General features: G+C 44.3%; 62 protein-coding genes (2 of these 62 cut by a window edge). 38 read left to right on the top strand and 24 right to left on the bottom strand.

Annotated features, from left to right (window positions below; translation table 11 throughout):
• From E2R65_RS18995 to E2R65_RS18985, 3 genes are all read right to left on the bottom strand, one after another.
• Positions 1-38 carry the start of a hypothetical protein gene (locus E2R65_RS18995; protein WP_134338074.1) on the bottom strand. It extends 178 nt beyond the left edge of the window, so 38 of the gene's 216 nt are visible here — the first part of the coding sequence; the start codon lies at positions 36-38; its stop codon lies off the left edge, out of view.
• Between the two features lie 101 nt (positions 39-139).
• Positions 140-529 carry a hypothetical protein gene (locus tag E2R65_RS18990; RefSeq protein ID WP_183500426.1) on the bottom strand — a complete coding sequence of 130 codons (390 nt, stop codon included), beginning with the start codon at positions 527-529 and terminating at the stop codon, positions 140-142.
• A gap of 20 nt (positions 530-549) precedes the next feature.
• Positions 550-1,125 (bottom strand): RNA polymerase sigma factor, encoded by a 576-nt coding sequence (locus tag E2R65_RS18985; RefSeq protein WP_229704702.1) that lies wholly within the window; start codon positions 1,123-1,125, stop codon positions 550-552.
• 209 nt (positions 1,126-1,334) lie between these two features.
• On the opposite strand from E2R65_RS18985, the gene E2R65_RS18980 reads away from it, so the two are divergent.
• The 7 genes from E2R65_RS18980 (at position 1,335) to E2R65_RS18950 (ending at position 5,844) form a co-directional block, all read left to right on the top strand.
• The gene (locus E2R65_RS18980; RefSeq protein ID WP_134338073.1) at positions 1,335-1,700 is read left to right on the top strand and encodes a CoA-binding protein; all 366 of its coding nucleotides are present in this window, start codon (positions 1,335-1,337) and stop codon (positions 1,698-1,700) included.
• A gap of 259 nt (positions 1,701-1,959) precedes the next feature.
• Complete coding sequence (locus E2R65_RS18975; RefSeq protein WP_308472307.1) at positions 1,960-2,196, top strand: very short patch repair endonuclease; 237 nt, start codon at positions 1,960-1,962, stop codon at positions 2,194-2,196.
• Complete coding sequence (locus E2R65_RS18970) at positions 2,150-2,299, top strand: CoA-binding protein (protein WP_229704701.1); 150 nt, start codon at positions 2,150-2,152, stop codon at positions 2,297-2,299. The genes E2R65_RS18975 and E2R65_RS18970 overlap by 47 nt, the downstream gene beginning before the upstream one ends.
• A 146-nt stretch (positions 2,300-2,445) precedes the next feature.
• Positions 2,446-4,257 carry an AAA family ATPase gene (locus E2R65_RS18965; protein ID WP_134338072.1) on the top strand — a complete coding sequence of 604 codons (1,812 nt, stop codon included), beginning with the start codon at positions 2,446-2,448 and terminating at the stop codon, positions 4,255-4,257.
• Positions 4,258-4,259: 2 nt separating this feature from the next.
• Entirely contained in the window at positions 4,260-5,033 is a 774-nt protein-coding gene (locus E2R65_RS18960; RefSeq protein ID WP_134338071.1) for an HNH endonuclease, read from the top strand.
• Between the two features lie 51 nt (positions 5,034-5,084).
• Entirely contained in the window at positions 5,085-5,381 is a 297-nt protein-coding gene (locus tag E2R65_RS18955) for a hypothetical protein (protein WP_134338070.1), read from the top strand.
• A gap of 52 nt (positions 5,382-5,433) precedes the next feature.
• Positions 5,434-5,844 carry a DUF4476 domain-containing protein gene (locus tag E2R65_RS18950; protein ID WP_134338069.1) on the top strand — a complete coding sequence of 137 codons (411 nt, stop codon included), beginning with the start codon at positions 5,434-5,436 and terminating at the stop codon, positions 5,842-5,844.
• 130 nt (positions 5,845-5,974) lie between these two features.
• On the opposite strand, the gene E2R65_RS18945 is transcribed toward E2R65_RS18950, so the two are convergent.
• Positions 5,975-6,166, bottom strand: a complete 192-nt coding sequence (locus tag E2R65_RS18945) for a hypothetical protein (protein ID WP_134338068.1) — start codon at positions 6,164-6,166, stop codon at positions 5,975-5,977.
• A 198-nt stretch (positions 6,167-6,364) separates the two neighbouring features.
• On the opposite strand from E2R65_RS18945, the gene E2R65_RS18940 reads away from it, so the two are divergent.
• Positions 6,365-7,192 carry an N-acetylmuramoyl-L-alanine amidase gene (locus tag E2R65_RS18940; RefSeq protein WP_134338067.1) on the top strand — a complete coding sequence of 276 codons (828 nt, stop codon included), beginning with the start codon at positions 6,365-6,367 and terminating at the stop codon, positions 7,190-7,192.
• A 99-nt stretch (positions 7,193-7,291) separates the two neighbouring features.
• Here E2R65_RS18940 and E2R65_RS18935 read toward each other — a convergent pair whose 3' ends face one another.
• The gene (locus tag E2R65_RS18935; protein ID WP_183500424.1) at positions 7,292-8,950 is read right to left on the bottom strand and encodes a glutamine--tRNA ligase/YqeY domain fusion protein; all 1,659 of its coding nucleotides are present in this window, start codon (positions 8,948-8,950) and stop codon (positions 7,292-7,294) included.
• 337 nt (positions 8,951-9,287) lie between these two features.
• On the opposite strand from E2R65_RS18935, the gene E2R65_RS18930 reads away from it, so the two are divergent.
• From E2R65_RS18930 to E2R65_RS18875, 12 genes are all read left to right on the top strand, one after another.
• Positions 9,288-9,710: a cobalamin B12-binding domain-containing protein gene (locus tag E2R65_RS18930; protein WP_134338066.1), complete on the top strand. Its 423-nt coding sequence runs from the start codon at positions 9,288-9,290 to the stop codon at positions 9,708-9,710.
• Positions 9,711-9,721: 11 nt separating this feature from the next.
• Positions 9,722-10,504 (top strand): enoyl-CoA hydratase-related protein, encoded by a 783-nt coding sequence (locus E2R65_RS18925; RefSeq protein WP_134338065.1) that lies wholly within the window; start codon positions 9,722-9,724, stop codon positions 10,502-10,504.
• Between the two features lie 20 nt (positions 10,505-10,524).
• Complete coding sequence (locus E2R65_RS18920; protein WP_134338064.1) at positions 10,525-11,112, top strand: hypothetical protein; 588 nt, start codon at positions 10,525-10,527, stop codon at positions 11,110-11,112.
• Positions 11,113-11,341: 229 nt separating this feature from the next.
• Positions 11,342-11,947: an outer membrane beta-barrel protein gene (locus E2R65_RS18915; RefSeq protein ID WP_134338063.1), complete on the top strand. Its 606-nt coding sequence runs from the start codon at positions 11,342-11,344 to the stop codon at positions 11,945-11,947.
• A gap of 174 nt (positions 11,948-12,121) precedes the next feature.
• Entirely contained in the window at positions 12,122-13,531 is a 1,410-nt protein-coding gene (locus E2R65_RS18910) for a sigma-54-dependent transcriptional regulator (RefSeq protein WP_134338062.1), read from the top strand.
• 2 nt (positions 13,532-13,533) lie between these two features.
• Complete coding sequence (locus E2R65_RS18905; protein WP_134338061.1) at positions 13,534-13,743, top strand: hypothetical protein; 210 nt, start codon at positions 13,534-13,536, stop codon at positions 13,741-13,743.
• A gap of 81 nt (positions 13,744-13,824) precedes the next feature.
• Positions 13,825-14,868: an AI-2E family transporter gene (locus E2R65_RS18900; RefSeq protein WP_134338060.1), complete on the top strand. Its 1,044-nt coding sequence runs from the start codon at positions 13,825-13,827 to the stop codon at positions 14,866-14,868.
• 101 nt (positions 14,869-14,969) lie between these two features.
• Entirely contained in the window at positions 14,970-15,236 is a 267-nt protein-coding gene (locus E2R65_RS18895; protein WP_134338059.1) for a YtxH domain-containing protein, read from the top strand.
• 43 nt (positions 15,237-15,279) lie between these two features.
• Positions 15,280-15,618 carry a phage holin family protein gene (locus E2R65_RS18890; protein ID WP_134338058.1) on the top strand — a complete coding sequence of 113 codons (339 nt, stop codon included), beginning with the start codon at positions 15,280-15,282 and terminating at the stop codon, positions 15,616-15,618.
• A 1-nt stretch (position 15,619) separates the two neighbouring features.
• Positions 15,620-16,081 carry a hypothetical protein gene (locus E2R65_RS18885; RefSeq protein ID WP_134338057.1) on the top strand — a complete coding sequence of 154 codons (462 nt, stop codon included), beginning with the start codon at positions 15,620-15,622 and terminating at the stop codon, positions 16,079-16,081.
• Between the two features lie 144 nt (positions 16,082-16,225).
• Positions 16,226-16,873 (top strand): tRNA (guanosine(46)-N7)-methyltransferase TrmB, encoded by a 648-nt coding sequence (trmB, locus tag E2R65_RS18880; RefSeq protein ID WP_134338056.1) that lies wholly within the window; start codon positions 16,226-16,228, stop codon positions 16,871-16,873.
• Positions 16,874-16,881: 8 nt separating this feature from the next.
• Entirely contained in the window at positions 16,882-17,214 is a 333-nt protein-coding gene (locus E2R65_RS18875) for an MGMT family protein (protein WP_134338055.1), read from the top strand.
• On the opposite strand, the gene E2R65_RS18870 is transcribed toward E2R65_RS18875, so the two are convergent.
• Genes E2R65_RS18870 through E2R65_RS18855 form a run of 4 tightly spaced genes read right to left on the bottom strand, consistent with a single transcriptional unit; the run spans position 17,195 to position 19,633 of the window.
• A complete protein-coding gene (locus E2R65_RS18870; RefSeq protein ID WP_134338054.1) occupies positions 17,195-17,566 on the bottom strand; it encodes a hypothetical protein in 372 nt (123 codons plus the stop codon). The two genes, E2R65_RS18875 and E2R65_RS18870, sit on opposite strands and share 20 nt — an antisense overlap.
• Positions 17,567-17,612: 46 nt before the next feature.
• A complete protein-coding gene (locus tag E2R65_RS18865; protein WP_134338053.1) occupies positions 17,613-17,978 on the bottom strand; it encodes a VOC family protein in 366 nt (121 codons plus the stop codon).
• The gene (locus tag E2R65_RS18860; RefSeq protein ID WP_134338052.1) at positions 17,978-19,255 is read right to left on the bottom strand and encodes an outer membrane beta-barrel protein; all 1,278 of its coding nucleotides are present in this window, start codon (positions 19,253-19,255) and stop codon (positions 17,978-17,980) included. Before E2R65_RS18860 ends, E2R65_RS18865 begins: the two co-directional genes overlap by 1 nt.
• 36 nt (positions 19,256-19,291) lie before the next feature.
• The gene (locus E2R65_RS18855) at positions 19,292-19,633 is read right to left on the bottom strand and encodes a VOC family protein (RefSeq protein ID WP_373867804.1); all 342 of its coding nucleotides are present in this window, start codon (positions 19,631-19,633) and stop codon (positions 19,292-19,294) included.
• 162 nt (positions 19,634-19,795) lie between these two features.
• On the opposite strand from E2R65_RS18855, the gene E2R65_RS18850 reads away from it, so the two are divergent.
• The 6 genes from E2R65_RS18850 to E2R65_RS18825 all read left to right on the top strand — a co-directional run bounded on the left by E2R65_RS18850 (position 19,796) and on the right by E2R65_RS18825 (position 27,626).
• Entirely contained in the window at positions 19,796-20,140 is a 345-nt protein-coding gene (locus E2R65_RS18850; RefSeq protein ID WP_134338051.1) for a carboxymuconolactone decarboxylase family protein, read from the top strand.
• A 32-nt stretch (positions 20,141-20,172) separates the two neighbouring features.
• Positions 20,173-20,727, top strand: a complete 555-nt coding sequence (locus E2R65_RS18845; protein WP_134338050.1) for a DNA-3-methyladenine glycosylase I — start codon at positions 20,173-20,175, stop codon at positions 20,725-20,727.
• A gap of 160 nt (positions 20,728-20,887) precedes the next feature.
• Positions 20,888-23,698, top strand: a complete 2,811-nt coding sequence (polA, locus tag E2R65_RS18840; RefSeq protein WP_134338049.1) for a DNA polymerase I — start codon at positions 20,888-20,890, stop codon at positions 23,696-23,698.
• Between the two features lie 983 nt (positions 23,699-24,681).
• Positions 24,682-26,106, top strand: coding sequence for a glycogen synthase (locus E2R65_RS18835; RefSeq protein WP_134338048.1), 1,425 nt, complete (start codon positions 24,682-24,684; stop codon positions 26,104-26,106).
• Positions 26,103-27,365 carry a glucose-1-phosphate adenylyltransferase gene (locus E2R65_RS18830; protein ID WP_134338047.1) on the top strand — a complete coding sequence of 421 codons (1,263 nt, stop codon included), beginning with the start codon at positions 26,103-26,105 and terminating at the stop codon, positions 27,363-27,365. Before E2R65_RS18835 ends, E2R65_RS18830 begins: the two co-directional genes overlap by 4 nt.
• Before the next feature lie 72 nt (positions 27,366-27,437).
• Positions 27,438-27,626, top strand: a complete 189-nt coding sequence (locus tag E2R65_RS18825; RefSeq protein ID WP_134338046.1) for a hypothetical protein — start codon at positions 27,438-27,440, stop codon at positions 27,624-27,626.
• A gap of 79 nt (positions 27,627-27,705) precedes the next feature.
• On the opposite strand, the gene E2R65_RS18820 is transcribed toward E2R65_RS18825, so the two are convergent.
• The 3 genes from E2R65_RS18820 to E2R65_RS18810 form a co-directional block, all read right to left on the bottom strand.
• Positions 27,706-28,383: a metal-dependent hydrolase gene (locus E2R65_RS18820; RefSeq protein WP_134338045.1), complete on the bottom strand. Its 678-nt coding sequence runs from the start codon at positions 28,381-28,383 to the stop codon at positions 27,706-27,708.
• A gap of 22 nt (positions 28,384-28,405) precedes the next feature.
• Entirely contained in the window at positions 28,406-28,720 is a 315-nt protein-coding gene (locus E2R65_RS18815; RefSeq protein WP_134338044.1) for a YbaB/EbfC family nucleoid-associated protein, read from the bottom strand.
• 137 nt (positions 28,721-28,857) lie between these two features.
• Positions 28,858-30,069 carry a serine hydrolase domain-containing protein gene (locus tag E2R65_RS18810; RefSeq protein ID WP_134338043.1) on the bottom strand — a complete coding sequence of 404 codons (1,212 nt, stop codon included), beginning with the start codon at positions 30,067-30,069 and terminating at the stop codon, positions 28,858-28,860.
• A gap of 111 nt (positions 30,070-30,180) precedes the next feature.
• Between E2R65_RS18810 and E2R65_RS18805 the strand changes: the two genes are divergently transcribed.
• The 6 genes from E2R65_RS18805 to E2R65_RS18780 all read left to right on the top strand — a co-directional run bounded on the left by E2R65_RS18805 (position 30,181) and on the right by E2R65_RS18780 (position 35,309).
• A complete protein-coding gene (locus tag E2R65_RS18805; protein WP_158285299.1) occupies positions 30,181-31,146 on the top strand; it encodes a tetratricopeptide repeat protein in 966 nt (321 codons plus the stop codon).
• Positions 31,147-31,426: 280 nt separating this feature from the next.
• Positions 31,427-32,824 (top strand): class II fumarate hydratase, encoded by a 1,398-nt coding sequence (gene fumC, locus E2R65_RS18800; RefSeq protein WP_134338041.1) that lies wholly within the window; start codon positions 31,427-31,429, stop codon positions 32,822-32,824.
• A gap of 83 nt (positions 32,825-32,907) precedes the next feature.
• Entirely contained in the window at positions 32,908-33,525 is a 618-nt protein-coding gene (locus E2R65_RS18795; RefSeq protein WP_134338040.1) for a fumarate hydratase, read from the top strand.
• A 5-nt stretch (positions 33,526-33,530) separates the two neighbouring features.
• Positions 33,531-34,331 carry a S1/P1 nuclease gene (locus E2R65_RS18790; RefSeq protein ID WP_134338039.1) on the top strand — a complete coding sequence of 267 codons (801 nt, stop codon included), beginning with the start codon at positions 33,531-33,533 and terminating at the stop codon, positions 34,329-34,331.
• A 29-nt stretch (positions 34,332-34,360) separates the two neighbouring features.
• The gene (locus tag E2R65_RS18785; RefSeq protein WP_134338038.1) at positions 34,361-34,795 is read left to right on the top strand and encodes a low molecular weight protein-tyrosine-phosphatase; all 435 of its coding nucleotides are present in this window, start codon (positions 34,361-34,363) and stop codon (positions 34,793-34,795) included.
• Between the two features lie 25 nt (positions 34,796-34,820).
• A complete protein-coding gene (locus E2R65_RS18780) occupies positions 34,821-35,309 on the top strand; it encodes a DUF3347 domain-containing protein (RefSeq protein WP_134338037.1) in 489 nt (162 codons plus the stop codon).
• A 112-nt stretch (positions 35,310-35,421) separates the two neighbouring features.
• Here E2R65_RS18780 and infB read toward each other — a convergent pair whose 3' ends face one another.
• From infB to E2R65_RS18755, 5 genes are all read right to left on the bottom strand, one after another.
• A complete protein-coding gene (gene infB / locus E2R65_RS18775) occupies positions 35,422-38,433 on the bottom strand; it encodes a translation initiation factor IF-2 (RefSeq protein WP_134338036.1) in 3,012 nt (1,003 codons plus the stop codon).
• 59 nt (positions 38,434-38,492) lie between these two features.
• Complete coding sequence (nusA, locus tag E2R65_RS18770) at positions 38,493-39,728, bottom strand: transcription termination factor NusA (protein WP_134338035.1); 1,236 nt, start codon at positions 39,726-39,728, stop codon at positions 38,493-38,495.
• Between the two features lie 3 nt (positions 39,729-39,731).
• The gene (gene rimP, locus E2R65_RS18765) at positions 39,732-40,196 is read right to left on the bottom strand and encodes a ribosome assembly cofactor RimP (protein ID WP_134338034.1); all 465 of its coding nucleotides are present in this window, start codon (positions 40,194-40,196) and stop codon (positions 39,732-39,734) included.
• Between the two features lie 138 nt (positions 40,197-40,334).
• On the bottom strand, positions 40,335-40,754 hold the full coding sequence (locus E2R65_RS18760; protein ID WP_134338033.1) for a hypothetical protein: 420 nt from the start codon (positions 40,752-40,754) through the stop codon (positions 40,335-40,337).
• A 227-nt stretch (positions 40,755-40,981) separates the two neighbouring features.
• The gene (locus E2R65_RS18755) at positions 40,982-43,348 is read right to left on the bottom strand and encodes a S9 family peptidase (RefSeq protein ID WP_134338032.1); all 2,367 of its coding nucleotides are present in this window, start codon (positions 43,346-43,348) and stop codon (positions 40,982-40,984) included.
• A 78-nt stretch (positions 43,349-43,426) separates the two neighbouring features.
• Between E2R65_RS18755 and E2R65_RS18750 the strand changes: the two genes are divergently transcribed.
• Positions 43,427-43,969: a GNAT family N-acetyltransferase gene (locus E2R65_RS18750; RefSeq protein WP_134338031.1), complete on the top strand. Its 543-nt coding sequence runs from the start codon at positions 43,427-43,429 to the stop codon at positions 43,967-43,969.
• A gap of 50 nt (positions 43,970-44,019) precedes the next feature.
• Here E2R65_RS18750 and E2R65_RS18745 read toward each other — a convergent pair whose 3' ends face one another.
• The 5 genes from E2R65_RS18745 to E2R65_RS18725 form a co-directional block, all read right to left on the bottom strand.
• Complete coding sequence (locus E2R65_RS18745; RefSeq protein WP_134338030.1) at positions 44,020-44,643, bottom strand: thiamine phosphate synthase; 624 nt, start codon at positions 44,641-44,643, stop codon at positions 44,020-44,022.
• Positions 44,644-44,785: 142 nt separating this feature from the next.
• Complete coding sequence (gene pafA, locus E2R65_RS18740) at positions 44,786-46,444, bottom strand: alkaline phosphatase PafA (RefSeq protein WP_134338029.1); 1,659 nt, start codon at positions 46,442-46,444, stop codon at positions 44,786-44,788.
• Between the two features lie 121 nt (positions 46,445-46,565).
• Positions 46,566-47,660, bottom strand: coding sequence for an acyl-CoA dehydrogenase family protein (locus E2R65_RS18735; protein WP_134338028.1), 1,095 nt, complete (start codon positions 47,658-47,660; stop codon positions 46,566-46,568).
• Between the two features lies 1 nt (position 47,661).
• Positions 47,662-48,312 (bottom strand): nicotinamide riboside transporter PnuC, encoded by a 651-nt coding sequence (gene pnuC, locus E2R65_RS18730; protein WP_134338027.1) that lies wholly within the window; start codon positions 48,310-48,312, stop codon positions 47,662-47,664.
• Between the two features lie 3 nt (positions 48,313-48,315).
• Entirely contained in the window at positions 48,316-50,781 is a 2,466-nt protein-coding gene (locus tag E2R65_RS18725; protein ID WP_134338026.1) for a TonB-dependent receptor, read from the bottom strand.
• A gap of 411 nt (positions 50,782-51,192) precedes the next feature.
• On the opposite strand from E2R65_RS18725, the gene aspS reads away from it, so the two are divergent.
• The 5 genes from aspS to E2R65_RS18700 all read left to right on the top strand — a co-directional run bounded on the left by aspS (position 51,193) and on the right by E2R65_RS18700 (position 55,798).
• Complete coding sequence (gene aspS / locus E2R65_RS18720) at positions 51,193-52,947, top strand: aspartate--tRNA ligase (RefSeq protein WP_134338025.1); 1,755 nt, start codon at positions 51,193-51,195, stop codon at positions 52,945-52,947.
• A gap of 20 nt (positions 52,948-52,967) precedes the next feature.
• Complete coding sequence (locus E2R65_RS18715) at positions 52,968-53,450, top strand: FKBP-type peptidyl-prolyl cis-trans isomerase (protein WP_134338024.1); 483 nt, start codon at positions 52,968-52,970, stop codon at positions 53,448-53,450.
• Between the two features lie 63 nt (positions 53,451-53,513).
• Positions 53,514-54,821, top strand: a complete 1,308-nt coding sequence (locus tag E2R65_RS18710) for an amidohydrolase (RefSeq protein ID WP_134338023.1) — start codon at positions 53,514-53,516, stop codon at positions 54,819-54,821.
• Between the two features lie 8 nt (positions 54,822-54,829).
• Positions 54,830-55,480, top strand: a complete 651-nt coding sequence (locus E2R65_RS18705) for a hypothetical protein (RefSeq protein WP_134338022.1) — start codon at positions 54,830-54,832, stop codon at positions 55,478-55,480.
• Between the two features lie 3 nt (positions 55,481-55,483).
• A complete protein-coding gene (locus E2R65_RS18700) occupies positions 55,484-55,798 on the top strand; it encodes a low molecular weight protein tyrosine phosphatase family protein (RefSeq protein ID WP_134338021.1) in 315 nt (104 codons plus the stop codon).
• A 58-nt stretch (positions 55,799-55,856) separates the two neighbouring features.
• On the opposite strand, the gene der is transcribed toward E2R65_RS18700, so the two are convergent.
• Both der and era read right to left on the bottom strand, forming a co-directional pair.
• On the bottom strand, positions 55,857-57,158 hold the full coding sequence (der, locus tag E2R65_RS18695; RefSeq protein WP_134338020.1) for a ribosome biogenesis GTPase Der: 1,302 nt from the start codon (positions 57,156-57,158) through the stop codon (positions 55,857-55,859).
• A 142-nt stretch (positions 57,159-57,300) separates the two neighbouring features.
• Positions 57,301-57,671, bottom strand: partial view of a GTPase Era gene (gene era, locus E2R65_RS18690; RefSeq protein ID WP_134338019.1) — the 3' end only. Its footprint extends 505 nt past the window's final position; only the last 371 of its 876 coding nucleotides appear in the window; its start codon lies off the right edge, out of view — the gene reads right to left on this strand; the stop codon is at positions 57,301-57,303.

The raw sequence follows: 57,671 nt of genomic DNA, 5'->3' as shown, positions 1-57,671 counted from the left end.
CTGCTGGCAACACTTGTTTTAAATATCAGCACATCCATAGGTAGTAGGTTTTATTGACGATGATTGGACGGAGGTACCGGTGCGGAGAGCCTGTTAAAATTTGTATTCCTTGCTCTCCGCCCCTCAACGCCAATTATTATTATTCCTTCGTTTCTTTCTCTGCTATTGGCTCGTTCTGCCAGCTTTCGCGCCAGTCGTTACGGGGCTTACCCCAGCCACAGCGGTTTTTCATCTGCTCTTTAAAGCGTTCACGCTCCTGCGGCGACATGCCGCTTAGTTTCTCTTCCATCATTTGCCTGCGGCGCATCCAGGGGGCACCACCTCGGCCGCCTTTAGGGCCAAAACCAAACAGTATTTTGCACAGCACAAATATGCCCATGGCCTGCCAAAAGTTAATAGGGGTTACGTGTAAAATATCGGGCAGCAGGTTGTTCCAAAGCTGCATTACTACAAAGCTTACCAGCGCTAATATGGCTGCTATACCTAAGGGGATAAAAATAAAACGCCCTTTATAAAGTGTATTTCTCATGATGTATTTTCTTAAATGTTTTAATATTCTGTAATTTCCTGATATAATTGTTTTAAACGCTTACGCAGGTGCAGCACCGCATACCGCTTGCGCGATACCAGGGTGTTGATGTTTTCGCCAGTTTTTTGAGCGATCTCTTCAAAGGGCATATCATCCAGCTCCTGCCAAATAAATACCTGCCGCTGGTTTTCGGGCAGCTCATCAAGCGCTATAAAAAGCTGTTCCCAAAAAAGGTTGCGCAGGTAAGCCGTTTCGGGTGTGGTTGGCTCGGTAAGCAGTATGGCCTTAAAGTCTACGGCATCCTCCTCGTCTTCGCCGGTTGCGGGCAGCATATCATCCAGCAAGGTTTCGGTATGTTTTTTATGCTTATCGATGATCTTGTTTTTAGCTACGCGGTATAGCCAGGCCCCTGTTTGCTCAATCGGTTCGGCATTCATCACATTGCTAAACTGGTACCAAACATCCTGCAGAATGTCTTCGGCATCGGCATCGCTTTTTACCCGCCGGCGGATAAACCCCAGTAAGCTTTTACCATACGACGCAATGGTTTGTATGATGTGGCTGTTTTTGTCGCGGGGCATGGATGCTGTTGTCAATTGATGATGTGTTTAAAGATAAAGACGAGCCACCTTGTAAAACATTTTAAAGTATTTTTATTTTTTGGGAAAGGGAGTGAAGAGGGAGGTGCGTGGAGCGGAGAATGCGTACGGATGTTAGGTATATTCACCAAAGTGCTTTTCCGATCCCGCTTCACATATCCCGCACCATATGCAAACCAAACTCACGCCTTACACGTTATAAACTTATGGCCGATAAAAAAACACTGATATTGGGCGCCACGCCCGACGAAAGCCGTTATGCTTACCTTGCCGCTAACCGGTTGGTGCGCAGCGGACACACTATTGTGAATGTGGGCATAAAAACCGGCGAGGTTGCAGGTGTGCCTATAGAAAAGCCCGAAATTATCCACACGGATATTGATACCATAACCCTGTACCTTGGCCCCCAGCACCAAAAAGGCCTGTACGACTATATCATTGGCACCAAACCCAAGCGCATTATATTTAACCCCGGTACCGAGAATGCCGAACTGCGCCGCCTGGCCCACGAAAATGGCATAGCTACAGATTACGCCTGCACACTGGTATTATTATCTATCGGGCAGTATTAAGTGTTCACGTTCACGCACGTGAACACGCGTGAACATTGTGAACGTATTGGTAATGAGGGGTTTATATAAAATCCGGTTTGGTTCCGCTTTTTCCGGAAATGAACCAAAATGAACACCCTATAGAACGACTTTTTTAGCTCTTTTTCGACTTTATTTCGCCCTGTTTTGGATGCATGAGGTTTCCGGAGTGGAATAAGGGCAAAAGCCAAAAACAATCTTTAATAGTAAACAAGTCAACGGCACTTGGAGTTGAAATAACATGGCAGATGTACATAGTAAAGAAACCCGTAGTTACAATATGTCGCGCATTAAAAGCAAGGATACCAAGCCGGAGTTGCTTGTACGCAAGTTTCTGCATAAATATGGCTTCCGATACAGGTTGCATGTAAAAGACATGCCCGGTAAACCTGATATTGTACTACCCAAATACAAAACCGTAATTTTTATACATGGCTACTTTTGGCATGGGCACCAAACCCAAGCGCATCATATTTAACCCCGGTATCGAAAATTCCGAACTGCGCCGCCTGGCCCACGAAAATGGCATAGCTACAGATTACGCCTGCACACTGGTGTTATTATCTATCGGGCAGTATTAAATGTTCACGTTCCCGCACGTGAACATTGTGAACGTATTGTTAATAAGGAATTTGCAATGATATGATTTTGTCAGTATTAAAGAAAGAGATTAGTTATGTTTGGTTTGGGCGTCAAATAGATTGCTATATTTACTTAATACAGCAATATGATAACCAGTATTAAATTAAGAAAGGGAGTATATGAAAATTATAATTCCATTGATAATAGTAGAGTAATTAAAAACTTTTCAAAAATTAATGTTTTTATTGGCAGTAATAACTCGGGAAAAAGCAAGTTCTTAAGGACATTTTTTTCTGATACTTTAATTGACTATCAATCAGATATACTTTCTTTTGACGAGATAAATTTAATAATTCAACATTGTAAAGAAGATCTCGATGCTATAAATAGCGAAGTTAAAAATCCTGACTTGGCAGCTTTAATTGAGAATTTAAATGAATTAGAATTTGTTAATATTCTTTTTGATAAAAACCAATATCTTGAAAAGCCCCTGCATGATATATCCGTCTTTCGTAGTGTTACTAATTTCGGTCAAAGACAACACAAACAATTTATAAATCAAGTTCATGAAGTAGGCGAAAAATACAAAGTGGAGATGCGAGAGATATTGAATGGTAAAACATTTAATTCCTCAATTGCTAGATTGTATATACCTACCTTAAGGGGCTTGCGACCGTTGGGGTCAAATGATTCTAACCCGTATTTAGATTGTACGGTTAAAGACTATTTTACTGGGCCTGATTTTGATGGAACAATCGGCCATAAAATTTATACTGGCTTAAGTCTTTATAACGATTTAAAAAGGCTTTTATTAAGTGACAAAAGTGAGCGTGATAAGGTAAAGAATTTTGAAAATTTTCTACAAAAAACTTTTTTTAATGGCGACGAAGTCAATTTAATTCCAAAAATAGATTCGAATGTCGTGTCTGTTAGAATCGGAGAACATGAAGAACACCCAATTTATCAATTAGGTGATGGAATTCAAGCGTTAATTATTTTAGCCTATCCAATGTTCTTTGAGCAAGATAGAAAGATGCATTTCTTTATTGAAGAACCTGAGCAATATTTGCATCCTGGTTTTCAACGAGTCTTAATTGAAACTATGCTGTCTTTTAAAAATCATCAGTACTTTATTACAACTCACTCTAACCATCTTTTAGATATTACACTTGAAAAAGACAGTATTTCCGTTTACACATTTAAAAAAAGCTATTATGGAAAACCTATACCAGCTTTTACAATAGAAAATGTAGAAAATGATGATGTAAATATTTTGGCGGAAATAGGCGTTAGAAATTCTTCGGTATTCTTATCAAACTGCACAATTTGGGTGGAAGGTATTACGGATAGAATTTACATACGCAAATATTTAGATGTATTCCAAAAACATAAAAAGCTACAATTTAAGGAAGACGTTCACTATTCTTTTGTGGAATATGGCGGGAATAACATTACACATTGGTCGTTTTTAGAAAATACTGATTTAAACCACCCCAATATTGAAGTTGAACGGCTTTGTGGTAAACTTTTTTTAATTACTGATAAGGATGGTGATGGCTTAAGTGAAACTGGCAAGGCCACTGCAAAGGAAAAACGACAGCTTCAATTAAAAGAAAAATTACAAGAGCGTTATTACTGCTTATTGGCAAGAGAAATTGAGAATACTTTATCAGTTGATGTAGTAAAAAAGATTATAATTGAATTAGAGGATAATTCTGAAATAAATTTCAAGGAATCTTTCAATGCGGAAGCGCATGTAACGGAAAAATTAGGGATGTTTTTAGACAATAATGTAATTGGGGGAAATAGAACCTATGCTGATTCTTCCGGTACTATCAAAGATAAATTAAACTTTGCAAAAAAGGCTGTTACATACCTTATCACAGAAGATGATTTGACCATTGAGGCTAAGGATTTAACTTCGAAGCTTTATGAGTTTATCAAATTGAATAATTGATTATGAAAGAAGGCCAAACCCTCTGGACAAAAGAGCAATTACTTTTAGCTATAAATCTGTATTCTAAAATTCCTTTTGGAAAAATGAGTGCTGGAAACAGTACTGTTAAAGAATGGGCTGTGCTTATCGGCCGGTCGCCTGCGGCTGTCGCGCGCAAGTTGGGCAACTTCGCAAGTTTCGACCCTAAACTTTTAGAACGAGGCGTTAAAGGCTTACCAAACGTAAGTAAACTTGACCGCGAAGTTTGGAACGAATACATGAACAATTGGGATGAGTTGTTTATCGAGAGCGAAATACTGCTGGCACAAAAGAAAAACACGACCATTGAACAACTTAATCCTGTTGAATTGGTTGAACCGGAAACAATGATTGGACGAGAAGCTATCCGACAAGTACTCATTCGATTAGACCAAACCGTTTTCAGAAAAATGGTGCTAAGTAATTTTGCAGATACCTGCTGCATTACGGGGATTAATCAACCAGAATTATTAATTGCAAGCCATATCTTGCCGTGGAGTTTAGACGCAGGTAACAGGCTTAACCCCCGCAATGGTTTAGCTTTGAATACTTTGCACGACAAGGCTTTCGAACGTGGGTTGATAACCATTACTGAGGACTTGAAGATCAAAGTATCTTCTGTCCTTACGAACAGCAAAAACATCCAAAGCATCAGAGAGAATTTTATAGCCTACGAAGGAAAATCGCTAATTGAGCCGAAGAAGTTTTTTCCTGATGTCGAATTTTTAAAAGTCCATAATGGCCGTTTTAAACCCTAACTTCACTTATATCCGATTGACACCATCCCAACATCCGGCTACCTTAGCCTCATGCCAAACTTTAAATTCTCCTATCGCTATCGCGACGGGGCAAACTATAAAAATCATAGCTTCATTATCTTTAATAATCCGAATTGTCTAATATTAAAAGATGTGGAATTTAGTATCCATCAAAAACTGATAGAAGATACTTGGTTTTATGTCGATAAATGGAACTTACCCGATTTGCACTTCGATAATTGGGATAATGAAATAGATCATACTTGGCACGAGTTTGAAAGCATAGCATTAACAGATGAAGCCGGAGGGCAGGATATAGAAGACTTTATCAGCGCTATCAAAAATTAAGTTCTAATTCCAATTTCTTCCTACATTTAATCCAACAATACCTTAACCCCAAATGAAACTTTTTATTCCCATCCTTCTGCTGTCAGCAAACCTTACTCAGGCAAAACTGATGACTATTAAACCCACATCCGTAACCATCGCTTACCAAAAGTTAAAGCACCCGGAAAAGGCCATGACCGGCGAACAGGCCAAAGCCATCCTGAAAGAGATGCAGCAGCAACGTAATGATGAAGAAAAGATAGCGGTAATAAAAGCCAAATTAAACAGCAAAGAGTTGGGGATCACCGTAAACCAGCTGATAACGCTACTTAATCAATTCCTTACCGACGACTCTAAACTAACTGTGGCTAAATATGCGTTTGAATATACCACCAATTACAAATCATACATGGATCTGATTAACATCTTCGGTGGCGAAGAGTACAAGGATGCGCTGGAGGATTTTTATAAGAAGAATAAGTAACCAAAACATTTATGCCGAACTTGTTTCGGCATCTCCTATGCTAAGTTTGCCGTTATGTTTTTGATGAATGTTAGTCCGCTCATTCGCCGCAGAGGGCTGTTACTTTGTCTTGATACAAAGCAACCAAAGATTAATTCAGCAAAAAGGCTTTCTTGCCGCACAGGCCTTTGCCCTGCAAACCAGGCAGAACCACGGGCTGGAAATCTTTTGCACCGCTACGTTCGCTCATGCCCCTGCTTCTGCAAAAATTCCCTATGCCCTTACCACGCATAACGCCACCATTGTTCTGCCCGCTTTCGCCCAAAGCTGTTTTGTCTGACAAGAAGAAAAAGAAATATTCTGTAAATTCTTTAATTCAGCAAATTCCGGTTCAGACAAACAGCTTGATGAACCTAACATCCACAGGTCTTTTGAAAGTTCACTGCCTCACTTAATGAAGCACTAATTGTAGGTTTCTTTATCTCAACGCGATTTCATCGTAAAGCATCAAGGCATAAAATTTGCTAATTTAGCCGCAACTATGAGAAACCGACTGCTGTTGCTGCTGCTTACTGCAACCATACTTACCGCCTGTTCTAAAAAAGTAACTAATCCGCATACTAAAACCAATAGTGTTTATACTAACCAGGCTGATAGCCTGAGTAAAATAGTGCTGGCCGAAGAGCCTGCCATGCTGTTAGATAGTGCAGGTAAACCTATCCCGTCGGAATTTATTGGCACAGTTAACTTTAACCTGCGTAAGCCCAATTATGTAATTATACATTACACCGCGCAAGATTCTGTAGGGCAAACGGTAAGGACCTTTACCCTGGTAAAGCCACAGGTAAGTGCGCATTATGTAATTGGTAAAGATGGCAGGGTGATACACATGCTTAACGATTATATGCGCGCATGGCATGCGGGCATCAGCAAATGGGGCAGCATCAGCGATATGAATAGCTGCTCGATCGGTATCGAGTTGGATAATAAAGGCAATGAACCTTTTGCCCCCGCACAAATGAATAGTCTGCTTATCCTGCTGGCTAAACTTAAAAAGGACTATAATATCCCTACAGCTAATTTTATAGGGCATGGCGATATTGCCCCCGGCCGCAAGCCCGACCCCGGCATCCGGTTCCCGTGGGAACAACTGGCCCAAAAAGGTTTCGGTTATTATTCGGATATGATCATTGTACCTGCACCTGTTAACTTTGATAGTGCTACAGCATTACGATTAATTGGTTACGATACCCGTAACCTCCCTGCTGCAATAGGCGCATTTAAACGCCACTTTGTACAACGCGAAGATTCTGCCCGGCTCACCCAATTTGATCTGGATGTGCTGTATAATGTTTATCAGAAATATTAACCCCCCGTCCCCCTGAAGGGGCACAGAATGAAAAAGCCAGCTTGATTTTCGTCAAACTGGCTTTATGTTTCAAGAACTCCCCCTTGAGGGGGTAGGGGCTTATTTTTTTACCCACCCATCCTTCAGCGTAACGGTGCGGTTAAACACCAGCTTATCAGCGGTAGAGTTTTTATCTAACGTAAAATAACCTTTGCGCATAAATTGTACCGGGGTACCGGCAACTGCATTGGCCAGATCTGGCTCAATATAAACGGTTGGTAATACGTGCAGGCTGTTAGGGTTAATGTAATCTTTAAAGTCGCCATCCTCGTTGCTTGGGTCTTCCACCTGGAACAGGCGGTCGTATAAGCGTACTTCGGCCGTTTTAGCATGCTCTGCACTCACCCAATGGATGGTACCCTTAACATTTATGCCGCTGGTATCGTTACCGCTTTTTGATTCGGGTATGTATGAGCAGTGGATCTCGGTGATGTTGCCATCCGCATCTTTTACAATACTTTCGCCTTTAATAATATAGGCATTCTTTAAACGCACCATCAGGCCAACACCCAGGCGGAAATATTTTTTGGTAGGCACTTCCATAAAGTCGTCGCGCTCTATCCAAAGCTCGCGACTAAACGGAAACTCGCGGCTTCCGTCGCCATCTTCGGCCTCGGGGTTGTTCTCGCCACTAAAAACATCTATCTGTCCTTCGGGATAATTATCAATGATCAGTTTAACCGGGGCAAGCACGGCCATACGGCGCCATGCGGTTTTGTTCAAGTCCTCGCGAATGCAAAACTCCAGTAAACCAACATCAATCATGTTCTCGCGCTTGGCTACACCAATACGCTCGCAAAATTCACGGATGCTGGCAGGGGTATAACCGCGGCGGCGTAAGCCGCTGATTGTTGGCATTCGTGGGTCGTCCCAGCCATCAACATGCCCTTCCTCTACCAATTGCAGCAGCTTGCGCTTGCTCATTACGGTATAGTTAAGGTTAAGGCGGGCAAACTCATATTGCTTGCTCGGGAACAGGTTTAGTTTTTCAATAAACCAATCGTACAGTGGGCGGTGAGGAATAAACTCCACCGTACATATCGAGTGGGTGATGTGTTCAATAGCATCGCTTTGGCCATGTGCAAAATCATACATCGGGTAAATGCACCAGGCATCGCCCGTGCGGTGATGATGGGTATGTTTAATACGGTACATCAGCGGGTCGCGCAGGTGCATGTTGGTAGATGCCAGGTCCAGCTTGGCACGCAACACTTTTGCACCATCGGGGTATTTACCCGCTTTCATATCTGCAAACAATTGCAGGTTCTCTTCAATAGAGCGGCTGCGGTATTGGTTAGCCACACCCGGTTCGGTAGGTGTACCTTTTTGTATGGCAATTTCTTCGGCAGTGCTGTCATCTACATAAGCAAGGCCCTGGCGTATCATTTCGGTGGCCATGTCATACAACTGGTCAAAGTAATCAGATGCGTAAAGTTCTTCGGCCCAGTCAAAACCCAGCCATTTTACATCCTCTTTAATGCTATCCACGTATTCAACGTCCTCCTTAACAGGGTTGGTGTCGTCAAAACGCAGGTTGGTTTTACCATTATATTTTTGTGCCAGGCCAAAGTTCAGGCAAATAGATTTTGCGTGCCCGATATGCAAATAGCCGTTTGGCTCCGGCGGGAAACGGGTTAAAACCCTTCCGTCGTTTTTGCCGGCAGCAATATCCGCTTCAACAATTTCCTCAATAAAATTCAGTGATCTTTCTTCGCTCATGATTTTTGGTAACAGGCTGCAAAAGTACGGAGAAATAGGCAAATATTACACGAAATGCCGTATTCGCATGACGAAACATATGAAAACGTTACACCAAACAGCCAATTGAATATGGGCGTTACCTGCGGCCCGGGTTATCCGCTCATACTGCACAGGCCTTAGCCACACGGCCGGTATCCGCTGCTACCCCTAACGCATTTGTCTGAACCCGAATTTACGGAATTAAAGAATTTTCAGAATGTCTTTTCTCTTGTCAGGCATCGGAATGGCGTTGATTGTAAAAACATCCATAATTTTCTCTTAACTTTGATATACCATTTACTGCCTTCATAAAACCATGAGCGATATCCAATTTAACCGCCCTATACGTGTATTAGTTGCCAAAGTTGGGCTGGACGGGCACGACCGCGGCGCGCGTATAATTGCTACCACCCTGCGCGATGCCGGCATGGAGGTGATATATACCGGCCTGCGCCAAACACCCGAAATGGTAGTGAACACCGCCCTGCAAGAGGATGTGGATGCCATCGGTATCTCTATCCTGTCGGGTGCACATATGACGGTTTTTCCAAAAGTGATGGCTTTGATAAAAGAAAAGAAAATGGGTGATGTGTTGCTGACGGGTGGTGGTATTATACCGGCTGATGATATGGCCGAACTAAAAAAAATAGGTGTAGGGGAGTTGTTCCCGCCGGGAACAAGCACCGCCGATATTGTTACTTATATTACCAATTGGGTACATACCAATCGTAATTTCTAAAATCTATCGTTATGGAATTTGAGAATATCGTGGCCGGGCGCAAAGGCCGCATACAATACATTATCATCAATCGCGAAAGCAAACTAAACGCGCTGAATAAATTTACCCTTTGCGAACTGCACGAAGCGTTAACAGCTGCCTATGCCGACGAAAGCATCGGCGGCATTATTATCACCGGCGCAGGCACCAAAGCCTTTGTTGCCGGTGCAGATATTACCGAATTTGCAGATTTTGATGCAGCAGGCGGCACCGCCCTTGCCCGTGATGGGCAGGCAACCGTATTTGATTTTATTGCTAATGGCAGCAAGCCCATAATAGCTGCCGTAAACGGCTTTGCCCTGGGTGGCGGTTTAGAACTGGCTATGGCTTGCCACATCCGCATTGCAGCCGATAATGCCAAAATGGGCCTGCCCGAGGTTACCTTGGGTTTAATACCCGGTTACGGCGGCACACAGCGCTTAACCCAGTTGGTTGGCCGTGGCAAGGCGCTGGAAATGATCATGACGGCCGATATGCTTACTGCCGCTGATGCCTTACAGGCGGGGCTGGTTAACCAGGTGGTTTTCCAGGCAGACCTGTTACCCAGGGCCGAAGAACTGATGGAAAAAATACTGACCCGCGCCCCCTTGGCCCTGGCTGCAGCTATCCGCTCGGTAAATGATGCGGGTAAGGATGGTGTTAATGGTTTCGAAACTGAGATAACAGAATTTGGCCAATGCTTTGGCACCCATGATTTTAAAGAGGGCGTGGCAGCATTTTTAGAAAAACGCAAACCCGAATTTAAAGGCCGGTAATACACCAATAATAATACCCTATGGTTTATAAACTGATAAAATGCAGCCGCACATTTGCGGCAGTAATAGTTTTAGTGTTTTTTCTTTTTTCTGCACGGGCGCAAACGGTCAATCCTTATCAGGCGCAATTTAGCATCGGTGTTAATTTAGGCCTGCCAACCGGTAAACTTAGCGATACCCATACCATTGCCTTCGGCGGATATTTGCAGCAAACCATCCCGCTTGTTAAAACCCTGCACCTAACGCTGAATGCCGGCTACACCAAGTTTAAGGGCGAAAGCAATGTAAACAGCACGGTAACTAACCAATTAATTATTGATTATCCGGATATAGATATGCTGGCCGCTAAAGCCGGGTTACGCTATTTTTTAACCCCGCAAATTTATCTGCAGGCCGATGCGGGAATAGCATTGGTTTTAAATAGCCCGCAAACCAGCTACGATGCTGCCAAAGCATTTATTTATTCGCCCCGTGCCGGGGTACAGTTGCCTGTTAGCAGTCGTAGCGTAATAGATCTTGGCTTAAGCTATGAAGCTACAAACCATTACGGCGGCACTTACCGCGGTAATGTAAACTCTTTGGGCATATATGCTGCTTTTGGTTTTTAAGCTTTTTGGGGCGTCATTTATACTTGTGTGCGTTAATCCGATAACAAAATCGCTTATTTACTATTAGCTTTACATTGCGCTGACCAACTAACCCATAAAGTCAAAAAATAATTATCTGTTAATCAATCGATTAAGAATTTCTGACAATCGGATGAAAAACAAATTACGTTTTCATGCTTTACTTTGCTGCGTGTAAAACAAATTACACCATCATAATATTATATATAACATGAAAACTACATTAAAAATTGCAACATTGGTTTTAGCTTTTGCCGGATTATCATTCGCTGCTAAAGCCCAAACAACGTCTTCATCTGCAAGCACTACAACAAAAAGCGGCATACGTTACAGCATTGGTGTTGAATCAGGCATCACCGTAGGCGACTTTAAAGACACACACAAATGGAACCTGGGTGGTTCGGTACAGGCAGATATCCCTGTAGCAAACCAATTATTCGTAACGGTTAACGCGGGTTACAACAACTTTTTTGGTGCAAAAAATGATGCAACAGGTCTTACCGCATCTGATATTCACCTGATACCGGTAAAAGCTGGTATAAAATACTTCGTAGTTCCAAACTTCTACGTTCAGGGAGAAGCCGGCGCAGCGTTTTTGCTTAACAAAGATGAATTTTATGGTAAAACCGATAATGGTAAATCTGTAGCATTTGTTTATGCGCCGCAAATTGGTGTTCAGTTCCCGGTTAGCGCAAGCGGTAACTTTATCGATGCAGGTATCCGTTACGAAGCTACATCTAAATACAACACTACTATCGCTAACAGCATTAATAGCAAGGTACAGTTCTTAGGCCTGCGTTTAGCATACGGTTTCTAAGCTCAAAAATCATTATTTAATCCAAAGATCAATAACAAAAGGGAGGCGCATAGCCTCCTTTTTTGTTATCAAAAATCCCAATTTTATCACATCGCAGTAATAATTCTGATATTTTGTTAAATATTTGTACCTTAACCAACGGAATACATCTACCTGTAAACAGTAATTACTGATATGAAGAAAATACTCATCATTGATGATGAAGTTAATGTTGGCCTGTTGCTATCAAAATTTTTGGTACGTAACGGTTTTGAGGTAAGTACAGCTCCAAATGGCAGTACCGGTATGGATTGCCTTAAGAAAAACGAATTTGACCTGGTGCTGTGCGATTTTAGGCTGGAGGATACCGATGGCCGCGAAATGCTGAAGAACATTAAGGCGCTTTACCCCAAAACAGGCGTTATCATCATTACCGGCTACTCTGATATTAAAATGGCCGTTGAGCTGATAAAAATGGGGGCCTACGATTACATTACAAAACCCCTTTATCCAGACGAGATCTTAAACACCATTACCAAAGCAATTGAAACCCAGTATGCTTTGCAGGAAATGGCTGCCAATGATTACACCGCCGGCGATAAACCTCAAAAAGAGATCAAGAAACAGATCCTGTCGGGCGAGTTTGTAGTGGGTACCAGCCGCGCATCCAAAGAATTATTAAAACAGATAGAGCTGGTTGCACCCACCAACTACAGCGTTATTATATTAGGCGAAAGCGGCACCGGCAAAGAATCTGTTGCCAAAAGCATCCATCTGAACAGCCTGCGCGCCAACCAGCCCTTTGTGGCAATGGATTGCGGATCGCTGACCAAAGAACTGGCCGCAAGCGAATTTTTTGGCCATGAAAAGGGCTCGTTCACCGGGGCGCTGTACACCAAGATCGGCCATTTTGAAATGGCCAACGGCGGCACCCTGTTTTTAGACGAAGTGGGCAACCTGTCTTACGAGATACAGGCCGCATTATTGCGCACCGTGCAGGAGCGCAAGGTTAAACGGATAGGCAGCACGAAAGAGATAGACCTGGATGTGCGGATAATTATTGCCACGAATGAGAACCTGCAGGATGGCATTTCCAAAGGCCGTTTCCGCGAAGATCTTTACCATCGCTTTAACGAATTTAGCATACATATGCCGCCCCTGCGCGAGCGGGGCAACGATATTATGATGCTGGCAAGCCACTTTTTAAAAATTGCCAACCAGGAGCTTGACCGCAATGTAACCACCTTTGCCCCCGAAGTAGTGGAATGCTTTATGAATTACCGCTGGCAGGGCAACATCCGCGAATTAAAAAATGTGGTGCGCCGGGCAACATTACTTACCGAAGGCAACGAGATCAGTATGAAAACGCTGCCGCTGGAGATCTCGAACTTTAAAATATCTGCCTATGAGCCGGCAAGTAACAATACGCCAGCAGAAGCAAAAGAACCTAAGCACGACCTGAAGAATGCCGCGCTTGGCGCCGAGCACGAAACCATATTGAAAGTGCTGCGCGAGGTGAATTTTAATAAAACCAAAGCCGCAGAGATCTTAAACATCGATCGTAAAACGCTTTATAACAAAATGAAATCTATTAACCTGAAATAACGATGGCAGGTGAAGAAGGAAACAGCCCCGAAAAAGGCAAAGCGTTTGAGATGCTGCGGCACGATATAAAAAACCAGCTGTCTAACATCCATCTGGCGCTGGATGGGCTGCGGTATGAGGTAGATGACACCGGGGGCGACCTGCAGCTGTACCTGGATAGCATAGCACAATCGGCAGCTAAAATAGATAAGCTGCTGGTTAATTTTGAATAAAGTAACTATAAGGCGCTAAAAACTATTTAGCGCTTTTTTGTTTATATAATGGTATCACAATCAGCTTCCGGGGGATAACCTATGTCCATTTTTAACTATAAGCAGCGTAATAACATCATACTGGTAAGTATAATTGTGCTTGGCTGTTTTTTGCTTTACGCCCTTAGCGAGCTTTTTAGCTCTATCCTGGGTGCCATTGTGCTCTACACCATCTTTCGGCCGTTTTATTTATATATGGTAAACAGGCGCAGGTTTAACCGGCCGCTATCGGCAATCATCATTATTGTAATATCGCTGCTGGTCATCGTTATCCCATTCCTGTCGTTAAGCATCATGGTGATCGGCAAAATATCGGGCATCAACCGCGAAACGATCAACCTGGATAAGTGGACACAAAAGATCGACGCGTTTACCGCAGCCAATTTAAACCAGCCGCGCTTTGCCGAAAACACCCTGCAAAAATTAGGCGCATACGCTGCCGACCTTTTTCCGTCTATTTTAGGCAGTGCGGCCAATATTGTACTTACCCTGCTGGTAATGTATTTTATTTTGTACTTTATGTTTGTACAGATGCGCGAGTTTGAAATAGGCTTACTAAAATATGCACCTTTTAGAGAGCAGCACGCCTTAAAATTTGCTGCAGAACTGCGCAATTCTACCTATTCTAACGTGCTGGGGCAGGGTGTAATTGCCATAACACAGGGTGCGCTGCTGGCCAACGGCTTTTGGATCTTCGGTATCCCCGACCCTATCTTCTGGGGGGTAATAGGCGCGTTTATATCTTTTTTACCTGTGGTTGGTGCACCTACGCTTTGCATACCTGCCGCCGTGCTGCTATATGCCAATGGCGAAAAAGTGCATGGTGTAATACTGCTTTTATACGGTATTTTGTTTATTGGCAATGTTGATAATGTGCTGCGAATGATCATTAACCGCCGCATTGGCAACACCCATCCAATTATAACTGTTATAGGCGTGTTTATAGGCCTGCCGCTTTTTGGCATACTTGGCCTGGTTTTTGGGCCTGTGTTATTATCCTATTTCTTATTATTGTTAGAAATATACGAAACAAACAGAATGGCAGCCGACAGGCTGGAAAGGATACGTACCGGCCCCGAAATGTAATGCTATTGCGGGCCTTAAATTTAATACCGGTGTAAAAATATTTTTTTAAAAAAGAATTAAATAATTATAAAACAAATTTTCAACTTAAAAATTAATATAGTATGAACGATAACACAAAAGTAGTTGTTGCCCTGTTGGCAGGATTAGCGGCGGGTGCGGCATTAGGTATTTTATTTGCACCTGACAAAGGTATCGAAACACGCGACAAGCTTTCAGAATCATTGGCTAACCTTAGCGATTCGATCAAAGAAACTGCTGCTAATGAAATTGACAAGCTGGTGGGCCTTAAAGATAAGGTTGTTGAAAACATTAAAACTAAAGTAAGGGGCGCCGAAGAAGAATATCAGGACGACCTGGAACACGCATAACTTACCGTTGCGATCAAATTTTATCCGCAACTAATAAATTAATATGGAACCAGAAAAAGAAACAGCACGACCAATTATTGACCAGGTAAAGGATTACGCTGAAACACGCTTTAAACTTTTAAAGTATGAAGTTATCGAGCGCAGCACATCTGTTATTGCTGATATTATCACAGATATTGTTATTATAGTACTGTGGGTGCTGGCATTTCTGTTTTTTAGTTTCACGCTGGCATTATGGCTTGCCGATGTATTACATTCTTACTGGCAGGGGTTTGGTTGCGTTACGGCATTTTATGCCTTAATAGCAATTATTATAGCGATGGCCAAACGTAGTTTTGAAAAGCCAATGATCAATATCATGATACGTAAGCTATTTAAATAAGATGGAAACACCAATAAGAGATATACACGAACTCCAGATGGAAATAGGGCGGCTTAAAAATCTGGAGGCAGAGCAATCTGTTGCCTTAAAGGCACGCTTTAGTGGCCCTGCTGCAATATTTTCAACAGCCATGTCGCTATTTCCGGGTTCGGCCACGGTTGACGGGGTAAAAAGCGCAGGCTTTTTTAATCAGGATTTTTTAGGGCTGATATCCCGGTTTGCATTACCCATAGCCTTAAACAAAACGCTGTTCAGAAAATCAAACTTTATTGTTAAAACGCTGGTGGGCATACTTTCTCAAAAAGCATCCCATTACATCAGCGAAGATAATGTAAGCGGTGTTTGGGGCAAAGCAAAGGGCGTTATCAACAACCTGTTTAAAAAGAAGGAAAAGGTTACGGTTAAAGAACCGCTTCCGGCGGTTGTTACGCCGGGCGATGTACCGCCATACCAGCCATATTAAAGGCCTTGGCCCTGTTGTGAAACACGGTCTTTAAAGGGATAAGCCGCACAAGGCTTATCCCTTTTTATTTGGCTTGCAGGTATGCCTGCCCGCTAAAATCGCCTTTTACAAAAAAACCGTATTTTCGCATTTTTAATATTACAAGTGGGAAAAGATAAGATCAGGCGGTTTGCCGAGATAGAAACATTTAGCAATGTGTTACAACTGGATGCCGGCAAACCCTACAGGGGTAACTGGGCTACCGGCTTTTTTAACAACAATAACCCGGTAGTGCTGGAACTGGCCTGCGGCAAAGGCGAATACACGGTAAACCTGGCGCAGATGTTCCCCGGTAAAAACTTTATCGGGATAGATTATAAAGGCAACCGCATTTGGCGCGGCGCCAAAACCGCACTGGAGGAGGGTGTAACCAATGTTGCCTTTTTGCGCATGCAGATAGAGAACCTGGTTGATTATTTTGCCCCCGGCGAAGTGGATGAGATCTGGATAACCTTCCCCGACCCGCAGCCGCAACTTAGCCGCGAAAAAAAGCGCCTCACCTCTTCGCGGTTTTTAGATATGTACCGGGTGGTATTAACACCTGGCGGCTACATGAACCTTAAAACCGATAACGACGGGCTGCACGCCTACACTGCCGAAAAAATAGCAGAACTTGGCCTAAAGCTATTCGCAAAAACCGAGGACCTTTACCATTCGGAGTATGCCGATGAGGTATTATCTATTAAAACCTATTACGAGAAAAAATACCTGCAGCATAATAAAAATATCAACTATCTTAAATTTACATTTTAAAACCTGCAATGCCCGATTATACTTTTTATGATAATGTTTATGATGTAGTGAGGCAGATACCCAGGGGCAGGGTAACCTCTTACGGGGCAATAGCGGCTTATTTGGGCACTAAGCAATCATCGCGGATTGTAGGTTACGCCATGATGGCCTGTGGAACTGCGCAGCCGCCCGTGCCTGCGCACCGCGTGGTGAACCGCCAGGGTTTGCTAACCGGCAAATTCCACTTTGGCGGCGATACCATGGAGCAGCTTTTAAAAAATGAAGGCGTTGAAGTTGCGGATAACCAGGTACAAAATTTTAAAGCCCTGTATTGGGATCCGGCTATAGAATTGGCGCTTTAATGCCATCGCGGCTTTTACTGTAATCTGTAAAAACTGCGATGATAAACCAAAATACACCCAGCCCGGCGTAATAGGGTTGAGTACGCTCATCATACTCAAATAAAGTAAAGGCGGCTGTTACCATCGCTATGCTTAACACGATCTCAATTATTTGGTGCACCCTTAGTTTCACCATCCTGAACATGCCAAAACTATAATCGGTAATTACAGTAAGTACCAGTTGTGCCGTAGCCAGCAGGTAAGTATAAGTGGCAACATGCTTAGGCATAGCAAATAAAACCGGCGAAAAAAACAAAAAAACGATAAGCGCATAATCTATAATACCGTGCAATTTAGGAGAGATCAGTTTCATGTAAAGTTAAATTTCCACAACATACGAATAAACCGCGCTAACGATTTTATAATAATTGCAGCAATTCCATCCGGTTGCCAAATGGGTCGATAAAGGCAAACCGTTTGCGCCCGGGGATAACGGGCTCCTCTATAATTTCTACCTCATTATCCTGCAGATGTTTGCGGGCGGCATCTACATCAACAACCGCCATGGCCACATGCCTGATACTGCGCGGCAAGGCAGGCTCTACACCAATATGCAATTGTACATCGCCAATGTTGAGCCAATACCCGGCCGACGAAAAAAGATGATCGGGCCGGTATATCAATTCCAGCCCAATCACTTTGGTGTAAAAATCCTTTGCCTCTTCCAACCGGTTAGGCGGTACACATACATGGAAATGATCTACGCGGATAAAACTTATCATCATTACATTTTGGCGAATAAATAAGTTACGCCTAACTGATAGGATTGTATATTAGCAGTAACAAACTGCAACTGTGTAATTCTTGCATTTGGCGAATATCCGGCAGAGATAATTAACTTTTTTGCAATCTCAACGCCTGCATTCACGTGTAAATTAAGCCATATTTTTGAAAATTCCGGATATTGGTCTGATACCTTTTGACTTGAATTATAAAAATTTTCGATGAATTGATATTTGTTATAAAATGATAGATTTATTGCCGGCCCAGCGTTGATAAATGCTTTAATACCCGATTGATTGTAAATATTTACAGCAGGCAAAAACTTAAAAAACAGCGTGCTTTGCTTAAAATCAAGGCTTGAGGTTACGTTATTGTTAAATTGAGAAAGAACATCTTTGTATGCATAGTGGTGAGCATTAAAACCTATTTCTGTTCTAAAAAATATCTTTTGAGTATATTTATTTAAAAACAGATTTGCGCCTGCACTTATACTTGGCGAGCTGCTGCTTACAGTTGTATTTTGCGGAAAATTGCCTTCTCCACTTAAATTAAATTTACTAAAATTAGCACCAGCCTCAATAAAAAAGCGATATCCAAATAGTGATTGAGTGCTAAAAGTAATATAATTACCATTTATCTTTTCGGCAGTTCCCTTTAACTCTCGCTCGTTATAGTTGGTACGCTTTATTTTTGCTATTAGGTTCTTGTTAATAACGTTTGCATCTTTAACTAAATCCATTAATTGCTGCTTATACTTATCAATTACGATATAGTTAAAATTTGACGTGCTTTGTGTTACCTGACCAAAATTTGGTTTTAAATGATATGCTAACTCAGCTATGCTGCTACTGTTGGCAGTCATATAAAATCGCGTTTTAAGAGAGTCGGTATATTTATATAAGTTAATGTATTTACCCTTTACAATAACTTTAACAAACACCACATCCGTTTTAAATGTAGTGTCAATCGCTTTATCAGCAAGGTTGGTAGGGTTAATTTCGTCTTGGCTTATTTGTAGTTTATAACGTTCAAAATATTCCACATTAAATATTCCGAATGCTAAAATATCAGATACCGATAACACTTTACTTTCATTTGCGTTGGCTAAACTTTTAAAGTGAATTAATTTGGGGTTTTGTTCTTGTTCCTTGTAATCAATAAAACCCCTTGTTGTATCCCCATTATTTTTAACTATAAATGCCGGTTTGTAATTAGCTTGGGCTAAAATACAGGCCGGATACGCGAGCAGGAAAAAACAAATTGTGTAGAAAAATTTCATACTTAAATTCAGTTTAGGTTTAATGGTGTAATTAAATTACGCGTGCTGTGCAAATGTTAAAACGTAATTGTTATTGTCAAGAATAGAAAATTCGGTAGCGCCGTAAAAGGTGCTTTCCAGGCCTTTAAGCACTTTTACTTTATCCTTAATACTATCGAATAACCCGCGTATATCGCCCACATTAATATATAATAAAAGCGAACCACCAGCAGTACGGCTGATCTCGGGCAGGTCGTCACCCAGGCTCTCCATCTTTTGGAACATTATGGTAACGTTGCCGCTGGTCATCATAGCCCAAACCAGCTCTTCGCCGTTTTCGGGTACGGTTATGGTAGCTTCAAAGCCTAAAAGCTTATAAAATTCAACCGTTCCGGTAATGTCGTTCGTAAAAAATATTGGGCGATATACTTTCCATCGTTTTTTAATTATGCGGTAAATTTATCATTTATCGGTCACATCAAAACAAAACATTTATACCTTTAAATCCAATAACCCGGATAGTGGCAATCACTAACTCAATCAATCACTAATAAATACCCTATGGGACAATTAATAAACGATTTTGAAGCCTACCGTACTAAAATGAACGATAGGATAATGGAAACGGCTAATACCAACATCAAACGTTTCTTCGCTTTAGATACCACTACCTATGCCGATGGGGCACTGGATGTGAAAACCAAAGAAATGCTTGGCCTGGTAGCATCTATGGTTTTGCGTTGCGACGATTGTATTAAATACCACCTGGGCAAATGCCATGAAGCAGGCGTAAAGCACGATGAAATGAACGAGGTGTTTATGATAGCCAACCTGGTAGGGGGCTCTATCGTGATTCCGCATTACCGCAGGGCGGTTGAGTATTGGGATGAGCTAAGTGGTTTGTAAAAATATTTCACCGTGTCGTATAGTATTAAAATATGCCAACTAAAGACTTAACCCGTTGCCACTGGTGCGGAACCGACCCTCTTTACATGGAATACCATGATAAGGAATGGGGAAAAACAGTGCATGATGACCAGGTATTTTTTGAGTTTTTGACCCTGGAGGCTGCCCAGGCCGGCCTCAGCTGGATCACCATTTTGCGCCGGCGCGATAATTATAGTAAAGCCTTTGCCGGGTTCGATGTACAAAAGGTGGCTAATTTTGATGATACAGATCAGGCACGTTTGCTGAACGATGCGGGCATTATCCGTAACCGGTTAAAAATAGCATCGGCCATCAGAAACGCGCAGTTGTTTATAGATGTACAAAAGGAATTCGGCTCATTTAACAATTATCTGTACAGTTTTATGCCCGATGGTAAACCGCTTGCTGAATACACCGGCGCGCATGTAAGCACACCCGAGTCTGATGCGATAAGCAAGGACATGAAAAAGCGCGGCTTTAAATTCTTTGGCACTACTATTTGCTATGCCTTTATGCAAGCAACCGGCATGGTTAACGATCATGCGCCGGAATGCGATTTTAGATAAAAATAATATCGAATAATGAATTTCGAATGTTAAACATTGAAGTATTCATCGTTCAGTATTCTACATTCTGTGTTCGATATTAACATCGTGAAATTGTATTTTTGAAATCATCGGTGCAATCGATGTAATCACACCCAAAATCGGTGTAATCTCAAATATTATGAAGAAGCTTTTTCTATTGGATGGTATGGCCCTGATATACCGGGCGCATTTTGCTTTAAGTAAAAACCCGCGTTTTACATCAGGCGGTTTAAACACCTCGGCGGTTATGGGTTTTACCAACACGCTGCTGGAGGTTTTGCGCAAAGAGAAACCAACTCATATGGCCGTAGTTTTTGATACCGATGCCCCAACCGAGCGCCATACCGATTTTGCAGGCTACAAGGCCCACCGCGAGGCCATGCCCGAAGACCTGAGCAAAGCCCTCCCCTATATATTTAAAGTAGTACTGGGTTTTAATATTCCGCTGATCACATCAGACGGTTACGAAGCCGATGACATTATAGGCACCCTGGCCAAAAAGGCCGAACAAAAAGGCTACCAGGTTTACTGCATGACCCCCGATAAGGATTTTGCACAGTTAGTATCAGATAATATCCGGGTTTATAAGCCGGCCCGTATGGGTAACGATATGGAGATATGGGGTGTAAAAGAAGTGTTAGCTAAGTGGGAAATAGAGCGCCCGGAGCAGGTAATTGATATCCTGGGCCTTTGGGGCGATGCAGTGGATGGTATCCCCGGCATCCCTGGGGTAGGTGAAAAAACGGCCAAAACGTTAATTAAACAATATGGCTCGGTAGAAGAAATTATAGCCCACAGCCACGAATTGAAAGGTAAGCTGCGCGAGAATGTAGAGAAATTTGCAGAGCAAGGCCTTATGTCGAAAAAGCTGGCGACTATTAACCTGAACTCGCCTGTGGAACTGGATGAGGAAGGGCTGGAAATGTGCGCACCAAGTAAAGACCTGCTGGAGCCATTGTTTGCCGAGTTAGAATTCCGTACGCTGGGCCGCCGTGTGTTTGGTGATGATTTTAGCATTACCGAAACCCGGGCCGTATCTGTACAAACCGACTTGTTTGGAAACCCCGTTGCCGAAGGCCGCACAACGCTTACGGTAGAAACGCAGGATATTTACGAAGCGCCAACACCTGTAGAGATCAAAAATATCAATACCGTTGAACACGAATATATTTTAGCCGATACGTTTGAAAAAAGAGCCGAACTGATAACCATATTAAAAAAACAAAAGCACTTTTGCTTTGATACCGAAACCACCGGCACCGATGCCAACCATTGCGAGTTGGTGGGCCTGTCCTTCGCGGTAAAGCATAACCAGGCCTGGTATGTACCGGCCCCGCATGATGAGGAAGAGGCAAAAAAACTGGTTGCCGAATTTAAACCGGTGTTTGAAGACCCTAATATTGGCAAAACCGGGCAGAACCTGAAATTTGATATATTGATGCTGAAATGGTATGATATAGAAATGAAGGGCGACCTGTTTGATACCATGATGGCCCATTACGTGATAGACCCGGATACCCGTCACGGCATGGATATCCTGGCAGAAAATTACCTGAGCTATAAACCGGTATCTATTACCGAGCTGATTGGCCCCAAGGGTAAAAACCAGGGCAACATGCGCGATGTGGAGATAGAAAAGATCAAAGATTACGCAGCCGAGGATGCCGACGTTACCCTGCAGCTGCGCACCATTTTTGAGCCTAAGATAAAAGAAGTACAGGCCGAAGACCTGCTTCATAAAATAGAGAACCCGCTGATTTATGTACTGGCTGATATTGAGCACGAAGGGGTACGTATTGACCATGACACCCTGCGCGAATTTTCTAAAGAACTGGAAACTGATATTGCCGCATTAGAAAAAACCGTGTTTGAAAAGGCAGGTGTACGCTTCAACATCGCATCCCCAAAGCAACTGGGCGAAGTATTGTTTGAGAAGCTATTGCTTGATCCTAAAGCCAAAAAAACCAAAACCGGCCAATACCAAACCGGCGAGGATGTGCTGCTGGGCCTGGCCACTAAAAGCGATATTGTAAGAGATATACTTGATTTTAGGCAGCTGCAAAAGCTAAAATCTACCTATGTAGATGCTTTGCCAACTATGGTAAACCCTAAAACCGGGCGTGTGCATACCAGCTATAACCAGGCGGTGGCAGCCACCGGCAGGTTAAGCTCCAATAACCCCAATCTGCAAAACATCCCTATCCGTACCGAGCGTGGCCGCGAAGTAAGAAAAGCGTTCATTCCGCGCGATGCCAACCATAGCATTGTATCTGCCGATTATTCGCAGATTGAGCTGCGTATTATTGCAGAGATAAGTAAAGACCCTAACATGCGCCAGGCCTTTACAGATAATATCGATATCCACACGGCCACCGCTGCCAAAGTTTACGGTATAGGTATAGAAGATGTAGACAGCACCCAGCGCCGCAACGCCAAAGCAGTAAACTTTGGTATTATTTATGGGCAATCGGCATTTGGTTTATCACAAAACCTGGGCATCCCGCGTAAAGAGGCTGCCGAGATCATCGAGAACTATTTTGCCCAGTACCCCGGTATCAAAAACTACATGGCCGATACCATGAACTTTGCCCGCGAGAATGGCTATGTAACCACCCTAATGGGCCGCCGCCGTTACCTGCGCGATATTAACAGCGCCAACCAAACCGTGCGTGGTTTTGCCGAACGAAATGCCATCAATGCGCCTATCCAGGGTTCGGCTGCAGATATGATCAAGATAGCCATGATCAACATCCACCGCGAGTTTAAAAGCCTTAAGCTGGATGCCCGCATGACCATGCAGGTGCATGATGAGCTGGTGTTTGACGTGCCCAACCACGAGATAGAGATCGTTAAACCTATCATCATGGAAAACATGAAGAACGCCATCAAAACCGAAGTGCCTATAATGGTAGAGATAGGTACCGGTTTAAACTGGTTAGAGGCGCATTAATTATGATGAGATAAAAAGCGCCAAACAATATCATCTATCCCTAAAGAATATAATACAATAGACAGATACGATTGTTTTATTGATTACTGAACTTTATACATATTTGTCTACTTTGGTTAAAGTAAATATTGTGGATCTATGCTGAAGATTCAATATAAAATAACTATATAAAACTAAATTTGTAATTTAGTTTTTATCAAAACTGATTATCTGAATTTACAATCCGAAAAATTAAATCTTTTACAATCGATAATAAATTCAGATGATGCCGGATTAATTAGTGATTTAAAAGCCGTACTAAATTATAGAAAGGCTGATTGGTTTGATGAACTGAACGAGAAACAACAAAAGGATGTATTAGCAGGCTTAGAGGAAGCCGACAGGGGTGAAACAGTTCCACATAGTGAAGCCGTTAAACGATTTGCAAAATGGGGTTTGAAATAATCTGGACTAAAAGAGATCTTGCAACTTTTGATAATAGAATAGCGTATTTGCAAAAAAACTGGACAGAAAAAGAAATTTTCGTTTTACCGAAAGAGTATCAGAATATTTAATAAATCTAAAAGATCACCCTTTAATTTTTAGAAAATCGCTTAGGGTAAAGCATACGCATATTGGGCTCATTATTAAGCAAGTTTCGTTAATTTACAGGGTGAAGCTTAATAAACAAATTATAGAATTAATCGCATTTGTTGACAATCGTCAGGATCCTAAAAAACACCGGCCTGAATGTTATAAATTAACTATTATTTTAAAGCAGCTTGCAATAAATAATAGTTGCTTAATGGCGGCAAATTAGTACCTACACAATTCCTCTTTACCAAATCCACAATAAAAGCAACTCTGTAATTATCATTTCTGCCAAAATTGTAATCATCCATTCTATCTGATTAAATAATATCACATTTTTAAACACATTTTTCCAATTATGTGTTTGTTCATGTGGGGAAATGTTTAGTACCTTACCCTTATTATAATCCCAAATGAGAGTTTTTCACCTAAGTGCCGAATGCTACCCCATTGCTAAAGTTGGGGGCCTTGCCGATGTGGTTGGGGCGCTGCCCAAATACCAGAATATGGCTGGTATGCAGGCTGCCGTTGTAATGCCGTTTTATAACCGCAAATTTGTTCACGAAAATAAGTTTGATGTTGTTTTTCAGGGCACTACGCTGTTGGGCACCCGCCGGCTTTATTTCGAGATCTTAAAAGAACAAACCGACAAGCTGGGTTTTGAACTTTACCTGATCAAGATCCCCGGATTGCTCGACCGTGAAAATATCTACAGCTATCCCGACGAAAAAGAACAGTTCCTGGCTTTCCAGATCTGCTTTCTGGACTGGATAAACTGGAGCGGCCAAACGCCAGATCTGGTGCACTGCCATGACCATCACTCGGGCCTGGTACCATTCCTGATGTATAATTCATACCTGTACCGCAGGTTATCGCACATCCCAACGGTATTTACCATACACAACGGGCAATACCACGGCGCTTTTGGCTGGGATAACCTGCACTACCTGCCCGAGATAGACTTTTATAAAACCGGCCTGCTGGATTGGAACGGGGGCATCAACCCGCTGGCATCCGCAGTAAAGTGCTGCTGGCGGTTCACCACCGTATCGCCAAGTTATTTGCAGGAATTGAGCATCAGCTCTAACGGGCTGGAGTACCTGTTTTACGTAGAGCGCGATAAAGGCACAGGCATCATTAACGGTATTGATACCGATGTTTGGGACCCGGCTACAGACCCCATGCTACCCGAACATTTTAACGCCGCAACCGTTGCCAAAGGCAAACAAAAAGATAAAGAACTTTTATGCGAACGCTTCGGCCTGGCGCCGGATAAACCTTTAATAGCGTTTATAGGCCGTTTGGTGGTCGAAAAAGGGTCGGATCAGTTGCCCGCAGCAATCGAGCGCAGCTTAAAAGAGCATGGCGATAAAGTAAATTTCCTGATATTGGGTGCGGGCGATAGCGCTACAGAAATGTCGCTTAACCTGCTCAAGCAACTATACCCGCAAAACTGCAATGTATTTATTGGGTATGATGAGTCGCTGGCACACCTCATCTACGCCGGGGCCGATTTTTTGCTGATGCCATCGCGCGTGGAGCCTTGCGGGCTAAACCAGATGTATGCCATGCGTTACGGTACCATGCCCATAGTGCGCAGCACAGGCGGTTTAAAAGATACCGTAATTGATTTTGGCGATGAAGGCGGCTACGGTATCCGCTTTAACAATGTTACCGTAGATGATATTTGCGTATCCGTTACCCGCGCACTGGTATTGTTTAAAGACGGCCGCAAAATACAAACCCTGCGCAAACGAATGATGGCCCTCGATTTTTCGTGGAGCCGCTCTGCAAAAGAATATATCAACCTGTATGAAAGTTTAATCCCTAAGATATGACATCTAAAGTAATCAGTATTGTACTTGGAGGCGGCCAGGGCAGCCGTTTGGCGCCACTTACACAAACCCGTTCAAAACCGGCAGTGCCAATTGCAGGTAAATATCGTTTGGTAGATATCCCTATCTCCAACTGTTTGCACTCGGGTATCAACCGTATATTCGTTTTAACGCAATTTAACTCGGCATCACTAAACAAACACATTAAAAACACCTATCACTTCAGCACGTTCAGCAAGGCTTTTGTTGATATTTTGGCTGCAGAGCAAACGCCCACAAGCGGCGGCTGGTTTCAGGGCACGGCAGATGCGGTTAGGCAAAGCCTGCATCACCTGGCCACGCATGATTTTGATTATGTGCTCATTCTATCGGGCGACCAGTTGTACCAGATGGATTTTGAACAAATGATACAGCAGCATATTGATAAAAAGGCTGATATCTCTATCGCTACCATCCCTGTACATGTAAGCGATGTTCCCGGCTTTGGCATCCTTAAAACAGATTCTGACAGCCTCATCACCTCATTTGTAGAGAAGCCGAAAAGTGGTTTTGAAAACCTGGTATCAGATGTAAGCGACGAAATGAGAGAGCAGGGACGTATTTACCTGGCATCTATGGGCATTTATATATTTAACCGCAAACTGCTGTACGAATTACTGGAAGGAAACGATAATACCGACTTTGGTAAAGAGATCATCCCGCAATCCATTGCAGGGCACAAGGTTGTGAGTTACCAGTACGAAGGTTACTGGACAGATATTGGTACCATCCCATCATTTTTTGATGCCAATTTAGGCTTAACGGATGATATCCCGCAGTTTAACCTGTTTGATAAAAATCATATTTACACCCGGGCCCGCATGCTGCCGCCAACCAAAATATCCGGCACACATATGGAGCGTTCTATCATTGCGGATGGTTGTATCATCAATGCCGCCCACATTATTCACTCTATCATCGGCATCCGTACCCGTATTGGTGTGGCCAGCGAAATTGAAAGCTGCTATGTAATGGGCAGCGACAATTACCAGACACTGGAAGAAATTGCCATTGCCAAAGAAAATAACCAGCCTATTATGGGCATTGGCGACAGGTGCTGTATTAAAAATGCGATCATCGATAAAAACACTTATATAGGTGATGATGTGAGAATAAACTGCGGCGACCCACTGCCCGACGGTGACTACCCAACCTATACCGTTACCGATGGTATTGTGATTATTAAAAAACGCGCAATAATACCAAGCGGCACCGTAATTTAATTTTTAAGATAGTGAAATAATTGGCAGTTAATTTGCTTTAAGTAATAAACTAAAAAACTAAATTAACTTGTTATGAAAAAGACTATCTGTATAATCGCCGTTGCTGCCATAAGCTTTGGTAGTATTAACGCTTATGCCGTAGCCCCGTTGCAAACACAACAGCAGGATACTACCAAGAAAAAAGCGATGAAGAAAAAAATGAAGAACAAGAAGATGATGAAAGATTCTTCGATGAAAAAGGATACCGCCATGAAGATGTAAGTATCCGGTTAGTATTTTATTCAACAAAAAATGCCTTTCGTTATTTGAAAGGCATTTTTTGTTTTGCAAAGGATTCGGGTTACAGATCCATACTTTCGCCAATTGCCGGTAGCTTTAAGTTAAGGCCGGCCTTAACAAACTTACCCGCAACTTCTTCCTTATCAATTTTTATCACCGGGAAAGAATCATAGTGCACACCGATAATGTTCTTACAGTTGATAAATGCCGCCGCCTTAATAGCATCATCGGCACCCATGGTGTAGTTATCTCCCAATGGCAGTAAAGCCCAGTCCAGGTTTTCATCAGCCAGTAGCTTCATATCATAGGTAAGCGCAGTATCACCTGCAAAGTAAATCACCTTACTTTCAGCATAGATCAGGAAACCGGCAGGGTTGCCGCCATTACTACCATCGGGCAGGGCGCTGGAGTGCACGGCGTTTACCATTTTTACGCGGCCAAAATCAAAGTTAAAACCACCGCCTATATTCATACCATGCGTGTTATCTACACCTTGCTTGCCCAGCCAGCCGGCAATTTCGGCAATGCAAATAACTTTTGCGCCGCTGCTTTTGGCAATAGTAACCAAATCTGCAACGTGGTCGCCGTGGCCGTGCGATACCAGGATATAATCCGGCTTAAGGCTGTTTATATCGATATTTTTAGCCAGCTCGTTAGGGGTAATAAACGGATCGAATAATAATGTTTTGCCATCGGCCACCAATTCAATGGTGGATTGGCCATAGTAGGTTAATTTCATCAGGTTTTGTTTTAACTGTGTATTATTTGCTAAACAGGTTGCCCAGGCCGCCCATACCGCCAAGCATAGCTTGTGTCATAGCAGCCATTTCGCTCTGGCTTACATTTTCGGCCTGTTCTAAAGCTTTGTTTATGGCCACAACAAGCAGTTCTTCCAGTTGTTCTTTGTCAGCATCCTTCAAAAGATCATCATCAACAACAACCGATTGTACTACCTTGTTGCCGTTAGCAGTTACCGTTATTTTGCCACCTTCGGCTATGCCGGTTACAATAATGGCATCCAAACGTTTCTTTACCTCGCCCGCCTTTTGCTGGGCCTCCATTAATTTATCAAACATAGTGTTGTAGATGTGCAGATATGCAAATGTGCGTATGTGCAGATGATTGCACCAGCTTTTGCATATCCTGGTTAATATTATTAAAGAAGATTTTTCATTTGCACATCTGCATATCCACGCATCTGCACATCCGAAGCTTAATCTTCCGCTGTATCGCCTGCGCCGTTGTAGGCACCTTTGCGCACTACCGGCATCCCTGTCATCTTAAACAGGTCATCCAGGTGCAGCAGGCTTCCGTTTACTACATTACCTAACAAAACAATGGTCACATCGTTTTTCATATCGCGTAAAAATATATGGCGAAAGCCGTGCCACCAGCCGGTATGGTAAACCACTTTTTGGCCGGGGCTTTCAAAAATACGCCAGCCGTAACCGTAGCTAAAGTGCCCGCGGATCATGGGGTTATGCGCCGTATAAGCCGAATCTTGCGTTGCCGGTTTAATCAGTTTGCCGGCCTTAAGCGCCTGGTCAAACACAAACAGATCACCAACGGTGCTGTAAATACCTTTATCGCCCACGGGGCCATCCAAAAAGTTTTGCGCTACGGAATATTTCCAGCTGTTACGGTCGTGCCCAACCACATCGGCCGGAATTTTATCATACACCGCTTTTGAATACACGGCAGTATGCGCCATACCGGCAGGTTTAAAAATATTCTCCTTCATGTAATCAGAATAAGTCATCCCGGTTACTTTCTCGATAATAGCGCCCAGCACCATAAAGTTGCTGTTATTATATAAAAAGCTGGCGTTGGGCTTATTAAAACGTGCCGGTTTATATTTGGCTATCATGTCCATAGCCTCTTTGTTGGTAAGCCCCTTTTTTTGATTTAAATGCTGGCTGCGGTAAATACCATCTACAAAGTACACGTAATTCATCATACCGCTGCGGTGGGTAAGCAACAGGCGGATGGTAACCCCTTCATACGGAAAATCCGGGAAGAAATCACGTACATCCTGGTCCAGTTTTATCTTACCTTTTTCCCACAGCTGCATAATAGCGGTACCCGTCATGGTTTTGGTAACCGATGCCAGTTCAAACTGCGAACTTAGCTTCAGGCTGTCGCGCGTTAAATGGTTTGCCCAGCCAAAAGAACCTTCATAAATGATCTTGCCCTTTTTAGCTACCAGTACGTTGCCGTTAAAACCGCTCACCTTATGCAGGTGCTGCATAAATTCTTCAATCTTTTTATCGCCTTTGGCGGGGTCGTATTTTAAAAGTTCGGTAGTGTTAAATGGTTTGCCGTTATCAGCTTCGCCGGCTTTATTATGACCCGAATTTGAAGAGCAGGAAGCTAAAGAAACGATAGAAAATACAAAGGAAATGACAGTTGTGCACACTTGTCTCATAGGTAAAAAATCAATCACAAAACGAAAGGCGAAAATTAAAAATTATATGGGAGGTAAAAGATTAAAATTTAATTAATGTTTCAACAAATTATAAACTGGTTAAATTTGAGGATGAGATTATTGCTGAATTTACTTTTATTGATAACCATATTTACAATTAGTGCCAACGCCCAGGATGCTACCATGCTGCTTAAAGAAGGCCAGCAATTAGCCGCTCAAAAAAATTACGCCGCAGCTATCGAGAAATACAAAGGCGCTTTGGCCACCGAGCCAAATAACCCTCGCGCCAACTACGAAATGGCCTTTGCACTGTTTGCAAGCGGGAAGGGATTGCAAGGCATCCCCAACTTAGAGAAAGCTGTACAAGCAAACACCAACGCTGCATTTACGGCCGCTGCTTACAGTTTAATGGGTAGCATTTATGGTAATGCCAATCAGTTGCCCAAAGCCGTAGCAGCTTACAAAAATGGACTTAAGACAGATAGCGCCAACCAGCGCATTTATTATAATCTGGGTATTGTGCTGTATCGCGGTAAGCAGTACGGAGACGCCGAGCAAACATTTCTCGAGGCCATCAAGCGCGATTCGGCAGATGCAGGAAGTGTGCGTATGTATGCACTAACTACCTTTCACGAAAATAAGCGCGCCGAGGCCTTGCTGGGCTTTTGTCGTTTTTTGCAACTGGAGCCAAACAGTACCCGCAGTAAAGAAGCCTTTGGCAACCTGCAAAACATATTACAACGCGGCACGCTGCCTGCCGAAACCGGCTACCAGCCAACATCAGCTACCAAAGCCGAAGCCTTTGCTCAAAACAAGATCATCACTAAAGCCCTGTCCGGTTTTATGACACGTAAGTATGCTTCGCCAACGGCGTTGCTTACAGCGCAGTTAAAAGAATTATATGCCGCCTTTGGTGATCACTACAGATACTCGGCTTATTATAACAAGCTTGCCCATTCAGATAATTTTGAAACTTTTGTGCGGGTAATAAGCCAAAATAGTTTGCCTGAAAATGCCAAATGGGTAAAGGAGAATGAAGGTAAAGTGGCGGAGTTGGATAGTAATAACCCTGAATAACAAAAGAAACGGCATGCGCAATTCCCTCCAGCTGGGAGGGTGCAGGGAGGGGTTTCGGCGTAAAGCAAGGCGAATTAACCCCTCCCTGCCACATCACATCCTTACACACCCCTCCAATTGTTCTAACAATATTTCCTTTAACTCTACTTATAAGCTACTTTGCTTTGGGGCTTTGACGAAGCAAATAAACCATTGTAAACTGTACCAAAAAGATTACGCTTTAATAGTTAGCCCTTCCACATAAAACCCTAAATTTGACACGCAAAAAAATACTATCCATATGAGTTTCAGAACCGAACATGATACCATGGGCGCGGTACAGGTACCGGCCGACAAATACTGGGGCGCACAAACAGAACGCTCCCGCAACAACTTTAAAATAGGCCCCGAGGCAAGTATGCCTAAGGAAATTATAGATGCCTTTGCTTATCTGAAAAAGGCTGCGGCTTACACCAATACCGACCTGGGCGTACTGCCTGCCGAAAAACGCGACCTGATAGCACAGGTTTGTGATGAGATACTGGATGGCAAACTGGCCACAGAATTTCCGCTGGTGATCTGGCAAACAGGTTCGGGCACGCAATCAAATATGAACGTGAACGAGGTGGTGGCCAACCGCGCACATGTAATACAGGGAAATATATTGGGCGAAGGTAAAACCTTTATCCACCCGAATGATGATGTGAACAAATCACAATCATCAAACGATACTTACCCAACGGCTATGCATATTGCAGCCTACAAAATCCTGATAGATGTAACCATCCCGGGGATCGAAAAACTGCGCGACACTTTACAGGCAAAAAGCGAAGCCTTTAAAAGCGTGGTGAAAATTGGCCGTACCCACCTGATGGATGCTACGCCGCTTACACTGGGCCAGGAGTTTTCGGGCTATGTATCGCAACTGAACCACGGCTTAAAAGCCCTGCGCAACACCTTTGATCACCTGAGCGAGCTTGCGCTTGGTGGTACTGCTGTAGGTACAGGCATCAACACCCCAAAAGGTTATGATGTTAAGGTTGCCGAATATATCGCTCAATTTACCAACCTGCCATTCATCACTGCCGAAAATAAATTTGAAGCTTTGGCCGCGCATGATGCCATTGTAGAAAGCCACGGCGCGCTGAAACAAATAGCGGTATCATTAATGAAGATAGCTAACGATATCAGGATGCTGGCTTCTGGTCCGCGGTCTGGTATTGGTGAGATCCATATTCCGGATAACGAGCCGGGTTCATCTATTATGCCGGGTAAAGTTAACCCAACCCAAAACGAGGCGGTTACCATGGTTGCCGCGCAGGTAATGGGTAATGATGTAGCCATCAGCATTGGTGGTTCAAACGGCCATTACGAGCTAAATGTATTTAAACCGGTTATGGCGGCTAACTTTTTACAATCTGCCCGGCTGATAGGCGATGCCTGTGTATCATTCAATGATCATTGCGCCGTAGGTATCGAGCCAAACTACGATGGTATCAAAAAACACCTGGAAAATTCCCTGATGCTGGTTACCGCACTTAACCCGCACATCGGTTATGAGAACGCAGCCAAGATTGCTAAAACAGCCTTAAAAGAAAACAAATCGCTTCGCGAAGCTGCCGTTGGCCTGGGTTACCTAACCAACGAGCAATTTGACGAATGGGTACGCCCCGAAGATATGATCGGGAGCTTGAAATAAGAGCCCCCCAGCCCCCTGAAGGGGAGCAGAATTTAGCCTCTTCTCATTTTGGGAAGAGGCTTTTAAATTATCAAATACGGTTAATGAAAAACCCTTTCGCATTTATAGTAAAGAAGTTTGCCATGGTGAGCCTGTGGAAACACAGCGGTAAGGGTGTGCATGCTGCCCTTCGCCAAGCTCATACTAACAGGCCGTTTATTAGCTTTTTTAAATCTTTCGCCTTTTGTCTTTTAGCTTTAACCTTACTAAGCGCTTGTAAATTTAACCCCGATATGCAAACCCCGGGCGAAAGTTACCTGCAGGGCGAATGGCAGCAGGATAGTGTAACAATGCAGCAACAATTGGTAAATTATTCTTTATATAACCTTAAGTTTAATTGCGATTCGTTTTTTGTGCGTATTAAAACTTTCAGTAAGGCAAATGTGGGCGCCGATAGCTGTATGAAGGGCGGTAACTGGACAGAATATGCCAAGGGCGTTTACGAACAGCGTAACGACACCCTGCATGTACGCGGCCTGTTTTGCAATGCCGATTACAGCTATAAAGACCCAACAGGCTGCTTCCGGTCGGGCGTGTACGAAGAAAGTTTTAAAGTGGTCAAGAAAACCGATTCTGTAATTCAGTTTAACCCGATGTCGGGCGTTATACCTATTAACGCCCGGCTGATCAAAAGAAATAGTTGCATTCCAAAACCCTTATAATAAGCATGAAATTAGCTTCATTAAAAACACTTCTATTAAGTATAGTAATTATGTACCTGCCGGTACAAACCATGGCATGGGGCACCAACGGCCATCGCATCAGCGGCCAGATTGCCGACAGTTACCTTACGCCAAAGGCCCGTGCGGCCATCAAAGCTATTTTAGGCAACGAATCTATAGCCATGACCAGTAACTGGGCCGATTTTATCAAGTCAGATCCGCAATACAATTACCTGTACAACTGGCATTTTATCAACTTTGATAAAGAATACAGCTACCCCGAAATGCAGGCCTTTTTAAAGCAGGATACTGCTACAGATGCCTACACAAAAATTAATTTTTTAGTGGGTGAGCTAAAAAAGAAAACGCTTGCCAAAAACAACAAATTACTTGCCCTGCGCATGCTGATACACATTGTAGAGGATGTACATCAACCAATGCACACCGGCCATTTAACAGATAAAGGCGGTAATGATGTTAAACTTACCTGGTTTAATAACCCTACCAACCTGCATTCTATATGGGATAGCCAGCTGATAGATTTTCAGCAATTAAGCTATACAGAATATACAGCATGGATAAATCATACAACTGTTGCACAACGTACAGAATGGCAAAAAGCGCCGGTAAGCCAGTGGCTATTTGAATCTAATCAACTGGCGGCAAAGATCTATGCCGGTGTTAAGAACGACGATAAGGTAAACGTTTACAGATACAATTTCGAATACATCGGCATCCTGAACAACCAGCTTGTAAAAGGCGGTGTTAGGTTAGCCGGTTTATTAAATCAGATTTTCGGGGCGTAGTTCAATTTGCATATCCGCACATTCGCATCATGAAAATACTAATGGTTTGCCTGGGCAATATTTGCCGTTCGCCGCTTGCGGAAGGCATTATGCAGCACCTGGCAGATAAAGCAGGTTTGGATTGGCAAGTTGATTCGGCCGGTACAGGAGACTGGCATGTTGGCCGCGCTCCCGACAGACGTTCTATTGCGGCAGCTTTAAATGAGGGGATAGACATCAGCAAACAGGTTTGTCGCTTATTCCGCGTGGGTGATTTTGATGAGTTTGATCTGATACTGGTGATGGATAAAAGCAACCTCAGCAATGTGCTGGCATTCGCCCGTAACAGTAGTGACCGCCAAAAGGTAAAGCTGCTTTTGGGTGACAAAATAGTGCCCGACCCCTATTATGACGATACCCAATTCGCCCCCGTATTTAAACTCATCGAGGCTGGCTGCAAAGAAATTATCAAACAATATATTTAAGTTTGATATATAACGTTTATAAATCATGAAAAAGATCTTATTAAGCCTGATACTCGTAACATCCATCATAGCAGCTAAAGCACAAAACGCCGCCATCGAAAAAATAACCACATCTTACTTTGGTGTTAAAAATGCGCTGGTTGCAAGCAATTCTACGCTGGCTAAAGCCCGCTCGGCAGAATTGGTTGCAGTGCTATCGGCTCCGGTTAAGGGTTTACAACCGGCACAGCAAAAGCTGATGGCTACTTACCTGGACAAACTAAAATTTGATAGCCGCCACATTAGCCAGACAACCGTTTTGGATCATCAGCGCGAGCATTTCCAAAGCTTATCTAAAAATATGTATAGCCTGTTATCGGGCTTAAAAATTAACAGCATCCCTGTTTATCAGCAATACTGCCCCATGAAAAAGGCCGCGTGGTTAAGCGAATCGGAGGAGATCCGTAATCCTTATTATGGAGATGATATGCTGGAATGCGGTAAGATCACTGCTACACTCAAAGCAACAAAATAATATAATAACGTGCATCATTAAAGCGGTGCTGGCTTATTTGCTAACTTATTTGCCAACAAAAAAGAGGCTGTCCCGATTGGAACAGCCTCTTTAAATATTAAGCCGTTAGCGGTTAGGCTAACTTACGTTTTACTTCTACGTTTTCGTAAGCTTCTACAATATCACCAACTTCTATATTGTTGTAGTTGGCAATGTTTAAACCACATTCGTAATTGGTAGCTACTTCTTTCACATCATCTTTAAAGCGTTTCAATGAAGCCAGTTCGCCGGTGTGAATTACTACACCATCACGAATGATCCGGATCTTACTGTTACGGGTAATCTTACCATCTAACACCATACAACCTGCAATGGTACCAACCTTGCTGATCTTGAAGGTTTCGCGGATCTCTACGTTAGCCACTATCTTCTCTTCAAAAGTTGGTGCAAGCATACCTTCCATCGCCGCTTTTATCTCGTTGATAGCATCGTAGATGATAGAGTATAATCTGATATCAATCTGCTCCGCCTCGGCCAGTTTACGCGCACTTCCTGAGGGGCGTACCTGGAAACCGATGATGATCGCATCTGATGCGGAAGCCAGCAATACATCCGACTCGGAGATCTGCCCAACTGCCTTGGATATGATATTCACCTGTATCTGCTCGGTAGATAGTTTCAATAACGAATCTGACAACGCTTCGATAGAACCATCCACGTCACCCTTAACAATAATGTTAAGTTCTTTAAAGTTACCAACTGCCAAACGGCGGCCAATCTCATCCAGGGTAATATGTTTTTGTGTACGCAAGCCTTGTTCGCGTTGCAGTTGTAAGCGTTTGTTGGCAATTTCACGGGCTTCAACCTCGGTCTCTAACACGTTGAATTTATCGCCAGCAGTAGGCGCCCCCTGCATACCCAGCACCTGTACCGGTGTAGATGGCCCTGCAGATTCAACCCTTTGTCCGCGCTCATTAGTTAACGCTTTAACACGCCCGCTATAGCAACCGGCTAATATCGGGTCGCCCACTTTTAAGCGGCCGGCCTGTACCAATATAGTGGTTACAATACCACGGCCCTTGTCTAAAGCAGCCTCGATAACAGTACCTACGGCACGTTTGTTAGGGTTGGCTTTAAGCTCAAGCAATTCTGCTTCCAACAGTACTTTCTCTAACAGCAATTCGATATTTAAACCGGTTTTTGCCGAGATCTCCTGCGTTTGGTATTTACCGCCCCACTCTTCAACCAAAATATTCATGGCTGATAGTTGCTCGCGCACTTTATCGGCGTTGGCACCCGGCCTGTCAATTTTGTTGAATGCGAAGATGATAGGTGCACCTGCAGCCTGCGCGTGGTTTATGGCCTCGCGGGTTTGCGGCATCACGCTGTCATCAGCAGCAATTACGATGATAACAATATCTGTTACCTGTGCACCCCTGGCACGCATGGCAGTAAACGCCTCGTGGCCCGGTGTATCCAGGAAGGTGATTTTTCCTTTATTCTCCGGCAAGGTTACTTCGTAAGCGCCGATGTGCTGGGTTATCCCCCCGGCCTCACCGCCAATTACGTTTGTTTTGCGGATAAAATCCAGCAGGGATGTTTTACCGTGATCCACGTGGCCCATGATGGTCACAATTGGTGCACGCGGAACCAGATCTTCCGGCTCGTCCGGCTGATCTAATATAAACTCTTCATCTTGTGGTTTTACAAACTCTACCTGGTAGCCAAACTCATCCGCAACAATGCTCAGGGTTTCGGCATCCAATCGCTGGTTGATGGATACGAACATCCCCAAACTCATACAGGTAGAGATAATTTGCGTTACAGATACATCCATCATCAGGGCCAGTTCATTTGCCGTAACAAACTCGGTAACCTTTAATACTTTGGATTGTGCATCCTGCTCCATTGCCAGTTCATCCGCATTGGCAGCAACATCATCCCGTTTTTGACGACGGAATTTGGCACGCTGTGCAAACTTACCCGACTTACCCGCGCCGCTTAAGCGTGCAAGGGTAGCCTTGATCTGGTCTTGTATATCTTTTTCTGTTGGTTCTTCTTTAGGGCCGCTGCTTGGCGGTGCATTTCTGCCACCTCTAAAATCCGGACGGTTACCGCCGCCACCACCCGGAGGGCCTGCCGGCCTGTTCCGGAAATCGGGACGGTTTGGATTGATGGTGCCGCTTGGCGGTGCCTGCTGGCCACCATTATTGCCGCCGCCCTGGCCACCTTGCTGATCTTTACGCTTACGTTTGCGTTTTTGATCGGCAGCGCTGCCTGCGGCACTTGATGATGACGCTACCGGGCCGCCACGTTTTGGCTGGTTAACCGGTAAGGTTATCTTCCCTATAATTTTTGGCCCGCTTAAACGCTCGGCGCTGGCGCGTATCACGTCGTCGCCTTCCGCTTCTGCCGGGGTAGTTTCTTCCACTACTGGTGCAGCCGGGGTAACCGGGGCTTCTGCAACAGGTGCAGGTTTCTCTGCAACAGGCTCGGGCGCTTTGGGTGCTTCGGCAACCGGTGCAGGTTTCTCGGCAACAGGCTCGGGCGCTTTGGGTGCTTCGGCAACCGGTGCAGGTTTCTCTGCAACAGGCTCGGGCGCTTTGGGCGTTTCTACAACCGGTGCAGGTTTTTCTGCAACAGGCTCGGGTGCTTTGGGCGCTTCGGCAACCGGTGCAGGTTTCTCTTCCACCGGTGGTTTAGCGTTAAGATTATTAAGGTCTATCTTGCCAATCACCTTTACTCCGGGCAATGCTGCTTCTGTACGCTCTTCGGTTTTTGCCTGTACAGGCTCGGCCGGTTTTGGCTTTTCAGCCGGCGTTGAAGAAAAATGGCCGGTGTTTTTGATCAGGATCTCCTCGTTCTCAAAATCACGGGAACGGCGCTGCTCAACAGGTTTTTCAGGGGCCTGTCCGGGCTCCTCTTTCCTGATCTTGCCTATGCTGATCTGCTTGGCCTCCTCCTTAATAATTTTGTCGACAGCAAACTCCTTTAACAATGTGGTGTACATATCGTTATCCAGCTTGGCCATAGGCTGCTTTTCAACCTTATAACCTTTGGAAGCTAAGAAATCGACAATGGTACCCATACCAATGTTAAGTTCTTTTACCGCTTTTATTAATTTTATGGATTTGTCTTCTGACATTTATTAAATTTTCTCTCTAATTATCGCAAAAATACGATTTTTTATTCGTGTTATGTTGTTTATTCAAATTCTGCCTGCAGAACCGATAAAACTTCTTTTACTGTTTCCTCTTCCAGGTCGGTACGTTTAACCAATTCACCCACAGACAGTGCCAGTACCGATTTCGCAGTATCCAGCCCGATGCGTTTAAATTCGTCCAGTATCCAGCTATCGATCTCGTCAGAGAATTCTTCGATGTCCACATCCTCGTCATGCTCATCAGCCTCGCGGTAAACATCAATTTCGTAACCTGTCAATTTACCTGCCAGTTTAATGTTGTGGCCGCCACGGCCTATGGCCAATGATACCTGATCGGGCTTTAAGTACACTGCTGCCGTTTTTTTCTCATCATCTAACTTAATAGAAGTGATCTTAGCGGGCGATAAGGCACGTTGTATATATAACTGGATATTGTTGGTAAAGTTTATCACATCTATGTTTTCGTTCTTCAATTCGCGAACGATACCATGGATACGCGAGCCTTTCATCCCTACGCAGGCCCCAACCGGGTCAATCCGGTCGTCATAAGATTCTACTGCTACCTTAGCGCGCTCTCCGGGTTCACGAACGATCTTTTTAATGGTAATTAAACCGTCGAAGATCTCGGGTACTTCCATTTCGAACAAACGCTGCAAAAATTCAGGTGCGGTACGCGAGATGATGATCTTTGGATTGCTGTTCATCATATCAACCTTGCTGATAATTGCCCTTACGCTATCCCCTTTTTTAAAGTAATCGGCAGGGATCTGCTCGGTTTTAGGTAATAAAAGTTCGTTGCCTTCATCATCAAGCACCAGGGTTTCTTTTTTCCAAACCTGGTAAACCTCGCCGGTAACAATTTCACCAACGCGATCTTTATATTTTTTAAATATTTCGTCTTTCTCCAGCTCTAAAATTTTAGATACCAGCGTTTGGCGGGCAGCTAAAATGGCGCGGCGGCCAAAGCTTTCTAAAGTGATCTGCTCAATAAAATCCTCACCTACCTCCAGGTCGGCATCAATAGATTGTGCTTCGGCCAGCTCAATTTCCAGGTCATCATCCTCGCTAAAACCATCCTCAACAACAACACGTGTGCGCCATATCTCTAAGTCACCATTGTCTGTGTTAACAATAACGTCGCAATTCTCATCGGTGCCATACTTTTTCCTGATCATGCTTCTGAAAACGTCTTCCAGAACGCTCATCATGGTTGGGCGGTCAATGTTCTTGAAATCTTTAAATTCCTGAAAAGAATCAATTAAATTAATATTGCTCATCTTCTACTTGAATGATATTAAAACTTTTGTTTCTGTTATTTTATCTGTAGGGATAGTGCTTTCAACAGTTTCGGCCTTTTTCCCTTTTTGTTTTATTGTTTCTTCTATTATTATCATATCGTCACCAGCTTCTTTTAAAGTGCCTTCGCGGTTGGTGCCGTCGTCCATTTTTATGGCAAGCGTGCGGCCTATATTTTTGGCATATTGCCTTTTTAGCGTTAGCGGCGTATCAATGCCCGGCGATGAAACTTCCAGGTTATAGGGGTCTTCTATCGTGTTCTCTTCTTCCAGATGGAAGCCTACATGCCTGCTTATGGCTACACAATCGGCAATCCCTATCCCGTTATCGCCATCTACCAACACAATCAGTTTGCCGTTTGAATGCATTTTAACATCCACCAAAAACAAGTTTGGCATATCGGCAATTTTTTCCTCTACCAGTTCTGTTACTCTTTTTTCAATATTCATTATCGGATGTTTTGCCGGGCGTGCCTTAACAAGGCAAGCAACGGATGATAATTTGATTGATAAAATAAAAGAGGGGACAAATGCCCCCTCTTTTTTAATTCAGTTGCAAATGTACAACTTTTTTTGATTTTTGCAAGCTTATGGCTTAAAAATCAAATCGATAAATTGCACCTTGCCCGGCTGCGACCGGCTTTTGATATAATCAATTAACAATGCGCCCTCGCCCAGGCGATAATTGCGCACAAAATAGGTTTGACCTTTTACAAACGGGGTATCGGGCGTAAAAACCACTATGCTATCTTTTACCACATATTGCCCGGGCTGCACCGGCTGGTAATTCTTCAGATCGGTATCGGCGGGCATCCGATATACAGGCACCAGGCTTTGCCAAACCGCCTGATTGGTATCGCGGGCAATATCATTTATTACCAATTTATTTAACCCCTTAAACCAAACGGATTGGCCGTTATCACTAAGCGCTATCTGCACGGCAGCGGGATGTTTGGCCGGGGTACAGGCAAGGGCAAGTAAGAGTAACATATAGAATAGTTTTTTCATCTGTTGATTAGTTTAGTTATCTCCGGCAAGATCAACCGCCGGGCAAGTTACTCACCCCGACATTGCTACGCTCGTCGACCCTCTCTGCGCAAGCGTAAAGAGGGTGAATAATAATTTTTTACCCTCTTTCCGCCGAAGGCGAAGAGAGAGGGTCGCGCACGGAGTGCCGCGGGGTGAGTAAATAGCCGCCGGGCAAGTTTATTCACCAAGCTACCACTTATCAGGCACTACTTCTTCAACGTTTCCTCAAACAATTTAAAGATGCGTTTATACTCATCCGTCCAGCTGCTGGGTTGTACAAAGCCATGGTCTTCTACCGGGTAGGGGGCCAGTTCCCAGTTTTCTTTGTGCAGTTCTATCAGCCGTTGCGATAGCCTTACAATATCCTGAAAGTTCACATTCTCATCTACCATGCCGTGCAGCATCAAAAGCCAGCCCTTTAAGCCATCCGCAAAATATATGGGCGAACTTTGGCGATAGGCCTTCTCATCGTTAAAAGGCTCGTTTAAAATATTAGATGTGTAGCCATGATTGTAATGCGCCCAATCGGTTACCGAGCGCAGGGCTGCACCGGCTGCAAAAACATCCGGCTGGGTAAACATGGCCATCAACGTGATAAAACCGCCGTAAGAGCCGCCATACAAACCCACGTGCTTAGGGTTTACGCCATATTTATCTGCCAGTAACTTTACACCGTCTACCTGGTCGGTCAGGTCGGCACCGCCCATGTGGCGATAAATGCCGGTGCGGATATCGCGGCCGTAACCCGAGCTGGCAGTATAATCAATATCCATCACCGTGTAACCATTATCTGCCAGCATGTTGTTGAACATATACTCGCGGAAATAGCTGCTCCACCAGTAATGTGCGTTTTGCAAATATCCTGCGCCATGTACAAACACCACAGCCGGTTTTGCCGGGTCGGGATTTTTAGGCACATATACCCGGGCATAAATATCCTTGCCGTTACGGTTCTTAAAACTGATCACCTCCGGTTCGCGCCATGGGTAGGTGTTAAATTCTGCGGTGGTAGAATGGGTTATTTGTATAGCTTGTACGCCCGGTTTATTGGGCTGTACATATAACTCCCAGGGTTGGTTAGAATACGAATGACGGATAGCGATCCACTTTTCATCGGGCGAAAGGCCTATCTCGTTACCACCCTTTATGCCCGTTATTTTAACCGGTGCACCGCCCGTAACCGGGATACGGTAAAATTGCGTAATACCCGGATGATCGATATTGGCGGTAAAGTAAAAAGTTTTTTTATCGTTTGATAGGCGCAGCGTTTGCACCTCCCACTTGCCGCTGGTGAGCTGTTTTTTGTTGCCGTTAACTACATCTGCCAGGTATAAGTGCGAATAGCCGCTGGCCTCGCTCTGGTAGTAAAAATGCGTGTTATCCGCCCAGCCCAAGCTACCATCTGCAAACCAGGCACCTGTGCCCGGGCCGCCTATCCAGGCATCATCGTGCTGCCTGTCCAGCAGGGTTAGTTTACCCGTTGCGGCATCCAGCAGCATCAGCCAACGGTCTTTATTATCCTGCGCATCTATATTTACTACGGCTTGCTTACCATCGGGGCTCCAGAATGGGGCGCTAAGATCCACCCTGCGGTCGGCATTGGCTTTTTTAAGGGCTTCTAATTCTTTGGGGTAGTCATTATAAAACGCCGGGATATCTTTAATGCCGGGAATATTTTTAGTAACGATGGCATAAACAGAATCGCGTTGGGTATCAAAAATAAAACCCTCTGATGCAGCTTGCGGGGCGCCTACTTTGGTACGGTTGGGGATATCTTCGGTATAGCCGGATGCCGTTACATAATTGGGTACAATGCCCGCCCTGGCACCTTCGGCAGCTTGGGTAAGGCGGTAGGTGATATACCTTCCGTTGGGGCTTACCTGCATACTGCTCAATCTTTTATCGCCAAAGGCTATCTCTTTTAATTTATCCGTTTTAAGCAAGGCCCGTTCTGCAGAATCCAGCTTACGGTCTTTCTCTTCTGCCTTAATTATATCAAACAGTTCTGCTTGTTGTTTTTTGAGCCAGCGGGCCTGCTCATTATCTTTAGCAGGCTTTTTCTCGCAGGCGGTTTTTACGAAATTGGTAAGCTGGGTAAGTTCGCTTTTGCCTAATTTAAGCTGATACAGGTTGTTATCATACGTATAGATCACACTGCTTTCATCACCCGTAAAGGTTGGGTTGCTTTCGCGGCCGGTAGTGTGGGTAAGCTGTACAACCTTGCCGGTATTTGCCTGCCATAAGTAAATATCGCCGTCATCTTCATACGTTTTTAAAGTGCGGGCCTTGTTCCATTTGCCGCCTTCGGGTACCATATCGCGCCGTTCGGCAAGGCCTGCTTTTTGTGGTTTGGTGTTATTGGGGCTGATATAAAAAAGCTCATCCCGTTCGGCCTTATCGGGATTCCAGTTAAAATAGATCTTTTTACTGTCATCGCTCCAGCGGATGTTGGATGGCGACACGCCTATCCACTTAGGGTGTCGCATGATCTTTTCAACCGTAAGTACTTCCAGCTTTTGCGCTGATGCGGCAAACCCGAAACAAAGGAACAATAAGGTAAAGCGTTTTTTCATATGCAAAGTATGCTGTTAAGCACTGCAATTTAGCAGTTTGGTTAATATTAGTAATTTTAACGTTTGGATTGTTACAAAATGGAAATAAAAGGAAGCCAATTTACGCTGAGGCACTGGCAGCAGGCAGATGCACCGGCATTACAAAAACATGCTAACAACCCTAAGGTACCTGCATACCTGCAAGACAGGTTCCCCACGCCCTATACCTTAAAAGATGCGGAGGCGTTTATTGGCCTGATGCTGAACCGGCTAACGGTTACCAATTTTGCTATTATAATAAACGGTGAAGCAGCCGGCGGGATAGGCTTACAATTAAGGGATGATGTGCACCGCAAGTCGCCGTTAATAGGTTACTGGCTGGGCGAGCAATACTGGGGCCGCGGTATTGCCACCGAAGCGGTTAGGCTGGTAACCGCTTATACTTTTACAAATTTTGATATTATTTGTATCCAGGCGGCCATATTCAGCAAAAACCCGGCATCAATGCGGGTGCTGGAAAAAGCCGGTTATACGCTGCAGGGTGTACTAAAACAATCTGTTATTAAAAACGGCGAGGTGATGGATGAGCATGTTTATATCGCTTACCCCACAAACTGCCCCATCTATGGGTTAAGCCTGTAAAGCCGTTATTCCCTTTACTATATTGCAAACGGCTCAGACTGAAAATTAAATCAATATATCTTTCTATAAATTTCCTTCACCATAGCATCAGGATCGGGCGACAGGTTTACGGCTGATGATACGGCGATGCCATAAATACCGGCTTGCATCAGCAATTCAATATCTTTTAGCTGCACACCGCCAACTGCAATTACCGGGAGATCTATATTTTGGTTTTGTAAAGCCCGATAGCCGTCATAACCCAGCAGGGGCTTATCGTTAGCTTTTGTAGTAGTATGGGCAAAGGGGCCGTAACCGCAATAATCAGCAGCGCCGGTGTTTTGGATGCGCAATAAAGTTTCTATATCTGCGGCAGATGCGCCTAATGTTTTTTCATCCGTTATGGCTTCGCGGATGGCTGCATAATCGGCATTCAGGGCTTCGATATGCACGCCCTGTGCATCAACCCTATCCAGTAAATGGTAGTGGTTGGCTATAATTAAGGTTGCGCCCCAGTCATCACAAATAGATGCTATCTGATGAAGTTCTGTTATCATCTCCTCATCGCCCTTACTCATACAACGGTATTGGATCCAGTTGGCACCGGCTTCGCAAGCTATTTGCGCCTGTTCTGGGTGGCTGCGGCCGGGCAAATCCTGCGTGAGGTAATGAAATTTGGAGATGTATTTTTTCATAATATTAGTCCGGAAAGTCGGAAAAGACCGAAAGCCCGAAAGATATAATTAAGCCCTGGCTTTTGCCGGGGCTTATAATTCATTTCAATATAAAAATATTCCATCTTTCGGACTTACCGACTTCCGGTATTTCCTAACCTTTTTACTTCAGCACTTCGCCAATGGCGGTGCCGATATTGCCGTTTGGCGCCTGTATGTGCAATAACTGGGCAACGGTTGGGGCAATATCCGTCATATGGGTTTCGCGGGTAAGGCTGCCGTGTTTAATGCCCCAGCCCATAAATACCAACGGAATATGCGCGTCATAAGGGTTCCAGGTGCCGTGGGTGGTGCCTGTAGGGCCGTGGCCGCTATACCATCCCGGTTTTAAGATGATCTGGATCACACCACTCCGGTCGGCGTAATACCCGTTCTGGATCCTCTGGCGCAGATCATCCGGTATGGTAGCCAGCTGCACGCGCTGCATATCAACCGCATAAGCCACCTCGGGCTCCTGCTGCAAAAACTGGATGCAATCGTATTTTAGGGACTCGCTGTTCAGTCCTTCTTTTTTGATCGCGGCATTGTTAAAGCTTAACTGGTAATTATTAAAGTTCAATACCACATCTTTAACCTTGTACTTATCCTCCAGCATTTTATTCAGGCGGGTGCGTGCGCTGCCCTCATTCCAAACACCTGCAGGGATGTTGTGGTCAATTAAAAAGTTGGGGTTATGCGCGGCGCCATGGTCGGCACTTAAAAAAACAGTATAGTTACCTTTTCCCAGCTTACCATCCAGGTAAGTAAAAAAAGCAGCCAGGTCTTTATCCAAACGCAAATAGGTATCCTCTGCCTCAACCGAGTTGGGGCCAAACTGGTGGCCTACATAATCTGTTGACGAAAGGCTTACCGCCAAAAAATCGGTTACCGACCCGGCACCCAGCTTTTCGTTCTCTACCGCAGCTTTTGCCAGGTCGAGCGTCATGCTGTTGCCATAGGGGGTGGCGCGGATCATGCCGGCTTTGCCCTTATATAATTCTGATGTTTTGATAGGGAACGTCGGGGCATCAGCACCGGCAAATTTGCCTTCGTACTTCGGGCTGTTATCGGGTGCGCTTTGTACGTAGGTATTTACCGGATAAAGTGTATTCCAGTCCCTTTTAAGGTAATTTTCGGCCGGTTTAGTGGCGTTATAAGCCTTCACCCAGGCGGGCAGCTCGGTCATATAATAAGTACTGCTGATCCATGCGCCATTGGCATCATCAAACCAGTAGGCCGCATTGGCTGCATGGCCGCCGGGCAGAATGCCGCCGCGGTCTTTCAGGGCAATGCCAATTACCTTTGACCGGAAATTGGTGGCCAGCCTTAACTCATCCGTTACCGTGCTTACCAGTAAGTTGCGTGGCGACATTTTGCCTGCGACAGATGTACTGCCCACAGCCACTACCGTGCTGTCATCTGTGCAATACATTGATTTGCCGGTTGCCTGTACCGTAAAATCATTCCCGGCTATGCCATGTATAGCAGGCACCGAACCCGTATAAATAGAAGAATGCCCAATAGCTGTAACTGTTGGTATATAAGGTATTAGCGTGTTTTCGCAGGTAAAACCCTCATTTAGCATACGCTTAAAGCCGCCGGCCTGGTAACGGTCGTAATAACGGTACAGGTAGTCCCAGCGCATTTGGTCAACCACCAGGCCTACCATTAATTTGGGGCGGGGCAGCGTTGCAGTAGCAGCCTGTATAGTTTTTTTATTTTGTGCAGATAAGCTAAATACAGCTGTAGCGAAGGTTAGCGTAAGCAAAACTTTTATCTTCATGGGGTAATGGATGTTAAAGGCGCAAATATCACCATTGCAATATATAAACAATGTGATATTTGTGTTACTAATTATTAAAAGTATGTAGCCCTTCTCCTTTAGAGAAAGGTTGGGATGAGGCCTAATCTAAAAAAGTAAGCAAACTATGCTGACTTGCCGTATGCAGATCGCGCCAAACCCGGTTAATTTCGGTATCCGGCGATGCTGCCAGCAGGCCGCAAAAAGGGAAAAGTTCGTCTACGCACTCCCGGGATATTTTGGCCAGCATCCGGCTTGCCGCGCTTACCGCACCTAATAATTTTTCGTTTAAGGGATCTTGCCACGATGCTTCCACCGCTTCAAAAAACGTAGCGCGTACCTGGTTTAACAATGCCGTTGCAGATTGCAGGGCTTCATCCATCACCAAAACATTTGCGGCATTTACCCTGCGGATATTGGTTGCCTTAAATTCAAGGGCGGGCTTGCACAGATCCAGAAAGTGCACCGCCATGCCCGATAGGTTGGCTGCCAGCGTAGCTTCTGCCAACTGCATAAAAGGATATGAGTATAAAGCCGAATCTATTACAGCCGCAGCAGGGTCTATTTTAAAGCAGCGGTTGCTGTTTACGTGCAAATTCTTAACCGCATAGGCATCGCTGCCGGTAGCTACCATGCCTATATATTTCCAGCCGGATATTAATTGCACATCCTGCCTGTTCAGCACAAAAGGCAGGATCAACGGGCTGCCATCGGTATCTAAAACCGGGTTTTGGCCGTCCATTATCTGGCAATTTACGGTAATATAGGTGGCGTGATGTACGCCGCTGGCGTATTTCCAGCTGCCATTGATGATGTAGCCGTCGCCGGTAATGGTGGCTGTACCGGTAGGTGCGCCGCTGCCCGCCAGGCATGCCTCCTCATCAGCATAAATTTTGGGGGCAACACCGGGCGCTATAAAACCACCAAACCAGCCCGCACCGCAGCACAACGTAACTACCCAGCCCAGGCTGCCATCGGCCCAGGCTAAAGCTTCTTCTGTTTTTATTAACTGCGGCAAAGGGGTTTCCAGGCCGCCATATTGCCGGGGCGATAACAGGTTGAACCATTGCTGATCATATACCAACTGCAGCTGCGCCGGGTGCAGTTTGCCTGATTGCTCTGCTTCGGGGGCATATTTACGGATAGTATCGACCCATGCTGGTTGCAGCAGTGTTGATGGATGTTGAATCTGTTCCATATTAAGCCCCCCGGCCCCCTGAAGGGAGAGTTTTTGAAATATCTAAATCTTGTTTTTCCCGATTAATGATCCGCCGCCATTCTAAATAACCGAATATGGCCACCACAAATAAGATCAGCGTAAGCACGGCAAACATCACTAAATGCTTATGATATAATAAAGGTATAGCGAAGATATTACTGATATTCAATAACACCCAGTTCTCTATCTTCCTCCGGGCCAAAAGCCACATACCCGCCCAGGCGGTTGATGATACCCAGGCATCCCAAACGGGTACGGTTGAGGGTGTAAATTTAACCAGGATAAGATACAGCAGGCCCCAGCCTGCAAATACAATCAGCAGCGTGGTTAGCCATTCCTGCCGGTTGGCGTAGGTAGCCTTTACCGGGGGCTGGTTACGTTTTTTAACCCAGTAATACCAGCCGTAAATACTCATTACCACGTAGTAAACACTTAAAAGGCATTCGGCATAAAGCGTTGCATGAAGCAGCAGATATATCGAGATCAGGGTAGAGGCTATACCCGTGGGGTATAGCCATACTTTATTTGCCTTTGCTAAAAATACTTCGGCCACGCCTAATATAACGGCCAGCCATTCCACCAGGGTGGTTGCCTTAACCTGGTCAATAAACAGGTGTATCCAGCTTTGCATCAATTAAAAACTTAAGTTAACCGATGCCAGGAAATTACGTGTTGCCTGCGGAAAGTAGTAATTGTAGTTTAACAGTACACCGCTATCCACTTCGGGATAGGTGGCGCCATTGGCCTCGTACTTTTTACTGAACACGTTATTTACCAGCAAGCCAAGCCCTATGGTTTTAATAGATTTGGTATGGATATCATACTTAAGCCTTACATCGTTTACAAAGTATGCCTTTAACAGCCGGTTAACCGCGTAAGGGTTGTTGGCCACATCCGGCGAGGTAGTAATACCTGTTGGGTTTACATTGCCGGTGTTATCTAAAAACTGCCTGCTTACATACTTGCTTAAAAAGGCAATACTGCCGTTTTTTACCGGCGCCCAGGCAATCTCGCTGCCAACTATTAATGATGGCGAATAACCAATATCTGTATTTTTAAAGAATTGTGTTACCGGGGTTAGCGGGTTATAGTTGTCATCATAACTGGCCAGGGTGCGGCTCAGGTTTTTTATTTTATTGGTGCTGATGGTTGCATTAGCCGCCCAGTTTAACTGCTTGGTTATTTTAACAAGGCCATCAACCTCTATCCCTGCACGGTAGCTGTCGTCTACATTGATACGTGTTGCGGCACCTACGTCATTCAGCGCACCTGTTAGTATCAGCTGGTTTTTATACAGCATGTAAAACAGGTTGATGCCGCCCTTAAATACATCGCCGCTGGTACGGTAACCGGCTTCAAAATCCTTCATATTTTCGGGCTTGGGCCTGCTTGCCGGGGTAGAGTTGGTGTAGTCGTTGCGGTTAGGTTCGTGGTTACCTACGGCAAAGGATGCATAGATATTGTTTTGCTCATCAAACTCGTAGGTTATACCTGCTTTGGGGTTAAAAAAGTTAAGTTTGGCATCCTGCTGCACATTTTTCAAATTCCTGTCGAAACCTAAAAAAGAGTAGTTGATACGGCGGTACTGCATATCGGCAAACAGGGTTGCATTGCCGGTTTTATACTCGGCACGGCCAAAAATATTAAAATCGCTTTTGGTGGCGTTATCGCGGTAATACTCGTAGTTTGGCGGGATGCCTGCATCTTGTTTGGTATAAATAATATTGCCGTAATGTGCGCCGGTGTAGCGGTTGTAAGCGCCGCCAAGGGTAAAGTTAAGATTGCTTTGTGCCTGGTATTTTAGGGCGTAAGTAATTCCATAAAAATCGTTATTTAACCACAGGCGGCGGGCCAGATCAGTTCTGACGATAGTAGAATCGCCAACAATTACGGGGGTTAGGCCATAATCTGTAACCTTAGCATTATTCTTAAATTCTTCGTAATAGCCATAGCCTTTGGTATAGTGCAGGGCACCGCTAAAGGATAACTTATCAGATAGCTTGCGGTCATATAATAACTGGTAGTGGTTTTGCTGATAATTATCTACCTGGTCTTTATAAAAGCTTCCGTCTGGCATCAGGCCAAGTTCATTGTAGGTGCGGTTATCTTTGCGTGTATCGTCGCCAATAACATAATCCGGCACACCGTTCCATGCCTGGTAAGTACGCTCGATGCCCGAAAACACATTAAGCCTCAAAGTACTGTTTTTATCATAATAAGCCCCGCTTAAAAAAAACGAGCGCAGGCTTGATGAGGCGCGGTCAATATACCCGTCAGATTTTATTCTGGATAACCGCCCATCCACACTAAAGTGGCCGCACATTAACCCGGTACCCAGGCTCACGGTATTTTTAACGGTACCGTAAGAGCCAATGGTGTTATTAAGGTCGGCATAGCCTGTGTCTCGCCGGGTAGCGGTTTGGATATTAATACTGCCGCCAAATGCGCCTGCGCCATTGGTAGAAGTACCTACGCCGCGCTGTATCTGGATATTGTTTACCGACGAGGCAAGATCGGGCAGGTTCACAAAATACGAGCCCTGGCTTTCGGCGTCATTCAGCGGGATGCCGTTGATAGTAACGTTCACCCTGGTGCCATCGCTGCCACGGATACGGATGCCGGTGTAGCCTATGCCTGTTCCTGCATCAGAATTTATGATTACGGATGGCGTTTGGTTAAGCAGATAAGGCAGATCCTGGCCAAAATTATTTTTCTCCAGATCTTTTTTACTTAAATTGGTAAAAGCCGTTGGCGATTTTTTACCCGCGCGGGTAGCCGTAACGGTAACCTCTTCGGCGCTGAATGTAGCATTGGTAAGCGCAAAATTGAGCACTTTGTTGCCGGTTAAGGTTACCGTTTGCGTAGTTACCTGGTAGCCAATGTAGGTGGCCTTTAAGGTATAGGTACCGGCCGGCATACCGGCAAGCTGGTACTTGCCGTTAGCATCTGCCTGGGTATTGGTGGCAGGGCTGGTAATGGTTACGGTTGCGCCGGGCAAAGCTTCGCCGGCTTGGTTGGTGATCTTTCCGCTGATGGAAAATTGGGCCGATGCCAGGACAGGCAGCAGCAGGGCGATAAGCGCCGCAAATAAATTTTTCAAATTATTGAACAAAAAATTAGTTAAACCATCTGCTCACCAGGGTACAATGGCAGTACACTTAACTTGTTACCTCTCCCTACGCCGGCATTACCCGGATCAGGTGCATGTTATTTAGAGTTGAGAGCTAAAAGTTCAAAGTATAAAGCTGGCATACAACTTTTAACTTTTGACTTTTAACTTTTTACTTTCAAAAACAATGGGTTTGATCTCAGCCTGTCTTTCAGTTTGATTGCTCAAAGCAAGGCACCCCTTGAGAATTATGCGGCAAATATAGGCGTTATTTTGATGTCCGCAAGTCAGAAAGTCGGCAAAGTCGGCAAGTAAACTCACGATTGTAGCACTTTCTGTCTTCCGGACTTTCGGACTTTCCGACTAAAACCATACTTTTGCAGACTTTTAAAAAAAGGAATTATGCTTAGAACACATACCTGCGGACAATTAAATATCAGCAATTTAGGTGAAACGATAACCCTTTGCGGATGGGTTCAAAAATCGAGAGATTTGGGTGGTACCACATTTATTGATGTGCGCGACCGCTATGGTTTAACCCAACTGGTTTTAAATACCGATACTGATGCTAACTTGCGTGAAACCGGCAAGCAACTGGGCCGGGAGTTTGTAATTAAGGTTACAGGCAACGTGGTAGAACGTTCTAACAAAAACACTAAAATACCAACCGGCGAAATTGAAATTGCCGTTACCGAACTGGAAATTTTAAATGTTGCCAAGATCCCGCCGTTTTTAATAGAGGATGAAACCGACGGTGGCGAAGAGCTGCGTGCTAAATACCGCTATCTGGACCTGCGCCGCAACCCGATACGCAACAACCTGGTTTTGCGCCATAAAATGGCACAGGAAATTCGCAAGTATCTGTCTGACATAGATTTTATTGAGGTAGAAACACCGGTGCTGATCAAATCTACGCCGGAAGGTGCACGGGATTTTGTGGTGCCAAGCCGCATGAACCCGGGCGAGTTTTACGCCCTGCCGCAATCGCCGCAAACTTTTAAACAATTGCTGATGGTGAGCGGGTTTGACCGTTATTTCCAGATCGTGAAATGCTTTAGGGATGAGGACCTGCGTGCCGACCGCCAGCCGGAGTTTACACAGATAGACTGCGAAATGTCGTTCATCACCCAGGAAGATATCCTGAATATATTTGAGGGGCTTACCCGCCACTTGTTCCGCACGGTTAAAGATTTAGAGCTGGGCGATTTCCCGCGGATGCAATATGCCGATGCCATGCGCTTATATGGCTCTGACAAGCCCGACACCCGTTTTGGGATGCAGTTTGTAGAACTGAACGATGTAGTAAAAGGCAAGGGCTTTAGTATTTTTGATAATGCCGAACTGGTGGTGGGGATCAACGCCAAAGGCTGCGCAGGCTACACCCGCAAGCAAATTGATGAACTTACCGAGTGGATGAAACGCCCGCAAATTGGTGCTACAGGTTTGATATATGCCCGCCATAATGAGGATGGTACGCTAAAATCATCGGTTGATAAATTTTATAACGAAGAAGAACTGGCTAAATGGAGTGCTGCCTTTGAAACCGAAAAAGGCGACTTAATTTTAATTTTAGCCGGCGAGACCGATAAGGTACGTAAACAGCTTAACGAATTACGCCTGGAAATTGGCGGCCGTTTAGGCCTGCGCGATAAAAATAAATTCGCCCCGCTGTGGGTGCTTGATTTCCCGCTGCTGGAGTGGGATGAAGAAACCGGGCGTTACCATGCGATGCACCACCCGTTCACCTCGCCTAAACCAGAGGACATTGCTTTGTTAGATACCGACCCTAAAAACGTACGTGCTAACGCTTATGACCTGGTTATCAACGGTACCGAAATTGGCGGCGGCTCCATCCGGATCCATGACCGCGCCCTGCAATCGCTGATGTTTAAACATTTAGGGTTTTCTGCAGACGAAGCTCAAAAACAATTTGGCTTTTTGATGGATGCCTTTGAATATGGCGCCCCACCGCATGGCGGCATTGCCTTCGGGTTCGACAGGCTGGCTTCTATCTTCGCCGGGTTAGATTCTATCCGTGATGTGATCGCCTTCCCTAAAAACAATTCCGGCCGCGATGTGATGATAGATTCGCCATCAACTATCGCTGATGCGCAATTAAATGAACTGAAAATTAAAACTACTGTATCACTCTCTTAACTTTATACGTTATTGTTATTATGAAAAAATATTTATTGATCCTGAGCGTATTGGCACTTGGATTTGCATCATGCTCAAAAGATAATACCACACCCGCCGCGGTTGACCCTGCAGTACAGGCAAAAATTGATGATGATGCGATACAGGCCTACCTGGTAGCACATCCGGAAATTACTGCAACCAAAGATGCTTCTGGCTTATATTATCAAATACAAACAGAAGGCACCGGCAACCTGATCACCAGTGACAATATGGTAACTGTTGATTATGTTGGCACAACCCTTAAAGGCACTCAATTTGATGCATCTACCAGTTATACTACCGGTCTTTCAGATCGATATAATATTATTACCGGTTGGAAAGTTGGCTTGCTGAAGGCAAAAAAAGGGAGTAAAATATTATTGATCCTTCCCTCTGCTTTAGCTTATGGGCAATTTGGTAACGGGCCTATTGCACCAAACACCGTTATTATGTTCACGATAACCGTTAAAGACGTTAAATAATATAAAAAGCATACTTTTATTTTTCGGGGTTAAAAGTTTATCTTACTGCACTAAACTGCGGTTATGAAAAAACTTTTAACCCCTCTTTTTTGCTTTGTTGTTTTAGCAACATCAGCACAAACCACTTCTTTAAAAAAAACAGTAAACACCAAGGCTGATGCTTTAAAAGATAAGGTGATTGCCTGGCGGCGCGACTTTCATGAACATCCCGAATTGGGCAATCATGAGGTGCGCACAGCCGATATTATCGCTAAACACCTGCAATCTTTAGGCATAGAAGCAAAAACGGGTGTAGCCACTACAGGGGTGGTTGGGGTGCTAAAGGGTGGCTTGCCCGGCCCTGTGGTTGCTTTACGTGCCGATATGGATGGCCTGCCGGTTACCGAGCGGGTAAACCTGCCCTTTGCATCAAAAGTTAAAACCCAGTATAACGGGCAGGAAGTTGGCGTAATGCATGCCTGCGGGCACGATTCGCACATGGCGATACTGATGGGCGTGGCAGAGGTGCTGTCATCTATGAAAAAGGACCTGCACGGCACGGTAAAATTCATTTTTCAGCCTGCCGAAGAGGGTGCACCTGTGGGCGAAAAGGGCGGCGCGGAAGAAATGGTGAAACAAGGTGTGATGGAAAACCCCAAAGTAGATGTGATATTTGGCCTGCACATCAACTCGCAAACCGAAGTTGGGAAAATAACTTACAAACCAGGCGGCACCATGGCCGGTGTAAGCGATCTGCAGATCATCGTAAAGGGCCGCTCGGCACACGGCGCTTACCCATGGAGCAGTGTAGACCCCGTGGTAGTTTCGGCACAGATCATCAGCAGCCTGCAAAGCATTGTTAGCCGCAATATAAACGTAACCGAAAACCCTGCTGTGGTAACCATAGGGGTGATCAACGGCGGATCGAGGTTTAACATCATCCCCGAAAGTGTAAAAATGCAGGGCACGTTAAGATACTTTACCGATGCCGATGAAAAGCTGATAACTGCCAATGTAAAACGTATTGCCATTAAAACAGCCGAAGCATACGGCGCCCAGGCCGAGGTTTTGATCCCTTACAGCAACAAGTACCCGGTAACCTTTAATGATGAAGCGTTAACGGCTAAAATGCTGCCTACATTGGCAGCTACCGCCGGCAAGGAGAACGTAATATTGCGCCCGCCTGTTACCGGTGCCGAAGATTTTAGCTTTTACCAGCAAAAGGTACCCGGTATATTCTTCTTTTTAGGAGGAATGCCTAAAGGCGGCAACGCACTCACGGCACCATCTCATCACACACCAGATTTTTATCTGGACGAAAGCGGTTTTACACTTGGGGTGAAAGCGCTGTGTAATTTAACGCTGGATTATATGGCGGGTAAAGGGAAATAAAAACAAATATGGAATTGATTACATATAAAAAATTCAATGATGCGGCACTGGCAAACCAGCTTGCCGAAGTTTTACAACGTCACCAAATTAATTACAACATAGTTGAAGAAGCTACTTTATTTAACCCAACCTTTTATACCGATGAAACAGCTAAAGATTACGCAGTAAAAATTAGTGCGGATGAATTTTTAAAAGTTGATGAATTACTTAAAGCAGAGGAAAGCAAAAGCGTTGACGCAACAGATAACGACCACTATCTTTACAGCTTTACAAATGATGAACTTACTGACCTGATAGCCAAGCCGGATGAATGGAGCCAGTTTGACAACCTGCTTGCTGTAAAGATACTGAAAGAGCGAGGCATTTATATTACCGACCAAGCAATTGCCCAATTAACTTTAAAGCGATTGAATGAACTTAAACAGCCGGAAAAACCACAGAATACCTGGATAGTATTGGGCTATTTATTTGCGATATCAGGCGGGATTTTGGGGGCATTTATAGGTTGGCATTTGTACATCCATAAAAAGACTTTGCCAAACGGGGAACAGGTTTATGGCTATAATGAATCCGACAGAGCACATGGAAGAATTATCTTTTATTTTTCTATCATGATACTAATCCTTCTAATAATTGTAAAAATACTACTAATCAACTAACAATTGCCCAACCTCCTTTTCATCTGCAGCAAAAACCAGTGGCGCAGCCCCACTGCCGAACTTTTGTTTAAAGGGCACCAGTTACATCATGCCCGTTCGGCAGGTACCAGCGATAAGGCGCGTGTTAAGCTCAATCAGAAACTCATCGACTGGGCCGATGTGCTTTTTGTGATGGAGTATAAACACCGCGAGATCATTAAACAAAAGTTTGATGCCCGGCACAAGCAACTTGTAGTTTTAAATATTGCTGATGACTACCAATTTAACGACCCGGAGCTGATCGCCTTTTTGCAAACTGCATTAACAGATTACCTGTAAACAAAAATGGCAGAGAGCCGAAGCCATCTGCCATTCATCATAATATCTTCAACTTTTCTTACTTCTGCCTGAACCAAACCTGTACCGGTGCTCCCGAAAAATCAAAGTTAGCGCGTAACTGGTTTTCAATAAAACGGTAATAGGGTTCTTTTACATACTGTGGCAGGTTACAAAAGAATGCGAACATGGGCGATGTGCCAGCTATCTGCGTAATGTATTTAATTTTTACGTATTTACCTTTTAATGATGGCGGCGGATACTTTTCGATGATCGGCAGCATCACTTCATTCAGTTTGCTGGTAGGGATCTTGCGGGCACGGTTCTCGTAAACCTGGTTGGCTGTTTCAATTACCTTTAATACACGCTGTTTTTCCAATACGGAAGTAAACACAATAGGCACATCGGTAAACGGCGCTATCTTCTGGCGTATCTGCTCTTCAAATACCTTAATGGTTTTATTATTTTTTTCGATCAGGTCCCATTTATTTACCACTACCACAACGCCTTTTTTGTTTTTTTCGGCCAGGTGAAACAGGTTTACATCCTGCGCTTCTAAACCTTCTACGGCATCTATCATAATGATCACCACATCGGCTTCTTCCAAAGCCTTAATAGTGCGCATTACCGAGTAAAACTCAATGTTCTCTTTCACCTTGGTTTTTTTACGCATCCCGGCAGTATCAATCAGCATAAAATCGTGCCCGTACTGGTTGTAGTGGATGTGGATAGAATCGCGCGTGGTGCCGGCAATAGGGGTAACAATGTTACGGTCCTGCCCAATCAAAGCATTGATAATAGAAGATTTACCCACGTTAGGGCGGCCTATGATGGCATATTTAGGGCGTTCGTTCTCTTCAAATGGCACGTCTTCAAAATGCTTAACCACTTCGTCCAGCAATTCACCGGTACCAGAACCCGTCATGGATGATATGGTGTAGATCTCACCCAGGCCAAGGCTGTAAAACTCGGTGGCATCGGCCAGTTGGGCGTTGTTATCCAGCTTGTTTACCACTACGCATACCGGCTTTTTACCTTTGCGCAGCAGGCTGGCAATCTCGTCGTCCAGATCAGTAATGCCGGTGGTAACATCCACCATAAATAAAATAACGGTGGCCTCTTCAATCGCAATCAATACCTGTTCGCGGATGGCTACTTCAAATATCTCGTCGCTGTTGGCTACATAACCGCCGGTGTCAATAACCGTAAATTTTTTATCTATCCACTCGGATGTACCGTAGTGCCTGTCGCGGGTTACACCGCTAAAATCGTCAACAATAGCTTTACGGCTTTCGGTTAAACGGTTGTATAAAGTGGATTTGCCAACGTTTGGCCTGCCTACTATAGCTACTATATTACTCATTTTTTTAGATATGAGATGTGAGATATGAGATATGCGACAGGGCTATTCCCCGGCTTATCTAAACTTACATCTAAATTAATTTTTTTGAGCATCAAACATGAATTTATCTAAAATCTCACATCTGATATCTCAGATCTATTTACTATTCGTACCCGAATTTTTTAAGGTAATTTTTTTTGCTGCGCCAGTCGGGGATAACTTTCACAAACATTTCCAGGAAGATCTTCTTCTGAAAAAAATCCTCCATATCCCTGCGGGCATAAGTGCCAACTATTTTCAGCATCTCCCCTTTGGTGCCGATAATGATATTCTTCTGCGAATCGCGTTCAACAATGATCTCGGCACTGATGCGGTGCAGCTTTTCGCCTTCTACAAAAGCGGTAACAATAACCTCGGTACTGTAGGGTATCTCCTTTTTATACTGCTTAAAGATCTGCGCACGGATCATTTCTGAAGCAAAAAAGCGGTCGTTCCTATCTGTAAGTGCATCCTTCTCATAATAGGCAGGGTGTT

Source organism: Mucilaginibacter phyllosphaerae, from assembly GCF_004378255.1.
In the GTDB taxonomy this organism is placed as follows: domain Bacteria; phylum Bacteroidota; class Bacteroidia; order Sphingobacteriales; family Sphingobacteriaceae; genus Mucilaginibacter; species Mucilaginibacter phyllosphaerae.
This window is presented reverse-complemented; position numbering and strand designations above follow the sequence as displayed.

Coding starts and splice junctions, on each gene's coding strand:
- E2R65_RS18825 (WP_134338046.1), top strand. CDS start 27,438: ATGAAAAAGACTATCTGTATAATCGCCGTTGCTGCCATAAGCTTTGGT.
- E2R65_RS18715 (WP_134338024.1), top strand. CDS start 52,968: ATGAAAAAATATTTATTGATCCTGAGCGTATTGGCACTTGGATTTGCA.
- E2R65_RS18705 (WP_134338022.1), top strand. CDS start 54,830: ATGGAATTGATTACATATAAAAAATTCAATGATGCGGCACTGGCAAAC.
- E2R65_RS18900 (WP_134338060.1), top strand. CDS start 13,825: ATGTCCATTTTTAACTATAAGCAGCGTAATAACATCATACTGGTAAGT.
- E2R65_RS18860 (WP_134338052.1), bottom strand. CDS start 19,255: ATGAAATTTTTCTACACAATTTGTTTTTTCCTGCTCGCGTATCCGGCC.
- E2R65_RS18960 (WP_134338071.1), top strand. CDS start 4,260: ATGAAAGAAGGCCAAACCCTCTGGACAAAAGAGCAATTACTTTTAGCT.
- E2R65_RS18885 (WP_134338057.1), top strand. CDS start 15,620: ATGGAAACACCAATAAGAGATATACACGAACTCCAGATGGAAATAGGG.
- E2R65_RS18925 (WP_134338065.1), top strand. CDS start 9,722: ATGGAATTTGAGAATATCGTGGCCGGGCGCAAAGGCCGCATACAATAC.
- E2R65_RS18805 (WP_158285299.1), top strand. CDS start 30,181: ATGAGATTATTGCTGAATTTACTTTTATTGATAACCATATTTACAATT.
- E2R65_RS18895 (WP_134338059.1), top strand. CDS start 14,970: ATGAACGATAACACAAAAGTAGTTGTTGCCCTGTTGGCAGGATTAGCG.
- E2R65_RS18955 (WP_134338070.1), top strand. CDS start 5,085: ATGCCAAACTTTAAATTCTCCTATCGCTATCGCGACGGGGCAAACTAT.
- E2R65_RS18930 (WP_134338066.1), top strand. CDS start 9,288: ATGAGCGATATCCAATTTAACCGCCCTATACGTGTATTAGTTGCCAAA.
- E2R65_RS18735 (WP_134338028.1), bottom strand. CDS start 47,660: ATGGAACAGATTCAACATCCATCAACACTGCTGCAACCAGCATGGGTC.
- E2R65_RS18810 (WP_134338043.1), bottom strand. CDS start 30,069: ATGAGACAAGTGTGCACAACTGTCATTTCCTTTGTATTTTCTATCGTT.
- E2R65_RS18915 (WP_134338063.1), top strand. CDS start 11,342: ATGAAAACTACATTAAAAATTGCAACATTGGTTTTAGCTTTTGCCGGA.
- E2R65_RS18815 (WP_134338044.1), bottom strand. CDS start 28,720: ATGTTTGATAAATTAATGGAGGCCCAGCAAAAGGCGGGCGAGGTAAAG.
- pnuC (WP_134338027.1), bottom strand. CDS start 48,312: ATGCAAAGCTGGATACACCTGTTTATTGACCAGGTTAAGGCAACCACC.
- E2R65_RS18820 (WP_134338045.1), bottom strand. CDS start 28,383: ATGAAATTAACCTACTATGGCCAATCCACCATTGAATTGGTGGCCGAT.
- E2R65_RS18795 (WP_134338040.1), top strand. CDS start 32,908: ATGAAAAACCCTTTCGCATTTATAGTAAAGAAGTTTGCCATGGTGAGC.
- E2R65_RS18980 (WP_134338073.1), top strand. CDS start 1,335: ATGGCCGATAAAAAAACACTGATATTGGGCGCCACGCCCGACGAAAGC.
- der (WP_134338020.1), bottom strand. CDS start 57,158: ATGAGTAATATAGTAGCTATAGTAGGCAGGCCAAACGTTGGCAAATCC.
- E2R65_RS18760 (WP_134338033.1), bottom strand. CDS start 40,754: ATGAAAAAACTATTCTATATGTTACTCTTACTTGCCCTTGCCTGTACC.
- E2R65_RS18940 (WP_134338067.1), top strand. CDS start 6,365: ATGAGAAACCGACTGCTGTTGCTGCTGCTTACTGCAACCATACTTACC.
- E2R65_RS18920 (WP_134338064.1), top strand. CDS start 10,525: ATGGTTTATAAACTGATAAAATGCAGCCGCACATTTGCGGCAGTAATA.
- polA (WP_134338049.1), top strand. CDS start 20,888: ATGAAGAAGCTTTTTCTATTGGATGGTATGGCCCTGATATACCGGGCG.
- E2R65_RS18935 (WP_183500424.1), bottom strand. CDS start 8,950: ATGAGCGAAGAAAGATCACTGAATTTTATTGAGGAAATTGTTGAAGCG.
- E2R65_RS18970 (WP_229704701.1), top strand. CDS start 2,150: ATGGCTACTTTTGGCATGGGCACCAAACCCAAGCGCATCATATTTAAC.
- E2R65_RS18875 (WP_134338055.1), top strand. CDS start 16,882: ATGCCCGATTATACTTTTTATGATAATGTTTATGATGTAGTGAGGCAG.
- E2R65_RS18910 (WP_134338062.1), top strand. CDS start 12,122: ATGAAGAAAATACTCATCATTGATGATGAAGTTAATGTTGGCCTGTTG.
- fumC (WP_134338041.1), top strand. CDS start 31,427: ATGAGTTTCAGAACCGAACATGATACCATGGGCGCGGTACAGGTACCG.
- nusA (WP_134338035.1), bottom strand. CDS start 39,728: ATGAGCAATATTAATTTAATTGATTCTTTTCAGGAATTTAAAGATTTC.
- E2R65_RS18710 (WP_134338023.1), top strand. CDS start 53,514: ATGAAAAAACTTTTAACCCCTCTTTTTTGCTTTGTTGTTTTAGCAACA.
- aspS (WP_134338025.1), top strand. CDS start 51,193: ATGCTTAGAACACATACCTGCGGACAATTAAATATCAGCAATTTAGGT.
- E2R65_RS18790 (WP_134338039.1), top strand. CDS start 33,531: ATGAAATTAGCTTCATTAAAAACACTTCTATTAAGTATAGTAATTATG.
- E2R65_RS18990 (WP_183500426.1), bottom strand. CDS start 529: ATGAGAAATACACTTTATAAAGGGCGTTTTATTTTTATCCCCTTAGGT.
- pafA (WP_134338029.1), bottom strand. CDS start 46,444: ATGAAGATAAAAGTTTTGCTTACGCTAACCTTCGCTACAGCTGTATTT.
- E2R65_RS18890 (WP_134338058.1), top strand. CDS start 15,280: ATGGAACCAGAAAAAGAAACAGCACGACCAATTATTGACCAGGTAAAG.
- E2R65_RS18865 (WP_134338053.1), bottom strand. CDS start 17,978: ATGATGATAAGTTTTATCCGCGTAGATCATTTCCATGTATGTGTACCG.
- E2R65_RS18750 (WP_134338031.1), top strand. CDS start 43,427: ATGGAAATAAAAGGAAGCCAATTTACGCTGAGGCACTGGCAGCAGGCA.
- E2R65_RS18785 (WP_134338038.1), top strand. CDS start 34,361: ATGAAAATACTAATGGTTTGCCTGGGCAATATTTGCCGTTCGCCGCTT.
- E2R65_RS18780 (WP_134338037.1), top strand. CDS start 34,821: ATGAAAAAGATCTTATTAAGCCTGATACTCGTAACATCCATCATAGCA.
- E2R65_RS18905 (WP_134338061.1), top strand. CDS start 13,534: ATGGCAGGTGAAGAAGGAAACAGCCCCGAAAAAGGCAAAGCGTTTGAG.
- E2R65_RS18975 (WP_308472307.1), top strand. CDS start 1,960: ATGGCAGATGTACATAGTAAAGAAACCCGTAGTTACAATATGTCGCGC.
- E2R65_RS18870 (WP_134338054.1), bottom strand. CDS start 17,566: ATGAAACTGATCTCTCCTAAATTGCACGGTATTATAGATTATGCGCTT.
- rimP (WP_134338034.1), bottom strand. CDS start 40,196: ATGAATATTGAAAAAAGAGTAACAGAACTGGTAGAGGAAAAAATTGCC.
- E2R65_RS18835 (WP_134338048.1), top strand. CDS start 24,682: ATGAGAGTTTTTCACCTAAGTGCCGAATGCTACCCCATTGCTAAAGTT.
- E2R65_RS18845 (WP_134338050.1), top strand. CDS start 20,173: ATGCCAACTAAAGACTTAACCCGTTGCCACTGGTGCGGAACCGACCCT.
- E2R65_RS18830 (WP_134338047.1), top strand. CDS start 26,103: ATGACATCTAAAGTAATCAGTATTGTACTTGGAGGCGGCCAGGGCAGC.
- E2R65_RS18950 (WP_134338069.1), top strand. CDS start 5,434: ATGAAACTTTTTATTCCCATCCTTCTGCTGTCAGCAAACCTTACTCAG.
- E2R65_RS18745 (WP_134338030.1), bottom strand. CDS start 44,643: ATGAAAAAATACATCTCCAAATTTCATTACCTCACGCAGGATTTGCCC.
- E2R65_RS18965 (WP_134338072.1), top strand. CDS start 2,446: ATGATAACCAGTATTAAATTAAGAAAGGGAGTATATGAAAATTATAAT.
- E2R65_RS18755 (WP_134338032.1), bottom strand. CDS start 43,348: ATGAAAAAACGCTTTACCTTATTGTTCCTTTGTTTCGGGTTTGCCGCA.
- E2R65_RS18850 (WP_134338051.1), top strand. CDS start 19,796: ATGGGACAATTAATAAACGATTTTGAAGCCTACCGTACTAAAATGAAC.
- infB (WP_134338036.1), bottom strand. CDS start 38,433: ATGTCAGAAGACAAATCCATAAAATTAATAAAAGCGGTAAAAGAACTT.